The following is a 41837-nucleotide window of genomic DNA, read 5'->3' on the forward strand; positions in this document are numbered from 1 at the left end:
GAAGCAGACGAAGGGTACTTTCTGCTCGATCGCGGTGTGCACGCCTCGCACAAAACGCTCACCTACCACCGAGCCCATGCTGCCGCCCATGAACTCAAACTCAAAACAAGCCGCCACCAGGCCAATGCCCATGACGCTGCCACCCATCACGACCAGGGCATCGGTCTCACCGGTGTTCTCCAGTGCTTCTTTCAGGCGTTCGGGGTATTTGCGGCTGTCCTTGAACTTAAGCGCATCCACCGGCAGCACTTCCTGGCCGATTTCGTAGCGTCCCTCGTTGTCCATGAACACATTGAGCCGAGCCCGCGCACCGATGCGGTGGTGGTGGCTACAGGTCGGGCAGACGTTCTGGTTGTGTTCCAGGTCGGTCTTGTACAGCACACTGTCGCAGGCCGGGCATTTGATCCACAGGCCTTCGGGCACGGCACGCCGGTCTTTGGGGTCGGTGTGCTGAATTTTGGGGGGAAGCAGTTTTTCGAGCCAACTCATCTAATTTTCTCCAGACTTGCGCTGTCACGTCGCGTTTTCAGTGGCGCATTATGAATCCAGCGCGCTACGTATGTCGCGCAAAAAAGATTGAGCCGTGCTGGCGACCTGTGCGCGTGGCTGGGCATCGATCAACTGGATGATTTTGCTGCCAATCACCACCGCGTCAGCGGAGGCACCAATCGCGCGGGCGGTGGCGGCGTCGCGGATGCCGAAACCTACACCGACGGGCACGCTGACATGCGCTCTAATACGCGGCAGCATGGCTTTGACGGCCTCGGTGTCGAGTGAGCCCGAGCCGGTTACGCCCTTGAGCGACACGTAATACACATAGCCGCTGGCTAATTGGCCCACTTGTGCCATGCGCTCGTCGGTAGAGGTGGGGGCCAGTAAAAAGATCAGGTCCATGCCGTAGCGTTTAAGCTCGGCGGCAAATTCCTGGCACTCTTCTGGGGGGTAATCGACGATCAGCACACCGTCCACCCCGGCTGCCGCAGAATCATGCACAAATGGGCTTGTAGCGCTGGTGGGTTGTGCGTAGCCAGCTATTGATGCAGGAGCGCCATGCGTTTGGTTATAGCGCTCTATCGGGTTGGCGTAACCCATCAGCACCACCGGTGTGGTGCTATCTTGCTGGCGAAATTTCCGAACCATGTCGAGTACCTGGGTCAGTCCAATGCCAAAAGCCAGTGCCTTGTCCCCGGCTTTTTGAATCACCGGGCCGTCGGCGCTGGGGTCGGAAAAGGGCACTCCCAACTCGATCACGTCAGCCCCTCCGGCGACAAAAGCGTGCATCAACTCAGGCGTGACATCGGCAAACGGGAATCCGGCGGTGACAAACGGAATCAGCGCCTTGCGGCCTTGCGCTTGTAACTGGGCAAAGGTGGCAACAATGCGGCTCATTTGGAAACTCCTGAAGAAGTAGCTGGTTGCGCAATCTGCATATGGGCCGAAGGCCCAATGGATGGATTTCCTTTGACCGATTGGCCCTGGCAGCTCGGGCGGCAGAAGAAGTCTGCGCCTGACAAATCTGCCACCGTGCCAATGTCCTTGTCGCCGCGTCCTGACAGGTTGACCAGAATTGATTGGTCGGGGCGCATGGTTTTGGCCAGCTTCATGGCGTAGGCCAGCGCGTGGCTGGATTCCAGTGCGGGGATGATGCCCTCGGCGCGGCAGAGGTAGTGGAAGGCATCCAGCGCCTCCACGTCGGTGATGCCGACGTATTCGGCGCGGCCAATGTCGTTCAAAAAGGCGTGCTCGGGGCCGACACCGGGGTAATCCAGCCCGGCGCTGATGCTGTGCGTCTCGGTGACCTGGCCGTTGTCATCTTGCAGCACATAGGTTCGGTTGCCATGCAGCACGCCGGGGCTGCCGCGCTGGATGCTGGCGGAATGCTTGCCGCTATCCATGCCGGCACCAGCGGCTTCCACGCCAATCAAACGCGTGGCTTCATGCTCAATATAGGGGTAAAAAATGCCCATGGCGTTGGAGCCACCGCCGACACACGCCACCACCGCATCGGGTTGGTCACCGGCGCACCCGGCAGCTTTGAGCATTTCGGGCATCTGCATTAGGCATTCCTTGCCGATGACGCTCTGAAAATCGCGCACCATCATCGGGTATGGGTGCGGTCCGGCCACGGTGCCGATGATGTAGAAGGTGTTGTCCACATTGGCCACCCAGTCGCGCATGGCTTCATTCAATGCGTCTTTGAGCGTTTTGCTGCCCGATTCGACCGGCACCACGGTGGCCCCGAGCAGCTTCATGCGATAGACGTTGGGACTTTGGCGCTTGACATCTTCGCTGCCCATATAAACCACGCATTCCAGCCCATAGCGGGCGCAAATGGTGGCGGTGGCCACGCCGTGCTGGCCGGCACCCGTTTCGGCGATCACGCGCGGCTTGCCCATGCGCTTGGCCAGCATCGCCTGGCCAATCGTGTTGTTGATCTTGTGTGCACCAGTGTGGTTGAGGTCTTCGCGTTTGAGGAAGATTTGCGCGCCGCCCATCTCGCGGCTGATGCGCGCGGCGTGATAGACGGGTGACGGGCGACCGACAAAATGTGCCAACTGGGACTCGAATTCTGCAATGAAGGCCGGGTCATATTGGTACTTGGCGTAAGCCGCCTTGAGCTCATTGACCGCGTGCGTCAGCGTCTCGGAGATAAAACTGCCGCCGTAAATGCCAAAGTGGCCACGTGCATCGGGTTGTTGGTAGTCAAGCATGTTGGTATGAAGTTGATAGCTTAAAGCGCTTTTTTAATAAGGGCTGGAAGCCTATTTGTTATATAGAAGTTGGTCTGCCTGGCGAACCGCCGCGACAAACTCACGCATGCGGCCAGCGTCCTTGATGCCTTTTTGCCCCGGCACCTCAATGCCCGAGCTGACATCCACCGCCAGCGTTTTACAGCGCGGGCGCAGCTGCGCGATGCCATCGATCACGTTGGCAGCGTTGAGCCCACCACTCAAGACGAGGTGAGCGTTGACGTTTGGAGGCAGCAGTGACCAATGGAATGTGTGCCCGCCACCGCCGTACCCGTCAACCTGCGCGTCCAGCAAAATGGCCTGAGCCTGTGAAAAATCATGCGCAAATTTTAAGAGATCGAAGTCGCGCCCGGCCTCACCCAAGGGAATACGCGCAGCGCGCAAGTAGGGGCGTTGGTCGGGCGCACAGGCTTCATGGCATGCCTGTGGCGATTCATCACCATGAAATTGGACGATGGCCCCTGGCACCAGCGCGCACGAAGCGCGGACCTGTGCCGTGGATGCGTTCACAAATAGCAGCACCGGGCTGACAAAAGGTGGCAGTCGACTGGCCAGTTCGGCGGCTCGCTCGGCCGATACATGGCGTGGGCTTTTGGCATACAAGACAAAGCCCAAGGCGTCAGCACCGGCCGCCACGGCGGCGTCGACGTCAGCCTCGCGGGTAAAGCCGCACATTTTGATGCGGGTGCGCAGCGGTGTGACAGTAACGACCAGCGGTGCAATTTCGCCGTGGTTGGGCATCTCGGTCATGCTCCGGGCAGGCCGTCCAGCAGACTCGGTCGCTCCGGGAGACCCCAGGCGGCGTCGTAGCGCGGACCAACAAAATACAGGCCGTTCGGTGAAAAGGTCGGTGCGGCGGCGTCACGGTCTCGCGCCGCCAACACCTCCAGCATCCATTCGGGTGGTTTGCGGCCATCACCGACCAGGATCAGGCAGCCCATGATGTTGCGGATCATGTGGTGCAAAAAAGCATTGGCTTCAAACTCAAAGCGCCAATAGGTCCCGCTGCGGCGGATGCCAATATGCCTGAGCGTCTTCACCGGTGACAAGGCTTGGCAGGCGCTGGCGCGAAACGAACTGAAGTCATGTTCACCCAGTAAATGCTGCGCGGCCTGCTCCATGCGCGACTGATCAAGTGGTTTGAAGACCCAGCCGACGCGCCCCGTATCCAGGCTCGGGCGCACGGCGGCATCGAGCACAAGGTATACGTACCGACGCGTCAGCGCGCTGGCACGACAGTGGAACCCGGTTGGAACCACCTTGGCCCACTGTACCGCGATGTCGTGCGGCAACAAGGCATTGGGGCCCCGCACCCAGGCGAACTCGGGGCGATCCAGTGGTGTATCAAAGTGGACAACTTGCATCAGTGCATGCACACCAGCATCGGTGCGACCGGCGCATAGCGTGCTGACGGGTTGGGCACAAAACGCCCCGAGGGCTTTCTCCAGTTTGTCCTGAACGGTCAGGCCGCTGGACTGGCTTTGCCAACCCTGGTAGGCCAAGCCGTTGTAACTGATGCCGAGTGCCAGCCTCACGTTGGGCGATTGCCGCGATCCGGCTGGGTGTTGCACCGACTGTTCAAAGCTTTCCCAGTGCTGTTTCGGCCTTTGACTTCATGTCGCCCGAGGCCTCGGCGATCACCTCTTCGATGAGCGCGCGGGCACCATCGTCATCACCGATCGCCAAAAATTCTTCAGCAAGCGCCAGCTTGGTCTCCAGTGGGTCTTGCCCCTCAGGCAGTGCACCCGCCACTGTGATCGGCTCGTCTCCCATGTCGAGTGCCAGTGAACCCAGATCAAAATCGACCAGATCGGCACCGGCGTCGGTGGGCTCTGTAACGGAGGGTGACGGGGGCTGCAGCGTCGGGTCGGAAGTGGCTGGCTCAACGGGTTCAGGCAAAGAGAAATCCAGCCCCTCAATGCTGAGCTCAGGTTCGCTGACAGCTTGCGGTGCTAGCCCTGGTGCCAATGGGTCGGGCGTGATCGCCGGCAAATCCGCCAGTTCCGGTTCTGGCAGGAACTCTGCTGCGGCTACCGGCGGGCTTGCATCGGCCTGCGGGGCAGGTTCGTCCGAGAAGTCCAGATCAAGGTCAAGGTCGACAAAACTGCTGGTACCAGCCGGTTTTTCTGCCGGTGGTTTGGGTACATAGGGTGCCGTTGTGGGGTCATCGTCGAAGGGCATCGGGCCAGTGACGGGACTGGGTTTGGCAAAAGGCGCGCCACCTGGCAGGTAGAGCGCGTTGTCGGGGTCGATCGTCAACCCCTTTTCACACACCCGCTCCCAATCAGTACCCGTGCCATCGGTCAGATTGAAAGCCAGTGTGGCAATCGACTCAAAGGCCTTGACATCACCACGCTTGGCGTAGATTTCGAGCAATTTGTGATGAATAGCCAAACGATCTGGCGTGTTGCGCAACGCGTCCTTGAGAATTTCTTCGGCTTGTAAATCACGGCCATAGGCCATGTAAACATCAGCCTCGGCCACCGGATCAACCTCATCGGCTGCGTCCAATTGGCTTGGCGAGTAAACCATCGAGGTGCCGCTGGGAACATCGTCGCGGGTGTCCACACTTTGTCCTCCGCTGGCATTGAGCAGGAACTCAGGTGGTGCGTCCAGGTCGCTGTCCGCCTGCACCGCTGCCTTGCGTTGGCGCACCCTATAGACAGCAAAACCAGCCAGAAGTGCCAGCAGTGCAATGGCTCCACCAGGCACCAGCGGGTTGTCCAGCAATGCATCCATCAAGCCTGTTTCGGCGCTGGCCTCTGGTGGCAAGGCAGGTGCGGCTGGCGCCGACGCTTTGGGTGTCGCCGAGGCGGCTGCGTCTGCCGCTGAAGCGACAGCTGCCGGAGCTGCGGGTGGCTCGGCGGTTGCCGAGGCTGCTGGCGCCGCGACAACTGTGGCCGGTGTGGCCACAATAGCGGGCAGATCAGGCCTGGTGGGGGCTGAACTGGCGGCACTGGCGGGCGCGGCCACACTGGATGCAGCGGCCAGTTGGTTGAGATCGCTGAGATTCTTGGCCAGTTCAGCGGCACGATTGGCGGTCTCCCGGGCGTTGCGCTGATTTGCCAATTCCGCCTCGGTCCCTTTGCCTTGAACAGCACCCTTGGACAAGGTCAGGCGATCCGTTGCGGCGGCTGCCGGTTTTTTCTCTTCAACCGTGGTTTGTATTTTGCCGCTAAGTTCGCGCGCTGCGGGTGCCTGCGCCGCCGTCGGTGCGTTGCTGGCAAACTTGCGCCGGAAATCGTTGAAATCCGCACTTTGGGCAATCACGATCTGCCGGGCCTGCGGTGCCGGCGTTACGGCTGCCTCACTCTCTGAGGGAAGATCAAGCACGGCGCCGGCCTTGATGCGGTTGACATTGTTCTGGATAAAAGCGTCCGGATTGGCGCGCAACAAAGCCACCAGCATTTGGTCCAGTGACACGGTGGCAGGTTTGTGGGCGATGGCAATACGTCCAGCGGTATCACCCGCTTTCACAATCAGGGTCTTGTCGGTTGCCGGCGGGGTGGCTGGTCGAGCGGGAACCTGGGTTGGCATCGGCGCGGGCACGGGTGTGGGCGGACGGGTGGTCACCGGGGCAGCTGGTTTGCCTGGCAGCGGCGTGGACGTCGGCTCCGGGCGCGTCGTGGCAGCCAATGGTGGTGCAAGGGGCGCAGTTGAACTGGGCTGCACGGGTCGTGGTGTGGCCGGCGCGGCTCCGATGGCAGCGACAGCAACATTCGCGTCGCGCAAACTGGGCGGATCGAACAGCATGGTGTAGTCGCGCACAATGCGACCGGAACTCCAGCTGGTTTCAAGCAGCATGTCGACAAACGGTTCGGCAATGGCGCGATCGCTGTTGAGCTTGATGAACGAGCGCCCATTCGGGCGGTACTGCAGCGTCGCCCGCACGCTGCCCAGTGCCGGGTTGTACTCCAGACCAGCTAACTTGAAACTCTCCGGCGGCGCAATTTTGCTGGAAAGAGAAGCCGCCTCGTCGGCGTTGATGTCCAGAATCTCGATTTCGGCTAACAGGGGCTCACCAAGTGCCGATTGAACACTGATGCGGCCAAGCGACAACGCCGACGCATGGGAACCCCACAAGCCCAAGAGTACAGCCAGCGCGATAGCGCTGAACTGCCGTTGTTGAGACTTTGCAATCAATTTGTTGACTCCGGTTGGACCGCCATCAGATGGCATCTCGTTCTGGACGCATGACCTGGTCGAATGTTCGATCCGAGAACCATAGCATCAAAGTCATGGCCTGACAAGTTCGCTCAGCCGTGAATCGGGTGCTATACCTTTGACCTTACCCACGTGTGATTCTATGTTGTACCGGGCCAACATATAGCCCTGACAACGCCAACTTCTCGTGTTGTGCGTTGCCAAGGTCTACAAGGCGTTTCAGGCCTGTAACAAGATGCGCAGCATGCGCCGCAGTGGTTCGGCCGCGCCCCACAATAACTGGTCACCAATGGTGAAGGCCCCCAGGTACTGCGGACCCATGGCCATCTTGCGGATACGGCCCACCGGAATGGTCATGGTGCCGGTCACTGCCACCGGTGTCAGATCTTTCAAGGTGGCCTCACGGGTGTTGGGTACCACTTTGACCCACGCGTTGTCGGCGGCGATCATGGCTTCGATATCGCCCACGGGCACGTCTTTCTTGAGTTTGAAAGTCAGGGCCTGACTGTGGCAGCGCATGGCCCCCACCCGCACGCAAAACCCATCGACCGGCACCGGCGGTGTGCCAAAGGCCTCGCCCATACCCATGATCTTGTTGGTCTCGGCCATGCCTTTCCACTCCTCTTTGGACATGCCGTTGCCCAAATCCTTGTCGATCCAGGGAATCAGTGATCCGCCCAGGGGAACGCCAAAGTTGGCGGTATCTGCGCCAGACAGGGCGCGTTGTTTGGCGATGACTTTGCGGTCGATTTCCAGAATGGCACTCTTGGGGTCGTCAAGCAGAGCTTTGACCTCGGCGTTGAGCGTGCCGTATTGCGTCAGCAACTCCCGCATGTGCTGCGCACCACCACCACTGGCTGCCTGGTAGGTCTGCGTGCTCATCCACTCGACCAGGCCAGCCTTGTACAGCGCGCCAACCCCCATCAACATGCAGCTCACCGTGCAGTTGCCGCCGATCCAGTCTTTGCCGCCTTTGGCCAAAGCGCTCTGAATCACCGGCATGTTGACCGGATCGAGAATGATGACGGCGTTTTTCTCCATGCGCAGCGTCGACGCCGCGTCGATCCAGTGACCAGTCCATCCGGCGGCGCGTAACTTGGGGAACACAGCTGTGGTGTAGTCGCCACCCTGGGCACTGATGACGATGTCACAACGCTTGAGCGCGTCGATGTCATAGGCATCTTGCAGGGTGGTTTCGTTTTTGGCCAGTGCTGGCGCAGCACCTCCCGCATTCGAAGTGGAAAAGAACATGGGTTCGATCAGGTCGAAGTCGCCCTCTGCCTGCATTCGGTCGATCAAGACCGAGCCCACCATACCACGCCAGCCTACGAGGCCGACCAGATTGCCGATTTTCATGATATTGCCCTTTCAGATTGTCGAAATACACGGATTTCATCTGCCCGGCTCGTCTGGCCGGTAGGGGCGCGACGAACCAGGCTCTGTCAGTCAGTAATGGTTGTCGTTTGGGTCACAAAAGACCTTGCCATAGCAACATGGCCACGTACCACGCCACCCGTCTTGGCGGACGAATGCGAAGGTGTGCAGTCAATGTGTTGCATGCCCCGTATTGTAAATGGAGGAATTACAGGGCCTTGACAACCGCGTTGCCCATCTCAAGCGTTGACACGCGGGTGCAGCCGTCGCTGTAGATGTCGGCAGTTCGCAAGCCTTGCTGCAGCACCGACTGCACTGCGTCTTCGATGCGCTGTGCGGCTGCTTCCTGATTCAGGCTAAAGCGCAGCATCATGGCGGCACTCAGTATCGTCGCCAGAGGGTTGGCAATTCCTTGGCCGGCAATATCAGGTGCGCTGCCGTGGCTGGGCTCGTACAGTCCCTGGTTGCTGGCGTTGAGGCTGGCCGAGGGCAGCATGCCGATCGAGCCGGTGAGCATCGAAGCTTCGTCTGACAGGATGTCGCCAAACATGTTGCCGGTGACGATCACATCGAATTTCTTGGGTGCCTTGACCAACTGCATAGCTGCGTTGTCAACGTACATATGGTCGAGTGCCACATCCGGGTATTGTTGGCCGACCTCGGTGACCACGTCTTTCCAGAACTGGAAGGTTTCCAGCACGTTGGCTTTGTCCACGCTGGTCACGCGTTTGTTGCGTTTGCGCGCCGCCTGAAATGCCACATGGGCAATGCGTTCAATTTCTGGGCGGCTGTAGCGCATGGTGTCAAAGGCTTCCTCTGCGCCAGGAAAGTGGCCATCGGTTGCTACACGGCGACCACGCGGTTGGCCAAAGTAGATGTCGCCAGTGAGTTCGCGGATGATCAGGATGTCCAGGCCAGCCACCAGTTCGGGCTTGAGGCTGGAGGCGTTCACCAGTTGCTCGTAACAGATCGCGGGTCGGAAGTTGGCGAACAGGCCCAGGTTCTTGCGCAAACCCAAAATCGCTTGTTCGGGCCGCAGATGGCGCTCCAGATGGTCGTATTTCCAGTCGCCAACGGCACCAAACAACACCGCGTCTGCTTCTTTGGCCAGTCTCAGGGTGGATTCTGGCAAGGGATGCCCATGCGCGGCATAGGCAGCGCCGCCCACCAGGGCGGTTTCCATCTCGAAAGTGAGATCAAGCGCCTTGAGCACCTTGACGGCTTCAGCGACGATTTCGGTACCAATGCCGTCACCGGGCAGGACTGCGATTTTCATGAATGGGTTTCCTTTGGAGTACCCGGCAGCATCACAGACCCGGCCAGGCGATGTTGATTGATATTGAATTGATCGCTGTTCACGCCATCATGGTGCGCGCTAACCAGGGTTTCTTGGCCAAACGCTCGGCCTCAAAGGCACGGATCTTGTCGGCATGACGCAGGGTCAGACCGATGTCGTCAAACCCATTGAGCAGGCAGTACTTGCGAAACGCCTGCACCTCGAAGGGCCAGGCTTCACCATCTGGCTTGAGCACAAGTTGTTGCTCCAAATCGACGGTCAACGTGTATCCGGGGAACGCCGTCACCTCGTCAAACAACCTGCTGACTTGCGATTCACTCAACACAATTGGCAACAAGCCGTTCTTGAAACTGTTGTTGAAAAAAATGTCGGCGTAGCTCGGCGCGATGATGGCCCGAAAACCATACTGATCAAGTGCCCAGGGCGCGTGCTCACGCGAGGAACCGCAGCCAAAGTTCTTGCGTGCCAGCAGGATCGACGCACCCTGATAACGTGACTGGTTAAGCACAAAGTCAGGATTGGGTTGGCGACTGGCCGGGTCCTGGCCGGGATAGCCGGTGTCAAGGTAGCGCCACTCGTCAAACAGATTCTGGCCAAAGCCGGTTTTGCGAATCGACTTGAGGAACTGTTTGGGAATGATCGCGTCGGTGTCGACGTTTTCCCGGTCCATCGGGGCCACGAGACCTTTGAGCAGTGTGAATTTTTGCATGGCGTGGAGTTGGAGTTGATTTCAACCGGCGTCAGGCAAACTGCCGGACATCGACAAAATGGCCATGAACCGCAGCCGCGGCGGCCATCGCCGGGCTGACCAGATGGGTGCGGCCACCCGCACCTTGGCGGCCTTCAAAGTTGCGGTTGCTGGTCGAGGCGCAGCGCTCGCCGGGCTCAAGCCGGTCCGCGTTCATGGCCAGACACATGGAGCATCCCGGCTCACGCCACTCGAAGCCTGCGGCTTTGAATATCTCGTGCAGGCCTTCGCGCTCGGCCTGGTCTTTGACCAGGCCAGAGCCCGGCACAATCATCGCCATACGAATGTTGGCTGCCACCCGCCGACCCAGGGACTTGACCATGGCGGCAGCTTCACGCATGTCTTCAATTCGGCTGTTGGTACAGGAGCCGATGAATACCTTGTCAACGTACAAATCGTTCAGTGCTTTGCCCGGTGTCAGCCCCATGTAGGTCAACGCCCGCTCGATCGCTGCCCGCTTGTTCGTGTCCTTTTCTTTGTCGGGGTCGGGTACCCGGGCATCAATGCCCAGCACCATCTCGGGTGAGGTACCCCAGGTGACTTGGGGTACCAGCGTTGACGCGTCAAGTTTGACGATGGCGTCAAAATGGGCACCTGAATCCGACTGCAAGGTCTTCCAATAACGAACGGCTTCCTCCCACTCGACCGCAGCGGCTGATTCGTTGGCCGCACTGTGCCCAGGGGCCAGCGGCCGTCCCTTGAGGTACTGGATGGTTTTTTCGTCAACTGCCACCAGGCCGGCACGGGCACCCGCTTCGATGGCCATGTTGCAAATGGTCATGCGACCCTCCATGCTGAGGGCGCGAATGGCGGTGCCGGCGAACTCGATGGTGTACCCGGTACCGCCAGCAGTGCCGATCTTGCCGATGATGGCCAGCACGATGTCTTTGGCGCCGCAGCCACGTTGCAATACACCGTCGACCTGAATCAGCATGTTTTTGGCTTTTTTTGCCAGCAGGGTTTGTGTGGCCATGACGTGCTCGACCTCACTGGTACCAATCCCGTGGGCCAGCGCGCCAAAGGCACCGTGGGTGGAGGTGTGCGAGTCACCACAGACGACGGTCATGCCCGGCAGCGTGGCGCCATTCTCAGGGCCAATCACATGGACGATACCCTGACGACGCGACAGAAACGGAAAGTAGGCGGCCGCGCCATATTCCCTGATATTGGCGTCCAATGTCATGACCTGCTCTTTGCTGGTGAGGTCAGTGATGCCGTCGTAACCGTGTTCCCAGCCGGTCGTGGGGGTATTGTGGTCGGCGGTGGCCACCACCGAGCTGACACGCCAGACTTTGCGACCGGCCTGACGCAGACCTTCAAACGCCTGTGGGCTGGTGACTTCATGGACCAAATGGCGGTCGATATATAGCAGGGCGGTGCCGTCTTCTTCGGTGTGGACGACGTGTTCGTCCCAGAGTTTGTCGTACAGGGTGCGGACAAGGGCGTTGGGTTCCATGCGGGTCTTTGTAATGCTGACGGTTGAGCGGCGATTTTAGACGGTGGGTGGCAAAAAAAACCCGCCGGTGTTGCCATCCGGCGGGTCCGGTCAGACGGTGAGTTGCTTAACGTTCAGTGACCGGTTTGACATTGCGGGCGGTAGCCCCGGTGAACAATTGACGTGGACGGCCAATTTTGTATTCGGAGTCGCTGATCATTTCGTTGAGCTGCGCGATCCAGCCTACGGTGCGTGCCAGCGTGAACACGCCGGTGAAAAGGTTTACCGGGATGCCAATTGCCCGCTGCACAATGCCGGAATAGAAGTCAACATTGGGATACAGCTTGCGCTGCACGAAGTAGTCGTCTTCGAGGGCAATCTTTTCAAGCTCTTTAGCGAGCTTGAACAATGGATCGTTCTCCAAACCCAACTCGGCCAACACCTCGTTGCAGGTTTCCTGCATGAGTTTGGCACGTGGGTCGTAGTTTTTGTAAACGCGGTGGCCAAATCCCATCAATTTGACGCCAGAGTTCTTGTCTTTCACCTGTTCCATGAATTGACCGACCTTGGCCACACCACCCTGGCGCTGGATGTCTTCCAACATGTTCAGGCAAGCTTCGTTGGCACCACCATGTGCTGGCCCCCACAAACATGCGACACCTGCCGCAATGGCCGCAAAAGGATTGGTTCCGGATGACCCGCACAGACGTACCGTCGAGGTGGAGGCATTTTGCTCGTGGTCAGCATGCAAGATGAAGATGCGATCAAGGGCGCGCTCAAGCACCGGATTGACTTTGTACTCTTCGCAGGGGGTGCCAAACATCATGCGCAGGAAATTGCCCGCGTAGCTCAGGTCATTGCGCGGGTACATATAGGGCTGCCCAATGCCGTACTTGTAGGCCATGGCCACCAGTGTCGGCATCTTGGCAATCAGCCGGATGGCGGCCACATCGCGATGCTCTGGGTTGTTGATATCGGTGCTGTCGTGGTAGAAGGCGGACAAGGCACCGACCAGACCAGTCAGCACGGCCATGGGATGTGCATCACGGCGAAAGCCGCGCATGAAAAACTGCATCTGCTCATTGACCATGGTGTGGTTGATGACCAGTTTGTGGAAGTCTTTGCGCTCTTTCTCTTTGGGCAAGTCGCCTTTGAGCAACAGATAACAGGTGTCGAGGTAGTCACACTTGGTTGCGAGTTGCTCGATTGGGTATCCCCGGTACAGCAATTCCCCCTTGTCACCGTCAATGTAGGTGATGCCAGATTGGCACGACGCCGTGGACAAAAAGCCCGGATCATAAGTGAACATGCCAGTTTGAGCGTAGAGCTTTCGGATGTCGATGACATCAGGCCCGACGCTGCCTTGATAGACCGGCAAATCGACGCTGGGGCTGCCGTTGGAAAACGACAGTGTGGCTTTATTCTCAGCTAGTTTCATATCGACCTTTCAGGGGGTTGCTCTCAACATACTCAAAACTTCAGACGTGTCATCGCGAACCAGATCAGGTTGAACCTGCAGCAGGGTCTTTCGTCCCAGATGCAAATCCAGCAGATCGTTGTCACTGAGTTCCATTAGAGCGTTCAGACCTTGCGCCTGCTTGACGGTCAGCGTGGGTTCAAATCGCTTAAAAAAACGCTCAATGAAAATATCATTCTCTAACAGGCCCCGTCGGCAACGCCAGCGCAACTTGCTCAATGCTCGCTCATCAATCAATTGATCTGGCAAAACTGCCGACATGTTGTGCATACGGCAGATACTAAATGGCTCGGCGCACCATCAACTCTTTGATTTTGCCAATGGCAGCAGTAGGATTCAAACCTTTCGGACAAACATCAACACAGTTCATGATGGTGGTGCAGCGGAACAGGCGGTAGGGGTCTTCAAGATTGTCAAGGCGTTCGCTGGTGGCTTCGTCCCGGCTGTCAGCAATAAAGCGGTACGCTTGCAACAGCCCTGCTGGCCCAACAAACTTGTCCGGATTCCACCAGAATACCGGGCAACTGGTGGAGCAGCTGGCACACAGAATGCACTCATACAAACCATTGAGTTCATCACGTTCTTCTGGGCTTTGCAGGCGTTCTTTTTCTGGTGGGCGCGTTTCGTTGATCAAATAGGGTTTGATCGAGTGGTACTGCTGAAAAAACAGCGTCATGTCGACGATCAGATCACGAATCACCGGCAGGCCAGGCAGCGGCTTGAGCACAATGGTGTCGGGCAGAGTGCGCATATTGATCAGGCAGGCCAGCCCATTTTTTCCGTTGATGTTCATCGCGTCCGATCCACAGATGCCTTCGCGACACGAACGTCGATACGACAGGGTGGGGTCGAGTTTCTTCAGTTTGCCCAGCACATCAAGCAACATGCGCTCGCTGCCATCGAGTTCCAGCTCAACGGTTTGCATGTAGGGTTTGGCATCGGTATCCGGGTTGTAACGGTAAATCTGAAAGGTGCGTTTTGCCATGATGGATTCTCTTGTTCGGTGGGATGCAGAAAACTGCCGTATGAACGCGATCAGAACGTGCGGACCTTGGGTGGCACAGAGGCGACCGTCAGGGGCTTGAGGTTGACCGGTTTGTAGCTCAGGGTGTTGGTCTTGCGGTCCCACAGGGTGTGCTTGAGCCAGTTCACGTCGTCACGGCCAAGTGGGCATGTCGCATCGTCGGCCGGGCGGTCATAGTCAAGCACCGTATGCGCGCCACGGCATTCTTTGCGGGCAGCGGCAGACACCATGGTGGCTTGCGCGGCTTCCATCATGTTGTCGACTTCCAGTGCCTCGACACGCGCGGTATTGAATATCTTGGATTTGTCAGCCAATGTGATGTTGTTGACCGCGTCGCGCATGGCTGCGATTTTGACCACGCCTTCATCCATGCTCGCCTGCGTGCGAAACACACTGGCATGGGTTTGCATCGTGTTGCGAATGTCATCGGCCACTTTTTGTGCATAGTCGCCAGATTTGGAGGTGTCCAGCCGGTTGATTCGCACCAACGAAATGTCCGCACCGTTTTCAGGCACTGGCTTGTGGTTGTTGTTTTCGTCATTGAACTGAACAATGTGTTTGCCAGCGGCACGCCCAAACACCACGATATCCAGCAGTGAGTTGGTACCAAGGCGATTGGCGCCATGGACACTCACACAGGCGCATTCACCGACTGCATACAAACCATTGACCACCTTTTGACCCCCTTGCCCGTCCGGCGTCACCACCTGGCCATGAACGTTCGTCGGGATGCCACCCATCTGATAATGAATGGTTGGAATGACTGGAATCGGCTCTTTGGTGATGTCGACGTTGGCAAAATTATGACCAATCTCAAACACGCTGGGCAGGCGCAGAGCGATGGTGTCCGCACCCAGGTGGGTCATATCCAGGTTGATGTAGCTCTTGTTGGGGCCACAACCACGACCCTCCTTGATTTCCTGATCCATGCAGCGTGAAACAAAGTCGCGCGGCGCCAGGTCCTTGAGTGTCGGTGCATAGCGCTCCATAAAGCGCTCGCCATTGCTGTTGCGCAAAATGGCACCTTCACCTCGACAGCCTTCGGTCAGCAATACACCAGCCCCGGCGACACCCGTGGGGTGGAATTGCCAGAACTCCATGTCTTGCAAAGGGATGTCGGCGCGGGCCGCCATGCCCAAGCCGTCACCCGTGTTGATGAACGCGTTCGTGGAGGCAGCAAAAATGCGTCCCGCCCCCCCGGTGGCCAGCAACACAGTTTTGGCGCGCAGCACGTGAATTTCGCCAGTTTCCATTTCGAGCGCCGTCACGCCGACCACATCGCCATCGGCGTCGCGGATCAGGTCCAGTGCCATCCACTCAACGAAAAAGTTGGTGTGGGCCTTGACATTCTGTTGGTACAGCGTGTGCAGCATGGCGTGGCCAGTGCGGTCAGCTGCGGCACAGGCGCGCTGCACCGGCTTCTCGCCGTAGTTGGCGGTATGGCCGCCAAAGGGGCGCTGGTAAATTGTGCCATCCGGGTTGCGGTCAAAAGGCATGCCAAAGTGCTCTAACTCATAGACGACTTGGTTCGCTTCACGGCACATAAACTCGATGGCATCTTGGTCACCCAGCCAGTCAGAGCCTTTGATGGTGTCGTAAAAATGGTAGTGCCAGTTGTCTTCAGCCATGTTGCCCAGGCTGGCGCCAATTCCGCCCTGCGCGGCCACCGTATGTGAGCGGGTGGGGAATACCTTGGTGAGCACAGCGACATTGAGCCCAGCGTTGGACAGGCGCAGCGATGCGCTCATACCCGAGCCACCGGCGCCGACGATGACGACGTCAAATTTGCGCGTTGTGAGTTTGGAAGTTGCAGTCATAATGGTTTGTTTTCTGGATTATTGGTTTGGCAGCCAGGCGTCAACAGAGGGCTGCGAGCTTGTAGCGAGCAGCTGGATCAAAGACGCCAGAGAACCTGAATGGCCCAGCCGGTGCAGCCGACCAACCAGGCCAGGGCAAACACGTGCATGACAAAGCGGAAGGCATAGGGCTTGACGTAGTCCATAAAGATATTACGCATGCCTACCCAGACGTGATAAAACAACGACAAAAACATCACGAAAGTCAGAACCTTCATCCATTGCGGTGAAAAAATGCCAGCCCAGCGCTCATAGCTGATGGCACCTTTGCTGAAAATAACTTGTACCAGTACCACGATGGTGAATAGCGCCATCAAAACCGCGGTCACACGTTGTGACAACCAATCGCGCATACCGTAGTGAGCACCAACCACCGTGCGGTGGGAACCATAATTGACAGACATACTCAACTCCTGAATCAGTAAAGACCAAACAACTTGGCGCCGAGCACCGCGGTGAGGGTGAGTGTGAGGCCCAACACGACGGCGGCGGTTTGACGGCCAAAATCTTTGCCCACATGATGGTGATGGGTGTCCATCCACAAATGGCGCATGCCGGCGATAAAGTGGTGCAAGCCCGCCCAGATCAACCCAAGTACCACGAGTTTCCACAACACGCCGGGAATACCAAGCATGCCTGCATTGAAAGCGGCAGTGAACTTGGCGTAGGAAATCTCGGACGAGATGGAGGCATCAAACATCCAGATGACAAACGGCAACAGAAAAAACATGATGGCACCGCTGACTCGGTGCATGCCCGAAGCCAGTGACGCGAGGGGCCATCGGTAGCTGACAAGACTGGGGAAATCGATATTGCGAAATTCAGGCCGCTTCTTTGCTGGGCTCGACGCTGTTTCAGACATAAGACGCTTTCTAAGTTTTAAGTGAAGCTGGGCGTAACCGGGGGATGCTGGTCACCACGAAATTCTATTGCAATGCAGCATCATCTGACGGGGAAAACCCTCATTTTCGTCCTCTTACTGCCGCTGTTTTGCCCTGGATCAAGCGGATTCTCCCGAACATTGCACCAATCTGACGAGTTGTCGGTTGCGCGGACGATCAGTTCAGGGCGTTATGGTAGTAGTGGGTATCGGTGCGATAACTGCCGTAGCGTAGCTCCATCGGCTCGTTGCGATAGGTGAACGCCGTACGCTCCACGCTCAACAATGGTGTGCCGCAAGAAACGTTCAGCAGTGACTGGTGTTCGGCGGTGGCTGGAATGGCGCGGATCTTTTCTTCAGCGCGTACCATGCGAACATTGAATTCGGTTTCGAACAGGGCATACATTGGTCCTTGGTAATTGGTCAGCCGTTCTGCGGTCAAGCCCTTGAATGGCGCGGCCGGAAGCCAGATGTCTTCCAGAATGATAGGCGTGCCGCCAAAACTCAGCACGCGACGAACCTGCAAAACCGCATCTCCCGAACGCAAAGCCAACGCGCGCGCGATATCCGCACTGGCGCGAGACCGGCGACATTCGATGATATTGCGCTGTGCCGGCCCCTCACTGCCACGGGTGCCACTTTCGGGGACCAACTTGAGAAATCGGAACTGCACTTGCTGCTCGGCGTGCGTGGCGACAAAGGTTCCCTTGCCTTGTCGTCGCAAAAGCAGGTTTTCAGCCGCTAGTTCATCAATTGCCTTGCGAACAGTACCCTGACTGACCCGATAGCGTCCGGCGAGGTCCATCTCGCTTGGAATTGCCTCGCCGGGGCGCCATTCCGCACCTCGCAAGCTGTTGAGAATCAGCCCTTTGATTTGCTGGTAAAGCGGACTGAATGCAGGGGTGCTGCTGCCATCGATCAATATGGCGTTGGGAGTAGAGTCAGGTTCAGTCCCGGATTCTGGCAAGCCGTGCATAGGAATTGTCTCCAGATTCAATGGTATTTTTCTGTTACCAATCATATCTTATATAAGATATAAGACAAGTTGACGATGACTGTTTTCGGCGCTACACTGTGAGCTGTGCGAAACGCAGATGCCACGTCGTCTGACACGCATCGCACCAAATATTTTTCAACCATTTCTGGAGTTTCATTATGAGCAAAAAACCCGTACGTGTTGCAGTAACAGGTGCAGCCGGCCAAATTGGTTACGCCATCCTGTTTCGGATCGCCTCTGGTGAAATGCTCGGCAAAGATCAGCCCGTGGTGCTGAGTTTGCTGGAAGTTCCGGTTGAAAAGGCACAGCAAGCGTTGCAAGGCGTGATGATGGAATTGCAGGATTGTGCATTTCCGCTGCTGGTGGGCATGGAAGCCCATAGCGATCCGATGACTGCGTTCAAGGATGTTGACTATGCGCTGTTGATTGGATCGCGTCCGCGTGGACCTGGTATGGAGCGTGCCGAACTGTTGGCTGTGAATGGTGAGATATTCATTGCCCAGGGCAAGGCGCTCAATGCAGTGGCGAGCCGTGATGTCAGGGTGCTGGTGGTGGGCAATCCCGCAAACACCAATGCCTATATTGCGATGAAGAGCGCGCCGGATCTGCCACGCAAGAATTTCACAGCGATGCTGCGTTTGGATCACAACCGGGCTTTGAGCCAGTTGGCTGCCAAGACCGGCAAGCCTGTGGCCGATATTCAACAAATGGCGGTTTGGGGCAACCACTCGCCCTCGATGTATGCAGACTACCGGTTTGCGACGATCGACGGCCAAAGCGTCAAGGACATGATCAACGACCATGACTGGAACGCCAATACCTTTTTGCCAACCGTGGGTAAGCGGGGCGCCGCCATCATCGCAGCGCGCGGCGTGTCTTCGGCTGCATCAGCAGCCAACGCCGCGATCGACCATATGCATGACTGGGCGTTGGGTAGCAATGGCAAGTGGGTCACCATGGGTATCCCGTCGGATGGTCAATATGGCATTCCCAAAGACATCATGTTTGGTTTTCCGGTCACCTGTGAAGGGGGCGAATACAAACTGGTTGAAGGCTTGTCGATCGATGGGTTCAGTCAGGAGTGCATCAACAAAACTCTCAAGGAACTGCAGGACGAACAGGCGGGCGTGGCTCATTTGCTCTGAGCAGATCGCGACACAGGCACTCGGTCCAGCAGCCGCAGGCAGATACGGTGACCCATCCGCGTGACGTGTTGCTTGGCGCCCGTGTGGCGCCACTATTGCCAGTTTGCGATCACTATTGCGGTGTTGAAGCGCGGATGATCAAAAGCCTGGCGCTTCAGGCAGAGTTGACCCAAGAATTTGGAGCCTGCGTGTTGGATGTCACCCTTGATTGTGAGGATGGCGCTCCGGTTGGGGGTGAGCGCGACCATGCATTCTTGGTTGCAGATCTGGCACATCAAGCGCTGCACGCGATTGAGAATGTTGCCGATTGGTTGAAACCTCGCGTTGCTGTCCGGGTGCATGCGGTCGATCACCTCGCCTTTGAGAACGACATCGAGACTATTGTGGGGCGAGTAGGCGGTTCAATCTCGCACTTGATGTTGCCCAAGGTGGAGTCGGTCGCCCACATCGAACGTGCTGTGGCGCTGATCGATGCTGCTTGCAGTGCCATGCCGACCTTGGTCGGGTTGCCGGTCCATGCGTTGATTGAGTCTCCATCGGCGTTGCAACAGGCGGTGGCGATTGCGGCGCATCCGCGGGTGCAATCGCTCAGCTTTGGCCTCATGGATTTTGTCTCTGCACATGGTGGTGCCATTCCCGCTTGCGCGATGGGCTACGCGGGCGCACCTGGTCAGGCAAATCTGGACCAGTTTCATCATCCCTTGGTGGTGCGGGCCAAGCTTGATATAGCTGCCGTCTGTCACGCCCATGGCAAAGTGCCTTCACACTGCGTGGTCACCGAGTACAAAGACCCCGTTGCGATGCAAGCCGCTGCGCGCTGGGTTTGCAGGGCCTTGGGTTACACCCGGATGTGGAGTATCCATCCCGATCAGATTCGCCCCATTTTGGCGGCATTTGCCCCTGAGCAGGAAGAGGTTTCCGTTGCAGGTGAGATCATCGCAGCGGCCTATGGGGCGAATTGGGCTCCAGTCGCAAGGCTTGGCAAATTGCATGACCGGGCGAGCTATCGTTATTTTTGGCAGGTGCTTGAGCGCGCTTATCGTACGGGTCGATTGCCTCACAGCGATCCTGCCTACCAGTTCTTTGTTTCTTGAGAGTTGATGTCGCGTGTTCGTATCGGCAATTGGGCACGTGGCTTTTTTCAGTATTTAGAGGTGTCTGATGGTCATTAGGAATGTGCTCTTGCATACGCTTTTGCTTGCTGGTGCCTTCGGCAGCTCATGGGGTCCGGCGGTGGCTTCGGAGACGATCAAGAAAACCGAAAAGAAGTCGGTCAGCAAATCAAGCGCCAGCCGGATTGAACTCAAGAGCAAGGCTGGTCAGGTGGCGGCCGCAGTCGCAGCCGCAGACGTGGCACTGACCCCGGAAGAATTGGAAATAGCCCAGAAAATTGAAGTGGGCGAGGTGGCCTGTGAGCTTGGGGTGTCAGTCAGTGTCAAGGCAGATCCACATAAACCAGGCTATTTTGATATTCAAGGCAAGAAGTTCAAATTTCGCATGGTGCCAGTGGTTACCAGCACGGGTGCGCTGCGTTTGCAGGATGAGCGGGCTGGCGCGGTCTGGTTGCAACTGGCAAACAAATCGATGTTAATGAGTCAAAAAGCCGGAGCTCGGCTGGCAGATGCGTGCATGAGTCCGAACCAATTGGCCGTGACGCGCGCCATGGAGAAGGATCCGCCGCCGAGTTTGCTTGAACCGGCAGTCAAACCGATCGCGGCTGCAAGCAGCAGTCCAATGGCAATCGAGCCGAACCCGCATCCAACGATGCAGGCTGGGGTCACGAAACCCCCCACACCCCCTGTGTCAGCACCGGGACAGTAATCCGGGTTCTGACGCCACGTCCAACTGAGTACTTTATTGTTGATTGAAAAGGAGTTATCGATGTTGCAAGCCTACCGAACCCATGTTGCAGAGCGCGCCGCCCTTGGCATTCCAGCGCTGCCCCTGTCAGCGCAGCAAACCGCTGATCTGATCGAATTGCTCAAGGCACCGCCCACCGGCGAAGAAGCCTTTCTGGTTGATCTGATCACCCACCGCGTGCCAGCGGGGGTCGACGATGCCGCCAAGGTCAAGGCCAGCTACCTGGCAGCTGTGGCGCACGGCACCGAAAAATGTGCGCTGATCAGCCGCGAGAAAGCGACCGAACTGCTCGGTACCATGTTGGGGGGCTACAACCTGACACCGCTGATCGACCTGCTCGACGATGCCGTGGTGGCCAGTGTGGCTGCGCAGGCTCTGAAGAAAACCCTGCTGATGTTCGACCAGTTTCACGACGTCAAAGAGAAAGCCGATCAAGGCAATGCATTCGCCAAAGCCGTGTTGCAAAGCTGGGCCGATGCCGAGTGGTTTACCAGCCGGCCTGAGGTACCTCAAAGCATCACCCTGACGGTGCTCAAGGTCACCGGCGAAACCAATACCGATGACTTGTCACCGGCGCCTGACGCCTGGAGCAGGCCTGACATTCCGCTGCACGCGCTGGCGATGCTGAAGAACAAGCGTGATGGCATTACGCCTGAAGAAGATGGCAAGCGTGGTCCGGTCAAGTTCATCGAGGACTTGCGCGCACGCGGCAATTTGGTGGCTTATGTGGGTGATGTGGTGGGTACTGGCTCCAGCCGCAAGTCGGCCACCAACAGTGTGCTGTGGTTTACCGGTGAAGACATTCCCTTTGTGCCCAACAAGCGCTTTGGTGGGGTTTGCCTGGGTTCCAAAATTGCACCGATCTTCTACAACACCATGGAAGATGCGGGGGCGCTGCCCATTGAGCTTGATGTTAGCCAGATGGCCATGGGTGACACTATTGAGCTGCGTCCTTATGAAGGAAAAGCCCTCAAAGGCGGCACCGTGATTGCGGAGTTCACGCTGAAAAGTGAGGTGCTTCTGGATGAGGTGCGCGCCGGTGGGCGTATTCCACTGATCATCGGCCGTGGCCTGACCGCCAAGGCGCGCGAGGCACTTGGATTGCCAGTTTCCACTTTGTTCCGCCTGCCGCAAAACCCCAAGGCCACTGGCAAGGGTTTTACGCTGGCTCAAAAGATGGTGGGCCGTGCCTGCGGTCTGCCAGAAGGGCAGGGCGTATTGCCCGGCACCTATTGCGAACCCAAAATGACCAGTGTCGGCTCGCAAGACACCACCGGCCCCATGACGCGCGACGAGTTGAAAGACCTCGCCTGCCTGGGCTTTAGCGCCGACCTGGTGATGCAGTCTTTCTGCCACACGGCGGCTTACCCCAAGCCGGTGGACGTGAAGATGCACCACGAGTTGCCCGAATTCATCAGCAACCGGGGTGGTATTCCGCTGCGTCCTGGCGACGGCATCATCCACAGCTGGCTTAACCGCATGCTGTTGCCCGATACCGTGGGAACCGGTGGTGACAGCCATACCCGTTTCCCGATCGGCATCAGTTTTCCAGCCGGTTCCGGTCTGGTGGCGTTCGGTGCTGCCACGGGCGTGATGCCGCTGGATATGCCTGAGAGTGTGCTGGTGCGCTTCAAAGGCCAAATGCAACCTGGTGTCACTCTGCGTGACCTGGTGAACGCCATTCCCCTGTACGCCATCAAGTCGGGTGAACTGACGGTTGCCAAGCAAGGCAAAAAAAATGTGTTCTCCGGCCGCATCCTGGAGATTGAAGGTTTGCCGGACCTCAAGGTCGAACAGGCCTTTGAGCTCAGCGATGCCTCGGCCGAGCGCAGCGCCGCCGGCTGCACCGTGCACCTGAACAAAGAGCCGATCATCGAGTACATCAACAGCAACATCGTGATGCTGCAATGGATGATCGCCAATGGTTACTCGGATGTTCGCACCATCAAACGCCGTATCAAGGCCATGCAAGACTGGCTGGCCAATCCGCAGTTACTCAAGGCGGATGCCGATGCCGAGTACGCCAGCGTGATCGAGATCGATCTGGCTGACATTCACGAGCCCATCGTGGCATGTCCCAACGACCCGGACGACGTCAAGACCCTGTCGGAGGTGGCAGGCGCCAAGATCGACGAGGTATTCATCGGGTCGTGCATGACCAACATCGGGCATTTCCGCGCCGCCTCCAAACTGCTGGAAAACAAGCGCGACATTCCGGTCAAGCTGTGGATGGCACCCCCCACCAAGATGGACGCCAAGCAGCTCAGCGACGAAGGCCATTATGGTGTGCTGGGCTCGGCTGGTGCGCGCATGGAAATGCCAGGTTGCAGCCTGTGCATGGGTAACCAGGCGCAGGTGAAAGCGGGTGCCACGGTGTTTTCCACCTCGACCCGCAACTTCCCCAACCGTTTGGGCAAAAACAGCAATGTTTATCTGGGCAGTGCGGAATTGGCGGCGATTTGCTCCAAACTCGGCCGTATTCCAACCAAGGAAGAGTATTTGGCCGATATGGGTGTGCTGACCGCAGCCAGCAGCAAGATCTACCAGTACCTCAACTTTGACCAGGTCAAGGACTACACCGATGCAGCGGCATCGGTGAACGAGACCGTCAGCGCCTGAATCGTCTGACAGCTTGGTTGCGGCCGGATCTGGCCGCAAATGACAGCGCCCCTGGTTGCATGACCCGGGGCGTTTTTGTTTGGATTTTCACCAGAGCCCCAAGGTTAAACTCGACAGTCATCAAACTGACATTTTTCTGAAGTAATTCGAAGGAGCCCTTGTGATTTTTGGCAAACTCTTACCGCGCAATGATGATTTCTTCGCCATGTTCAATCAGCATGCCGATCACATCGTCGTTGCGGCACATGCCTTCTCCAAGTTGGTTGCCAACTATGCTGATCTGGAATTGCGGCAAAAATACCACCGTGAGGTGGATCACGCCGAGGGCTCAGCCGATCGGGTCACGCACGAAGTCAACAAAGCCATCCACAAGACCTTCATCACGCCGATCGATCGTGAGCAGATTCACAGTCTGATCAACACCATGGACGATGTGGCCGACCTGATCCAGGATTCGGCGGAAACCATGGCCTTGTACGATGTCCATCACATGACTGACGAAATCAGCCGGCTCACGGATCTGGGCGTCAAATGCTGTGAGCGGGTTCGGGATGCGGTTGGGCTGTTGGGCAAAATTGCTGACCACTCGACTGCAGACGCAGCGTTGAAAACCTGTGATGAAATTGACAAACTGGAGAGTGATGCTGATCGTGTCATGCGCACTGCCATGAGCAAGTTGTTCCGTGAAGAACCTGATGTCCGCGAACTGATCAAACTCAAGGCGATTTACGAGTTACTGGAGACCATAACCGACCGATGTGAGGATGTGGCCAATCTGATCGAGGGCATCATCCTCGAAAACTCTTAAGCAGTTGCGGAGTTAACACGATGCAATCTGTTCAAACCGCGCTGTGGATCGTGGTCGTGCTGGTGGTATTGGCACTGGTGTTCGACTTTATGAACGGCTTTCATGATGCCGCTAATTCGATTGCCACGGTGGTGTCTACGGGCGTCCTGCGGCCAGGTCAGGCGGTTGTGTTTGCTGCATTTTTCAATGTGGTTGCGATTTTTGTCTTTCACTTGAGTGTGGCTGCCACCGTCGGCAAGGGCATTGTGGCACCCGGCGTGGTCGATACTTATGTGGTGTTTGGTGCGCTGGTTGGGGCCATCACGTGGAACTTCATCACTTGGTACTACGGTATACCCAGCAGTTCATCCCACGCGCTGATTGGCGGCATTGTGGGTGCGGCCATCGGCAAGGCGGGTGTGAACTCGTTGATGCAATCGGGCATCTTGAAAACCATCATCTTTATTTTTGTGTCACCTTTGCTGGGTTTCTTGCTGGGTTCACTGATGCTGGTTCTGGTGGCCTGGCTATTTCGGGGTTTTAGGCCCCTGCGTGTTGACAAGTGGTTTCGTCGTCTGCAATTGGTATCGGCCGGTGCCTACAGTCTGGGGCATGGAGGCAACGATTCACAAAAGACCATTGGCATTATCTGGATGCTGCTGATCGCCACGGGCTACACGGCTGCAGGGGATGCCCGGCCACCGACCTGGGTCATCGTTTCATGCTACGCCGCAATCGGTTTGGGCACCATGTTCGGTGGATGGCGCATCGTGAAGACTATGGGCCAGAAAATCACCAAACTCAAGCCAGTGGGTGGGTTTTGCGCTGAAACGGGGGGTGCTCTGACACTGTTTCTAGCAACCGCCCTTGGTGTGCCTGTATCAACCACACACACCATCACCGGGGCAATTGTGGGTGTTGGCTCAGTGCGACGTGCCAGTGCTGTGCGCTGGGGTGTCGCCGGCAATATCATCTGGGCCTGGATTCTGACCATTCCGGCCAGCGCGTTTGTGGCAGCGGTCGCTTACTGGTTCAGTTTGCAGATTTTTTGATATCGATCGATCCGTCTGGGGGGGTCGAGTCGGCGGCGCCCAAAGCCCGTTCCATCAGTACCACATCAAGCCAACGCCCGAACTTCCAGCCGCAAGACTTCAAGATACCGACACCGGTAAACCCGGTGCTGCGGTGAACGCTGATGGAGGCTGCATTGGCTGAATCACCAATCACCGCGATCAGCTTGCGCACGCCCGTCTTTTCGGCATGGCACATGAGTTCGGCCAGCAGGGCGCGGCCGAGGCCACTGCCGCAGGCATCGGGTGTCAGGTAAATCGAGTCTTCGGCTGAAAAACGATACGCCGGGCGTGGTTTGAACCAGTTGCAATAGGCAAAGCCCAACACTTGATCGGCCTCGGCGCAGACCAGGTAGGGCAGCCCCTTGCTCAGCACATCGTCGCGCCGGGCTGCCATGTCGGCCAGACTGGGCGGCGTTATCTCGAAGGTGCCTGTACCGTGCAACACATGGTGTTGATAAATGTCGGTAATTTGCTGAAGGTCGGCGTCGATGCTGGGGCGAATGAGTGGCATGGGTTGTGCTGCTGGCTATAATGCTGGGTTGCTTGACGTGTCGCTGGCCGGGTGGCTATGTCGCGTGTCTCAAACGTCGGGCTCGGTACTCAATTTTCGTGGAATTCAATTTCCACTTCCAAAAGGAACAATTATGGTCGTCATTCGACTCGCACGCGGTGGTGCCAAGGCCCGCCCGTTTTTTAACATTGTGGTGGCAGACAAGCGCAATCGCCGGGATGGTCGCTTTATTGAGCGCATCGGCTTTTACAACCCGATTGCAACGGCCAACGAAGAAGGTATTCGCATTGCGCAAGACCGTCTGACCTACTGGAAGGGTGTTGGCGCGCAGGCCTCACCGACGGTTGAACGTTTGATCGCGCAGGCAGCCAAGAAGGTGGCTTGAGTTTTTAATGTTGCCCGGCCTTGAGGCTGCCGAACTTCCGGCAGATGCTGTCGAAGTTGGGCGCATCCTTGATGCCTGGGGTGTCAAGGGGTGGTTTCGTGTACTACCCTATAGCGCCGATCCTCAGGCGCTTTTTTCTTCCAAGCGCTGGTATCTGCAACCGGCCGAAAAAGGCGTTGTAACTTTTTCGGGTGTGGCCAAACTGGCCATCAAAGAAGCCAAATCCCATTCAGATAGCGTGGTGGCGTTTGCGCATGACATCAACGACCGTAACGCCGCAGACTTGTTGCGGGGTGCCCGGATTTTCATCAGTCGGGCTAGTTTCCCGACCGCTGAGCAGGACGAATATTACTGGGTTGATCTGATCGGATTGACAGTTGTCAATCGGGAGGGAAATCTGCTGGGCATTGTGCGTGATCTGCTGGCAACAGGACCACAAACGGTACTGGTCATCGAGTTTGAGGCAGAAGGGCAGATGCATCAGCGCATGATTCCTTTTGTGGCGGCTTATGTCGACAGGGTGGATCTGGATGTGCGTCGCATTGAGGTGGATTGGCACGGTGATTACTGATCAGTCGGTGCACCATGAGTGTCATGCGATTTGATGTCGTGACCCTCTTTCCTGAACTGTTCACACCTTTTTTCAGTTCGGGCATTACCCGGCGGGCTTTTGAGTCGGGGCAAATTGAAGTGCGCATCCACAATCCCCGCGATCACGCCGTGGGGAACTACCGACGGATCGACGATCGCCCATTTGGCGGGGGTCCCGGCATGGTGATGATGGCCGAGCCGCTTGAGCGGTGTCTGTCCAGTATCCAGGCGCAGCGAGATGGGCCAACTCCGGTGGTGCTGTTCTCGCCTTTGGGGCAGCCTTTGGATCATGCCATCGTCAGTCGGTGGGCGTCGGGTGGGGGGGGCGTATTGCTGTGTGGTCGATATGAGGGTGTTGACCAGAGATTGATCGACGCCCACGTGACCGAGCAGATCAGTCTGGGTGACTTTGTGTTGTCGGGCGGAGAGATCGCTGCGTTGGCCTTGTTGGACGCCGTGGCGCGACTGCAGCCGGGCGTGCTGGGTGACGTTGAGAGCCATGCTCAAGACAGTTTCAATCCAGCGCTGGATGGCTTGCTGGACTGTCCTCATTTCACCCGCCCCGAGAACTGGCAGGGACAGTCGGTGCCGGAAGTGTTGTTATCAGGGCATCATGAACGTATCGAGCGTTGGCGGCGTGATCAACGCTTGTTGCTCACCCTGCGCTTGCGTCCAGACCTGATTGCTCGGGCCCGTCTCCTCGGTCGATTGACCGGGCTGGATGAAGCGGTGTTACTCAAGCTATAATCTTTGGCTCATCGATCCTCTGCCTGCCCGTCCGGCAACCATGCGTTTAGCCGGGCAATTCCCAATTCTGGTGATGGTGCTGGCATGATCACAGAAAGAAACTTATGAACCTGATTCAAATCCTTGAGCAAGAAGAAATTGCTCGTCTCAATAAAACTGTGCCAGACTTTGGTCCAGGCGACACCGTCGTGGTCAGTCTCAATGTGGTTGAAGGTAACCGCAAGCGGATTCAGGCCTACGAAGGTGTGGTGATTGCCAAGCGTAACCGTGGCCTCAACAGTGGCTTCACTGTGCGCAAGATCTCCAGTGGCGAAGGTGTGGAGCGTACCTTTCAGACCTACAGCCCGCTGATTGCCGGCATTGAAGTCAAGCGCCGTGGTGATGTGCGTCGAGCCAAGTTGTATTACCTGCGTGATCGCAGCGGCAAGTCAGCCCGTATCAAGGAAAAGTTGCCAGCGCGCAAGGTGGCGACAACTGCTTGATTGAAAGAGCTGGTTAAAAGAGCCGCCTGCTGTTCGCACAGGCGGTTTTTTTTCGTCCGACATGGCCATGCACCCGATCACACGTCCGCAAATTGATCCTCGTTGTGTACCGGTGATGCAGGTGGACACCCATTTGCCCGCCGTACCTGCAGATCGCCTTGAGCCACAGGCGTTGCGGTCCCGTTTTGCTGTTCCGCCAAGTTGGCAGCCTGAACTGCTGGCAGAGAAGCGATTCATGGACCGCCCGTCCACTCAGGCGGCCGTGCTGATGGGCATCGTGATGCACCCGGCACCGGCAGTACTGCTGACCCAGCGCACCGAGCATCTGTCAACCCATTCGGGGCAAATCGCATTCCCCGGTGGCAAAGTAGACGACACCGACCAGGATGCCATTGCTGCCGCGTTGCGTGAAGCTGACGAAGAGGTGGGTTTGTGCAGTCGCCATGTCGAGGTTTTGGGGCATTTGCCGGTTTACACCACGGGGTCTGCCTTCTTGATCACGCCGGTGGTCGCCTTGATCCAGCCCGGCTTTGTTTTGACACCCAATGCGCACGAAGTGCAGGATGTGTTTGAAGTTCCGCTGTCATTTCTAATGGACCCGGCGAACCATCGACACCACCAGGTGTTTTGGCAGGGGGCGCAGCGACACTGGTTGTCCATGCCCTATCAGGATGGCGAAGTCGAGCGCTACGTGTGGGGTGCAACGGCAGGCATGTTGCGCAACTTTTACCGCTTTTTGAGCGCCTGAAGCACGGCCGACCAGGGGCAGCCGCTATGATCATCGCATGAGCTTTATCTCGGTACTGTTCGCATTGTTGCTGGAGCAGGCCAGGCCCCTGACCCCTGGCAACTTCATCCATGCCGCTATGCGTGCGTGGGTGCGCTGGTGTACTCGCAACTTCGATGCAGGGCAGTCCTGGCACGGTTGGCTCGCCTGGAGCTTTTCAGTCTTGCTGCCGTCTTTGGTGGCCCTGACGATTTATTGGGTTCTGGGTGCCTATGTGGGCTGGTGGCTGGCATTGCTCTGGAGTGCGCTGGTGTTGTACGCTGCACTTGGCTTTCGTCAGTTTAGCTCGCATTTCACCCGCATTCGTGATGCCCTGGTGAACGATGATGACGCCCGGGCGACTGAGTTGATGGCCAACTGGCAGCAACTGGACGTTTGCGAGATGCCACGCAGCACCCTCATTGCCAAGGTGATCGAATTTTCTGTCCTCGCAGCGCATCGCCATGTTTTTGGTGTTTTGGCGTGGTTCTCCCTTCTGGCAGCTTTTGGCCTTGGGCCCACTGGCGCTGTTGTGTACCGTCTGAGCGAGTTTGTTGTGCGTTACTGGTTGCACAAAGGCAACTCTCTGGATCAACCGGTTAGTCACGCTTTGCGCAGTAACGCGCAAAGCGCCTGGGCGCTGGTTGACTGGCTGCCCGCGCGGATTACCGCAGTCGGCTTTGCCGTCATGGGCAATTTCGAGGAATCGGTGGATGCCTGGCGACGCTATGGGCAACGGGCGGACGCCAGCAATGATGGCCTGGTGTTGGCAGCGACGGCAGGCGCTGTGAATATTCATTTGACCGGTTCGACGCTGAATGCCGAGCGCGAAACCATGGGCCAGGGTGCCATCCCCCATGACGATATCTCGGATACACGCCCCGCGCCTGAGTTGCCCCATCTGGCCGTAGTGGTCGGACTGGTGTGGCGCACTGTGGTGATGTGGATTGTGCTGCTGGCTTTGCTGACGCTGGCTCGGTTGTTGGGCTAGTTCTTCGATGAAATGAGCTTTTAGCCCATATTCAGCATATATTGATAGCTATATTTTCAGAAGTCGGTCGTATGCCATCGCGTTTTCTCAGTCCTGTGCTTGAGCGACTGGTGCCTTATGTTCCAGGCGAACAGCCCAAGCTGCACAATCTGCTCAAGCTCAACACCAATGAGAACCCCTATCCGCCTTCACCCAAGGTGATTGCGGCCATCACCCAGGCAGCCCAGCGCGGGCTGCAACTCTACCCGGACCCCCAATCGAGCGATTTGCGATCGGCAATTGCGAGCACCCACGGCCTGTCCGCGGAGCAGGTGTTTGTGGGCAACGGCTCTGACGAAGTGCTCGCACACGCCTTTTTTGCCTTCTTCCAGCAGGGTTGCCCGCTGCTCATGCCAGACATCAGCTACAGCTTTTACAAGGTGTATTGCAGCCTTTACAGCATCGATGCGCGCAAGGTGCCCTTGACCGATGCCATGCAAATCGAGGTGGCGGATTACACCGTTGCCGCAGGCACCGACGTCTGCGGCGTGGTGATCGCCAACCCCAACGCGCCCACCGGCATCGGTCTGCCGCTCAATGCGATCGAGCAGTTGCTGCGCCTGCATCCGCAGCGGGTGGTGCTGGTCGACGAGGCCTACGTCGACTTTGGCGGGCAAAGTGCCATTCCGTTTATCAGCCGCTACCCCAATCTGCTGGTGGTGCACACCTTGTCCAAGTCGCGCTCGTTGGCCGGGCTGCGGATTGGATTTGCCTGTGGGCAAGCGCATCTGATCGACGCGCTGCAGCGCGTCAAGGACAGTTTCAATTCGTATCCCTTGGACCGGTTGGCCATTGCCGGTGGTGTTGCCGCGTTCGACGATACGGCCTATTTTGATCAGACCCGCCATGCGGTGATGGACAGTCGCGAAGGCCTGACCCTTGCGCTGGAAGACCTGGGTTTTGTGGTGTTGCCGTCCCAAGCCAATTTTGTCTTTGTCTGCCACCCTGCCCATGATGCGGCAACTCTGGCGGCCGGTTTGCGCGTCCAGGGTGTGCTGGTGCGGCACTTCAAACAACCCCGCATCGAGCAATACCTGCGCATCACGGTCGGCACACCGCAGCAGTGTGAGCGGCTGGTGCAGACGCTGGCTGCGCTGCTTTAGCCGGTTGAGCAGCATTGCTCAATAGCGCCGTTCTTGCGACAGTTCGGCGTACAAATCACTGTATATTTTGTAGCGGTTTGCGCTTATTCCACCTGCGCTGATGCCTGAGTTGACCATTGAAATCACGCCGCAACCGGGCTCGTGCAGATGGCTGCAGTTGTAGAACTTGCACTGCGCCACATGCGGTTTGAGGTCGGGCATGTAGGCCGCGAGTTGCGCCGGGTCGATGTGGTTGAGGCCAAACTCCTGAAAGCCCGGTGAGTCGAGCAGAGCCGTCGTTTTGGCTTCATCCACCCAGTACAGCGTGGTGCTGGTCGTGGTGTGTTTGCCCGCGTTGAGCGCTTGTGACAGAGCGCCGGTCTGCACCAAGGCGCCAGGAATCAAGGTGTTGATCAGGGTGCTTTTGCCAGCACCGGAGGGGCCCAGCACCAGCGTGGTGTGGCCGCTCAGGCGCTGCAGCAGGGCGGCGCGGTCGGTCAAGGTGTGTTGTTTGAGCGCCAGCGGCAGCACGTCATAACCCATGTCACGGTAGGGTGTCAGCCACGCCCAGGCGCGCGTAAAGGGTTCGGCCAGGTCGCTCTTGTTGAGCGCAATAATGGGTGTGATGTGCTGCTCTTCAGCGGCAATCAGGGCGCGAGAGAGCTGGCTGCTTGAAAATTCGGGCTCGGCGGCAATCAAAATCAGCACCCGGTCGAGGTTGGCGGCAAACGACTTGGTGCGTATCTCGTCCTGGCGGTAAAACAGGTTGCGCCGGGGTTCGATTCGCTCGATCGTGCCCTCGTCTTGCGAGGCCTGCCACAGTACCCTGTCGCCCACGACCCCCTGGCTTTTCTTGCCACGCGAGTGGCAGATGCGTCGCTCGCCAGACGCGGCTTCGACCAGAAAATGCCGGCCGTAGTTGGCCACAATCAGGCCGGTTTGTAGCGGGTTCTGGCTTTCGTCAGAGGCCTTGGAGCGTGCCTTCATGGCGGGTGGTGGGCACAACGACCAGAGAGCAGGCCAGCGGTCATGTCAGGCGATCTGCAACGCATCGGTTTGTGCGGCGCAGTCAAAGTCGGCCCGGCTGAGGCCGGCGACATCGTGGGTTTGCCAGCGCACCGTGCATTGGCGATAGCGCACGGTCAGTTCAGGGTGGTGATTGCGTCGGTGCGCCACAAACGCCAGCGCGTTCACAAACGCCAGGGTCTGGTAGTAGTCGGCAAAGTCAAAGGTTTTCTCAATGGCCACGTCCGCCCCGTCGCCAGACAGTCGCCAGCCTTCCAGTTTGGCCAGACTTGTGATGATTTCAGTAGCTGTCAGCGCACGTTGCTTATGGGCTAGAGGCATATTCTCAATGAATGTCAGGAGGTCACACGGGTTGCGGCGGGTGGCTCCAGCATGCGTGCCAGCCGCTCCGAGGCACCCGGGTGCGAGTAATAGAACGCCACATACAACGGGTCGGGCGTCAAGGTCGAGGCGTTGTCCTCAAACAGCTTGAGCAGGGCCGAGGCCAGGTCTTGTCCGCTGGTTTGCGCCACCGCGTAGGCGTCCGCCTCAAACTCATGCTGGCGAGAGAACTGGGCAAAAACCGGCGCAATGAAAAAGCTGAACACCGGCATGGCGAGCAAAAACAGCAGCAGCGCCAGGGCGTCGTTGGCACCCTCCAAATTGGGCTGCACGCCCAGGCCGGTGTAAAACCAGGGCTGCTGCGCCAGCCAGCCCAGCAGGGCAAAGCCCGCCAGGCTCATGGCAAACATGGCCACAATGCGTTTGAAGATATGCCGGTGCTTGAAATGACCCAACTCATGCGCCAGCACCGCATCCACCTCGGCAGCGCTCAGCCGCGCCAGCAGGGTGTCGAAAAAAACCACCCGCTTGGCCGCACCAAAACCAGTGAAGTAAGCATTGGCGTGGGCGCTGCGTTTGCTGCCGTCCATCACAAACAGTCCCTTGGCTGAGAATCCGCACCGTTGCATCAAGGCGGTGACGCGCTCTTTCAGCGTGGCGTCTTCCAGTGGCGTGAATTTGTTGAACAGCGGCGCAATCAAGGTCGGATAAATCACCAGAAGCAGCAGATTGAAGCCCATCCACACGCCCCAGGCCCAGAACCACCACAGGCCGCCACTGGCCGCCATCATCCATAGGATCAGAGCGGCAATCGGCAGGCCAATCAGCGCGCCCACGACGCTGGATTTGAGCAAATCAGCCAGCCACAGCCTGAATGTCATTTTGTTAAAGCCAAAGCGCTCTTCAAGCACAAAAGTCTGGTACAGCGTCATGGGCAAATCAAGCAGGCTGCTGATCAGCACAAAGCCCACCAGCACGGCAAGCTGTTGCGCCATGCCTGCACCGAGCCAGCTCAGCAGCGCCTGGTTGAGCCACGCAAGACCGCCCAGCAGCGTCCAGCCCAGCAGCAGCGCGGTACCCCATGCCATCTCGACCAGACCCAGGCGCGCCTTGGCCAAAGTGTAGTCAGCTGCCTTGTGATGCGCGGCCAGGGTAATGGTCTGCGCGAATGCCACTGGCACGGCGCTGCGATGCCGCGCCACATGACGGATCTGCCGCGATGCCAGCCAGAATTTGACGAGCAACCCCAGCAACAGGGCAGCCGCAAAAGTCAACGACAGCAGGGATGAGGGGTTGGAAAGCAGATCGACTTGCAGCATGGCGGCGAAGTTTAGGCGATCAGCGACAATTTGCACCCATGAGCACACCCAACACCCCCACCGAGGCCGCCACTTTGGCCAAATCTGACCAGAATCTGGTCTGGCTTGACTGCGAAATGACCGGTCTGGAGCCCGAGGTTGAGCGCATCATTGAAATTGCGGTGATCGTCACCGGCCCGGATCTCACACCGCGCATCGAAGGCCCGGTGCTGGTGCTCCATCAAAGTGACGCCTTGCTCGATGCCATGGACGCCTGGAACAAGGGCACCCATGGCAAAAGTGGGCTGATTGAAAAGGTCCGCGCGTCGACCCTGTCAGAAGAGGATGCACAAACGCAGTTGCTCGCCTTTGTCAGCCAGTACATCCCCAAGGGCGGCTCACCCCTGTGTGGCAACAGCATCGGGCAGGACCGGCGTTTCCTGGCCAAGTACATGCCCAAGCTGGAGGCCTATTTTCACTACCGCAACCTCGATGTCAGCACACTCAAGGAATTGTCCAAACGCTGGGCGCCAGACATTTACAAGGCGTTCAAGAAACAGCAACGCCACACCGCGCTGGCGGATGTGCATGAGTCGATTGACGAACTGACGCACTATCGCGAGCACTTCCTCAGAATGCCGGGTTGAACTGTCGCTAGGTGGAAACCCGAATCCATGCCATAATCGCAGGCTGCGCTGCAAGTTGCGGCGCTTTTGTACATCTCCCAACATTCACCGGGCTCAAGGTCATCCTTCACCATCACAGGTTAAAGGCGCGACAAAAGGGCCCCCAGCGCTGAGAACGCTCACCGACGGTGAGTCAGAGCCGGTTCCGTTTGATGGTTGATGTTTTTTAACCATAAACGGAGCGACCGCACGATGTGCGGCGCTCGCGCATGAAAGAAATCCATGACTGACGCTACCCTAGCGACAGGCGACTTTTCGTCTGTCGAAATTATCTCCAATGACCTGATCGACGATGGATCTGCAGCCGTCGCTGCGGCTCCGGTCGAAGAAGCCCTCAATGGCTTTGTTGCGCTGGACCTGGCCCCGGAACTGATCCGTGCGGTCAAAGACCTGGGCTTTACCCAGCCCACCATCGTCCAGCAAAAAACCATCCCGCTGGCCTTGCAGGGCCACAATGACGGCGCCAAGGAGGCGCGCTTTATTGACCTGATGGTTTCCAGCCAGACCGGCAGCGGTAAGACCGCCGCATTCCTGTTGCCGGTGCTGCACACCCTGCTCACGCAGCAAGCGCAAGCCGAAGCCAAAGAGCGCGACGACTACCAGCGCGCCGTGGCCGAGGCCACCGCCAAAGGCGAGGCCCCCCCGAAACGCGCCAAGCGCAAAGACCCGACCAACCCGCGCCATTTCACCGCCCCTGCACCCGGCGCGTTGGTGGTTTGCCCGACGCGCGAACTCGCGCAGCAGGTGGCGCACGACGCCATCGACCTAGTGCAGCACTGCCGCGGCCTGCGCATTGCCAATATTGTGGGCGGCATGCCGTATCAGTTGCAGATTGCCAAGCTGCAAAACGCCAATCTGGTGGTGGCCACCCCGGGGCGTCTGCTGGACTTGCAGCGCTCGATGCAGATCAAGCTCGACCAGGTGCAGTTCCTGGTGGTCGATGAGGCTGACCGCATGCTCGATCTGGGCTTTGCCGACGATCTGGCCGAAATCAACCAGCTCACCATCGCGCGCAAGCAGACCATGATGTTCAGCGCAACCTTTGCGCCACGCATCCAGCAGCTGGCCGCCCGAGTCATGCGCGAGCCGCAACGCATCACCATCGACAACCCGCAGGAAAAACACGCCAACATCAAGCAGGTGATGTTCTGGGCCGACAACGCGCAGCACAAACGCAAGCTGCTGGATCACTGGCTGCGCGACACCGGCATTAACCAGGCGATTGTGTTTGCCAGTACGCAAATTGAATGTGATGGCCTCGCCAATGACTTGCAGCAAGACGGCTTTGACGCCGTGGCCCTGCATGGCGCCCTGAGCCAGGGTCTGCGTAACCGCCGTCTGATGGCGCTGCGCCAGGGCCAAGTGCAGATTCTGGTGGCCACCGACGTGGCCGCACGCGGTCTGGATGTGCCCACCATCACACACGTGTTCAACTTTGGTCTGCCGATGAAGGCCGAGGACTACACCCACCGCATTGGCCGCACCGGCCGTGCCGGGCGGGACGGTCTGGCCGTCACCTTTGCCGAATTTCGCGACCGTCGCAAGATTTTTGACATCGAAGCCTACACGCGCCAACCCATCAAAGCCGAAGTGGTGCCGGGGCTGGAGCCGCAGCAGCGCATGCCTGAGGCACCGCGCGGCGGCTTTGGTGGCCGGGGCGGTTTTGGTGACCGTGACCGCAAGTTTGGTGGCGGCGGCCGCCCGAGCGGTGGTTTTGGTGGTGGCAATCGCGGTGGCTTCGGCGACCGGGGTGGCTTCAACGACAACCGTGGTGGTTTTGCAGACCGAAATGCCTCTGGCCCACGTCTAGTGGGCGCTGATAGCTATCAAGATAATAAACCGGGTGGGTTTCACCCGCGTGACGAGCGCCCCGCAGCTCCGGCGCGTGATGCCTTCAGCTACGAGCGCAAAGGTGGTTTCAACGACCGCTTTGCCGGCGACCGCAACGACCGTGGCCCGGGCGCTGGTGCTGGTGCACCGCGGGGTGATTTCGCGGCGCGCAAGCCAGCCTTTGGCAAACCAGCATTTTCCAAACCTGCCGGTGGTGGCAAAGTGTTTGTGCCGCGCGATGCGCAAAAGCGCTTTTCCAAGAATGATCGTTGATCCTGTTCAGTGATCCAGGAGTTTTGAGCCTCCAGCCCATGATCAAGTTGGGTTGGGGGTTCTTTTACTTGTAGCTACTTGGCGGTGTTCGATGTCTTGTTGTTGACCAGGGCTGCATCCGTTGGGGTGATTTGCGCGGGTTGCGTCTGGCGCAAGCGGCTGGGTTCCAGCGCACCGGCGGTCTCCAGGATCGGGTAGGCAATCGACGCAATGTGCGAGTTGATGCGTTTGAGCTCGCTGATCATGTCCAGGTGCAAGGAACTGGTCTCGATGCTCTGCAGCGTGTTGTCAGACAGGCGGGTAATGTGGTTGGCGGCGTAGGCCAGCTCCATGTCACGAAAACGGGTTTTCTGCTCCAGCAAGGTTCTGGCGTCCTGCAGATTGCCGTTCAGGAACACACTCATGCCCAATCGCAGATTGCCCACCAGATGCTGATGCAGCTCAGTGATCTCGGCCATGCCGGCGTCAGAGAATGCCCGACCGGCCTTGATTTTCTTTTTCTCGACATCGCCCAGCACGCGTTCGATGATGTCGCCGATCTGCTCCATATTGATAGTGAAGCTGATGATTTCGGCCCAGCGTGCGCCTTCTTTCTCGCTGAGCGACTCACGTGAAATCTTGGTCAGGTAGTACTTGATGTCTGAATACAGCCGGTCCACCGTGTCGTCGAGCTTTTGCAACGACTGGGCCAGCGCCATGTCGTCGTTGCGGGTGACATCGAGCAGGCCGCGCAGCATGGTCTCCACCACATCGGCCTGGTGCATCGCCTCGCGCACGGCGCAAGACAAGGCCACCGAAGGCGTCGCCAGCGCCGAGGGGTCCAGATGCCGGTGTCGCCCGTTGAGGTGGTTGTTGACCGGTTTGGGCAGCCAGTAACTCACCCAGCCGGCCACCACCCCGGTCAGGCCAATGAACACCAGCGAGACCATCACATTGAAGGCCAGGTGAAACAGCACCACCAGCGTGGCTTCGTCGGGCAGCACGGGCTGAAGCGTCTGCAGCCACAGCGGTGTCAACGGAGCAGCAATGGCTATACCCAGCACTTTGAACACCAGATTGCCCATCGGCACCTGCCTTGCCTCGATCGGTGAGCGCAGGGTGGTCAGCACCGCCAGCAAGCCACTGCCCAGGTTGGCCCCCAACACCAGACCCAGCGCCACATCCGCCGTGACTACATGGGTACTGACCAGGGTGGCGGTGAGCAGCACGATGGCCAGACTGGAGTAACTCACCACCGCCAGCACGGCGCCCACAGTGATTTCCAGCAGGCGCTCGCTGCCCAGTGACCCCAGCAGTGCCCGGACCGCAGGTGCGCGCGTCAGTTCGTTGGCGGATACCGTGACCAGATGCAAGGCCAATAGCATCAAGCCCAACCCGATCAGAATACGCCCGGTGTAACCCACGTTGGTGGATTGACGGGCAATGAACAGCACCACGCCGACAAAAATGAACAGCGGCGACAGCCACGACAGATCGCGCGAAAAAACCACTGCCATCACGCTGGTGCCCATGTCGGCACCCAGCATCACCGCCAACGCGGACGGCAAGGCCATCAGACCCTGGCCAACAAATGCCGAGACGATCAGCGCGGTGGCGGTGCCCGACTGCAGCAGTGCGGTGACACCGATGCCTGAAACCACGGCATTGAAGCGGTTGCTGACACTTTGTGCCAGCACTTTGCGCAAATTGGCGCCCAGCACCCGCAACGTGTCTTTTCGCACCAGGTGGGTGCCCCAGACCAGCAAGGCAATGGCAGCCAGCAGGTTCAGCAGGTGGGTCACTGGGGGCCTTCTCGGTTTTCTGAATCAGCGTCCGCGCCGGACCCGCAGCAACTCATCCAGAATGAGGCAGGTCGCACCCAGGGTAATGGCGCTGTCGGCCACGTTGAACGCCGGGAAATGCCAGCTGCCCCAGTAAAAGTCCAGAAAATCAATCACATACCCGTGCAGCACCCGATCCACCACATTGCCAATGGCACCGCCAAGGATGCTGGCCAGCGCAAAGGCAAACAGCTTCTGTCCGGCGTAGGAGCGCAGCAACCAGACGATCACGATCGCCGCCACTACCCCGATGACGGTGAAGAACCAGCGTTGCCAGCCCGCAGCACCGGCCAGAAACGAAAACGCCGCACCGCTGTTGTGCACCCGCACCACGTTGAAGAAGCTGGTGACCGGTGTCTGGTCGCCCAACTGGTAGTAGCCCAGGATCAGAACCTTGGTGAACTGGTCGGCGATCAGCACCACGGCAGCCCACGCCAGCCAGATCCACAAGCTGCTGCCCGACGCCATGGGCCGCGCAGCGCCGCCGGCACCAGCCTTGCGTGTCGCCATCAGGCAAACACCCGCGTTTCACCCGCACCAAACAGATTACTGGTGCAGCGACCACAAATTGTTGGGTGGGCGGGGTCCGTGCCAACGTCATCACGGTAATGCCAGCAGCGCTCACATTTCACGTCATTTGAGGCTCTAGCGCTTATGGATAGGTCGCTACCAGCTATCAACTCAATAGTCGATGTAATGAACACAAACTTCAGATCCTCACCCAGACCTGACAGCAAGGCGTGATCATCCGGCCCCATCGTCAGGCGGATGTTGGCCTGAAGTGACGAGCCCAACTGGCCCGCGGCACGCAGCACCTCGATGTCCTTGTTGACGGCATCGCGAATCTCGCGGATGCGCACCCATTTGGCCAGCAGGGCAACGTCGGGGCTGGCCAGCGTGCTGTAGTAATCCATAAATATGGACGGACGACTGCCGGCAGGGGTTTTGCCTTGCGCACCCAGCACAGCCCAGGCTTCTTCAGCGGTAAAGCTCAAAAACGGTGCCATCCAGCGCAGCATCGCCTGGGTGATCTGCCACAGCGCGGTTTGGGCGCTGCGCCGCGCCAGCGAGTTGGCGGCGGTGGTGTAGAGCCGGTCTTTGAGGATGTCGAGGTAGAACGATCCCAGGTCCTCACTGCAGTAAATCTGTAGTTTGGCCACCACCGGGTGAAATTCATACACCTCAAAATGCGCCAGCACCTCGGCTTGCAGTTGGGCGGCGCGGCTGAGCGCGTAGCGGTCAATCTCCAGAAGTTGGTCCGCTGCCACGGCATCCACCGCCGGATCAAAGTCGTGGGTGTTGGCCAGAAGGAACTTGAGCGTGTTGCGGATGCGGCGGTAAATGTCGACCACCCGCGCCAGAATCTTGTCGTCGCCGGCAATGTCGCCTGAGTAGTCGCTTGCCGCCACCCACAGGCGGATGATCTCGGCACCGAGTTTCTTGCTGGTTTCCTGTGGGTCAACGCCGTTGCCGGCGCTTTTGCTCATCTTGTGGCCTTTGCTGTCCACGGTAAAGCCGTGTGTCAGGATGCCGAGGTACGGCGCTCGGTCGTACATGGCACAGGCGGTCAGCAGGCTGGAGTGGAACCAGCCGCGGTGCTGGTCGTGCCCTTCCAGGTACAGGTCGGTCTCGGGTCCGTCGGCATGGCCTGCGCCGGGGTGCGAACCTTTGAGCACCGTGGTGTGGGTGGTGCCGGAGTCAAACCACACCTCCAGAATGTCGCTGCTCTTGGTGTAGTGCGGGGCGTCAAGCTGGCAGTCGATGGTGGCCAGAATGGCCTCGGGGGTGGCCTTGCTCCAGGCTTCAATGCCGCCGTGCTCCACCATGTCGGCTGCAATGTCCAGAATCTCCATGGTGCGCGGATGCAACTCGCCGCTGTCCTTGTGGACAAAAAACGGCAGCGGCACACCCCAACTGCGCTGACGGCTGATGCACCAGTCGGGCCGCCCGGCGATCATGTCGCGCAGGCGCACCTTGCCGTTTTCGGGGTAAAACGCTGTATTTTCAATAGCTGCCAGCGCAGTCTGTCTGAGCGTCAGTGGCGCTTTTTCTTTGGTAAATACCCCAGCGCCATCGTCCATGCGGATAAACCATTGAGCTGCGGCGCGGTAGATCACCGGCGTCTTGTGGCGCCAGCAGTGCGGGTAGCTGTGCACGATGTTCTCGGTGGCAAACAGGCGGCCAGCCTCGCGCAGCGCGTCGATGATGACCGGGCAGGCTTTCCAGATGTTTTGCCCGCCAAACAGCGGCAACTCGGGCGCATAGACACCGTTACCCTGCACCGGGTTGAGGATGTCGTCATAGGCCATCCCATGCGACACACAGCTGTGAAAGTCGTCCACGCCATAGGCCGGTGCGCTGTGCACAATGCCGGTGCCGTCTTCGGCAGTGGCATAGTCGGCCAGATAGACGGGGCTGAGGCGGTCATAGCCGGCATCCACATGGGCCAACGGGTGTTTGAAATGGATGCCACCCAGGTTCTTGCCCAGCGTGGTGGCCACCACGGTGCCGGTCAGGCCAAAGCGTGCCATGCACTTTTCGACCAAGGTCTCGGCCAGCACCAGCAGTCCCCGCTCGGTATCGACCAGCGCGTAAGACAACTCTGGGTTCAGGTTCAGCGCCTGGTTGGCCGGAATGGTCCAGGCGGTGGTGGTCCAGATCACCACAAAAGCATCCATCGCCAGTTCACTCAAGCCAAAGGCAGTGGCAAGTTTGTCTTGTTCGGCACACAAAAAGCCCACGTCCAGCGTTTGTGATTTTTTGTCGGCGTATTCGATCTCGAACTCTGCCAAGGACGAGCCGCAGTCAAAACACCAATACACCGGTTTCAAGCCACGGTAGACAAAGCCGCGTTCAATCACCCGCTTGAAGGCGCGAATCTCGTCGGCTTCGTTCTTGAAATCCATGGTGCGGTAGGGGTGGTCCCAATCGCCCAGCACACCCAGCCGTTTGAAGTCGGCCATTTGCAGCGCGATCTGCTCGGTGGCGTAGGCCCGGCTTTTGGCCTGCATGTCGTCACGCGCCAGTTTGCGGCCAAACTTCTTCTCAATGGCGTTTTCGATCGGCAAGCCATGGCAGTCCCAGCCGGGGATGTAGGCAGCGTCCAGACCTTTGAGTTGGCGCGCCTTGACGATCATGTCCTTGAGAATTTTGTTGACCGCATGGCCCATGTGGATCTGGCCATTGGCGTAGGGCGGGCCATCGTGCAGAATGAACTTGGGCTGACCTTTGCGGGCGGCGCGCAGCTTTTGGTACAGGCCCTGGTCTTCCCAGTCCTTGACCCATTGCGGCTCGCGCTTGGGCAGGTCGCCACGCATCGGAAACGGAGTGTCGGGCAGGTTCAGCGTACTGCGGTAATCGGTTTTGCCGGATGGCTGCGTTTGGGGGTCTTGTGTGGTCATGTTGGCAAAAGAGCAAAGTAGGCGCGGGCGTCCTGGTCGTTTTTGGCGGATGCCAGCGGTCAATGCATCCAGGGATTCGTCGTCGTCATCGTCGTGCAGTCG

Annotated in this window: 39 protein-coding genes (1 of these 39 cut by a window edge); 15 read left to right on the forward strand and 24 right to left on the reverse strand. The window is 58.3% G+C overall.

Going from position 1 to position 41837, the window contains the following annotated elements:
- From accD to KBF66_RS02080, 17 genes are all read right to left on the reverse strand, one after another.
- Positions 1-489: the 5' portion of an acetyl-CoA carboxylase, carboxyltransferase subunit beta gene (gene accD, locus KBF66_RS02000; protein ID WP_296651352.1), read on the reverse strand. Its footprint begins 384 nt before the window's first position; only the first 489 of its 873 coding nucleotides appear in the window; it begins with the start codon at positions 487-489; its stop codon lies beyond the left edge, outside the window.
- A gap of 48 nt (positions 490-537) precedes the next feature.
- Entirely contained in the window at positions 538-1389 is an 852-nt protein-coding gene (gene trpA, locus KBF66_RS02005) for a tryptophan synthase subunit alpha (RefSeq protein WP_296651355.1), read from the reverse strand.
- Positions 1386-2711, reverse strand: a complete 1326-nt coding sequence (gene trpB / locus KBF66_RS02010; RefSeq protein ID WP_296651358.1) for a tryptophan synthase subunit beta — start codon at positions 2709-2711, stop codon at positions 1386-1388. Before trpB ends, trpA begins: the two co-directional genes overlap by 4 nt.
- A gap of 51 nt (positions 2712-2762) precedes the next feature.
- The gene (locus KBF66_RS02015) at positions 2763-3500 is read right to left on the reverse strand and encodes a phosphoribosylanthranilate isomerase (RefSeq protein ID WP_296651362.1); all 738 of its coding nucleotides are present in this window, start codon (positions 3498-3500) and stop codon (positions 2763-2765) included.
- Positions 3497-4285 (reverse strand): tRNA pseudouridine(38-40) synthase TruA, encoded by a 789-nt coding sequence (gene truA, locus KBF66_RS02020; protein ID WP_296651365.1) that lies wholly within the window; start codon positions 4283-4285, stop codon positions 3497-3499. The genes KBF66_RS02015 and truA overlap by 4 nt, the downstream gene beginning before the upstream one ends.
- Before the next feature lie 43 nt (positions 4286-4328).
- Positions 4329-6893 (reverse strand): FimV/HubP family polar landmark protein, encoded by a 2565-nt coding sequence (locus KBF66_RS02025; protein ID WP_296651370.1) that lies wholly within the window; start codon positions 6891-6893, stop codon positions 4329-4331.
- Between the two features lie 240 nt (positions 6894-7133).
- Complete coding sequence (gene asd, locus KBF66_RS02030; protein ID WP_296651481.1) at positions 7134-8264, reverse strand: aspartate-semialdehyde dehydrogenase; 1131 nt, start codon at positions 8262-8264, stop codon at positions 7134-7136.
- 232 nt (positions 8265-8496) lie between these two features.
- On the reverse strand, positions 8497-9564 hold the full coding sequence (leuB, locus tag KBF66_RS02035) for a 3-isopropylmalate dehydrogenase (protein ID WP_296651374.1): 1068 nt from the start codon (positions 9562-9564) through the stop codon (positions 8497-8499).
- 79 nt (positions 9565-9643) lie between these two features.
- The gene (leuD, locus tag KBF66_RS02040) at positions 9644-10294 is read right to left on the reverse strand and encodes a 3-isopropylmalate dehydratase small subunit (RefSeq protein WP_296651379.1); all 651 of its coding nucleotides are present in this window, start codon (positions 10292-10294) and stop codon (positions 9644-9646) included.
- 31 nt (positions 10295-10325) lie between these two features.
- Entirely contained in the window at positions 10326-11789 is a 1464-nt protein-coding gene (gene leuC / locus KBF66_RS02045) for a 3-isopropylmalate dehydratase large subunit (RefSeq protein ID WP_296651384.1), read from the reverse strand.
- A gap of 106 nt (positions 11790-11895) precedes the next feature.
- Positions 11896-13206, reverse strand: coding sequence for a citrate synthase (locus tag KBF66_RS02050; RefSeq protein WP_296651389.1), 1311 nt, complete (start codon positions 13204-13206; stop codon positions 11896-11898).
- Positions 13207-13215: 9 nt separating this feature from the next.
- Positions 13216-13515: a succinate dehydrogenase assembly factor 2 gene (locus tag KBF66_RS02055; RefSeq protein WP_296651391.1), complete on the reverse strand. Its 300-nt coding sequence runs from the start codon at positions 13513-13515 to the stop codon at positions 13216-13218.
- Between the two features lie 10 nt (positions 13516-13525).
- Entirely contained in the window at positions 13526-14230 is a 705-nt protein-coding gene (locus KBF66_RS02060) for a succinate dehydrogenase iron-sulfur subunit (RefSeq protein WP_296651395.1), read from the reverse strand.
- Between the two features lie 50 nt (positions 14231-14280).
- The gene (gene sdhA, locus KBF66_RS02065; protein WP_296651400.1) at positions 14281-16086 is read right to left on the reverse strand and encodes a succinate dehydrogenase flavoprotein subunit; all 1806 of its coding nucleotides are present in this window, start codon (positions 16084-16086) and stop codon (positions 14281-14283) included.
- 77 nt (positions 16087-16163) lie between these two features.
- Positions 16164-16529, reverse strand: coding sequence for a succinate dehydrogenase, hydrophobic membrane anchor protein (sdhD, locus tag KBF66_RS02070; protein WP_296651403.1), 366 nt, complete (start codon positions 16527-16529; stop codon positions 16164-16166).
- A gap of 14 nt (positions 16530-16543) precedes the next feature.
- The gene (gene sdhC / locus KBF66_RS02075) at positions 16544-16987 is read right to left on the reverse strand and encodes a succinate dehydrogenase, cytochrome b556 subunit (protein ID WP_296651406.1); all 444 of its coding nucleotides are present in this window, start codon (positions 16985-16987) and stop codon (positions 16544-16546) included.
- Between the two features lie 196 nt (positions 16988-17183).
- The gene (locus KBF66_RS02080) at positions 17184-17981 is read right to left on the reverse strand and encodes a GntR family transcriptional regulator (protein ID WP_296651485.1); all 798 of its coding nucleotides are present in this window, start codon (positions 17979-17981) and stop codon (positions 17184-17186) included.
- 179 nt (positions 17982-18160) lie between these two features.
- Here KBF66_RS02080 and KBF66_RS02085 point away from each other — a divergent pair, with 179 nt between their 5' ends.
- The 6 genes from KBF66_RS02085 to KBF66_RS02110 all read left to right on the forward strand — a co-directional run bounded on the left by KBF66_RS02085 (position 18161) and on the right by KBF66_RS02110 (position 25465).
- Positions 18161-19147: a malate dehydrogenase gene (locus KBF66_RS02085; RefSeq protein ID WP_296651410.1), complete on the forward strand. Its 987-nt coding sequence runs from the start codon at positions 18161-18163 to the stop codon at positions 19145-19147.
- A 47-nt stretch (positions 19148-19194) separates the two neighbouring features.
- The gene (locus KBF66_RS02090) at positions 19195-20241 is read left to right on the forward strand and encodes an aldolase/citrate lyase family protein (RefSeq protein ID WP_296651414.1); all 1047 of its coding nucleotides are present in this window, start codon (positions 19195-19197) and stop codon (positions 20239-20241) included.
- Positions 20242-20329: 88 nt separating this feature from the next.
- Positions 20330-20968, forward strand: a complete 639-nt coding sequence (locus KBF66_RS02095; RefSeq protein WP_296651417.1) for a hypothetical protein — start codon at positions 20330-20332, stop codon at positions 20966-20968.
- 60 nt (positions 20969-21028) lie between these two features.
- On the forward strand, positions 21029-23626 hold the full coding sequence (gene acnB, locus KBF66_RS02100) for a bifunctional aconitate hydratase 2/2-methylisocitrate dehydratase (RefSeq protein ID WP_296651419.1): 2598 nt from the start codon (positions 21029-21031) through the stop codon (positions 23624-23626).
- Between the two features lie 160 nt (positions 23627-23786).
- On the forward strand, positions 23787-24434 hold the full coding sequence (locus KBF66_RS02105; RefSeq protein ID WP_296651424.1) for a DUF47 domain-containing protein: 648 nt from the start codon (positions 23787-23789) through the stop codon (positions 24432-24434).
- 20 nt (positions 24435-24454) lie between these two features.
- Complete coding sequence (locus tag KBF66_RS02110) at positions 24455-25465, forward strand: inorganic phosphate transporter (protein WP_296651430.1); 1011 nt, start codon at positions 24455-24457, stop codon at positions 25463-25465.
- On the opposite strand, the gene KBF66_RS02115 is transcribed toward KBF66_RS02110, so the two are convergent.
- The gene (locus KBF66_RS02115) at positions 25446-25997 is read right to left on the reverse strand and encodes a GNAT family N-acetyltransferase (protein WP_296651434.1); all 552 of its coding nucleotides are present in this window, start codon (positions 25995-25997) and stop codon (positions 25446-25448) included. The genes KBF66_RS02110 and KBF66_RS02115 overlap by 20 nt on opposite strands.
- Before the next feature lie 133 nt (positions 25998-26130).
- Here KBF66_RS02115 and rpsP point away from each other — a divergent pair, with 133 nt between their 5' ends.
- The 7 genes from rpsP to hisC all read left to right on the forward strand — a co-directional run bounded on the left by rpsP (position 26131) and on the right by hisC (position 31101).
- The gene (gene rpsP / locus KBF66_RS02120; protein WP_296651438.1) at positions 26131-26382 is read left to right on the forward strand and encodes a 30S ribosomal protein S16; all 252 of its coding nucleotides are present in this window, start codon (positions 26131-26133) and stop codon (positions 26380-26382) included.
- 7 nt (positions 26383-26389) lie between these two features.
- Positions 26390-26953, forward strand: a complete 564-nt coding sequence (gene rimM / locus KBF66_RS02125) for a ribosome maturation factor RimM (protein WP_296651441.1) — start codon at positions 26390-26392, stop codon at positions 26951-26953.
- Between the two features lie 23 nt (positions 26954-26976).
- Positions 26977-27720 (forward strand): tRNA (guanosine(37)-N1)-methyltransferase TrmD, encoded by a 744-nt coding sequence (gene trmD / locus KBF66_RS02130; protein WP_296651488.1) that lies wholly within the window; start codon positions 26977-26979, stop codon positions 27718-27720.
- A gap of 104 nt (positions 27721-27824) precedes the next feature.
- Entirely contained in the window at positions 27825-28202 is a 378-nt protein-coding gene (gene rplS, locus KBF66_RS02135) for a 50S ribosomal protein L19 (RefSeq protein WP_296651446.1), read from the forward strand.
- 67 nt (positions 28203-28269) lie between these two features.
- Positions 28270-28950, forward strand: coding sequence for a CoA pyrophosphatase (locus KBF66_RS02140; protein WP_296651449.1), 681 nt, complete (start codon positions 28270-28272; stop codon positions 28948-28950).
- A 37-nt stretch (positions 28951-28987) separates the two neighbouring features.
- Positions 28988-29959: a cobalamin biosynthesis protein gene (locus tag KBF66_RS02145; protein WP_296651453.1), complete on the forward strand. Its 972-nt coding sequence runs from the start codon at positions 28988-28990 to the stop codon at positions 29957-29959.
- A 71-nt stretch (positions 29960-30030) separates the two neighbouring features.
- Entirely contained in the window at positions 30031-31101 is a 1071-nt protein-coding gene (gene hisC, locus KBF66_RS02150) for a histidinol-phosphate transaminase (protein WP_296651456.1), read from the forward strand.
- Between the two features lie 18 nt (positions 31102-31119).
- On the opposite strand, the gene rsgA is transcribed toward hisC, so the two are convergent.
- Genes rsgA through KBF66_RS02165 form a run of 3 tightly spaced genes read right to left on the reverse strand, consistent with a single transcriptional unit; the run spans position 31120 to position 33746 of the window.
- A complete protein-coding gene (gene rsgA / locus KBF66_RS02155) occupies positions 31120-32067 on the reverse strand; it encodes a ribosome small subunit-dependent GTPase A (protein WP_296651459.1) in 948 nt (315 codons plus the stop codon).
- A gap of 45 nt (positions 32068-32112) precedes the next feature.
- Positions 32113-32427, reverse strand: a complete 315-nt coding sequence (locus KBF66_RS02160) for a 4a-hydroxytetrahydrobiopterin dehydratase (RefSeq protein WP_296651462.1) — start codon at positions 32425-32427, stop codon at positions 32113-32115.
- A gap of 14 nt (positions 32428-32441) precedes the next feature.
- Positions 32442-33746, reverse strand: coding sequence for a M48 family metallopeptidase (locus KBF66_RS02165; RefSeq protein WP_296651465.1), 1305 nt, complete (start codon positions 33744-33746; stop codon positions 32442-32444).
- Positions 33747-33784: 38 nt separating this feature from the next.
- On the opposite strand from KBF66_RS02165, the gene orn reads away from it, so the two are divergent.
- On the forward strand, positions 33785-34372 hold the full coding sequence (gene orn, locus KBF66_RS02170) for an oligoribonuclease (RefSeq protein ID WP_296651468.1): 588 nt from the start codon (positions 33785-33787) through the stop codon (positions 34370-34372).
- Between the two features lie 261 nt (positions 34373-34633).
- On the forward strand, positions 34634-36514 hold the full coding sequence (locus KBF66_RS02175) for a DEAD/DEAH box helicase (RefSeq protein ID WP_296651471.1): 1881 nt from the start codon (positions 34634-34636) through the stop codon (positions 36512-36514).
- 74 nt (positions 36515-36588) lie between these two features.
- On the opposite strand, the gene KBF66_RS02180 is transcribed toward KBF66_RS02175, so the two are convergent.
- From KBF66_RS02180 to ileS, 3 genes are read right to left on the reverse strand one after another with little or no spacing between them, the layout of a single operon-like run.
- Positions 36589-38295, reverse strand: coding sequence for a Na/Pi cotransporter family protein (locus KBF66_RS02180; RefSeq protein ID WP_296651473.1), 1707 nt, complete (start codon positions 38293-38295; stop codon positions 36589-36591).
- A 24-nt stretch (positions 38296-38319) separates the two neighbouring features.
- Complete coding sequence (gene lspA / locus KBF66_RS02185; protein WP_296651491.1) at positions 38320-38802, reverse strand: signal peptidase II; 483 nt, start codon at positions 38800-38802, stop codon at positions 38320-38322.
- A gap of 41 nt (positions 38803-38843) precedes the next feature.
- The gene (gene ileS / locus KBF66_RS02190; protein ID WP_296651476.1) at positions 38844-41735 is read right to left on the reverse strand and encodes an isoleucine--tRNA ligase; all 2892 of its coding nucleotides are present in this window, start codon (positions 41733-41735) and stop codon (positions 38844-38846) included.
- Positions 41736-41837 lie beyond the last annotated feature (102 nt).

It is taken from the genome of Rhodoferax sp., assembly GCF_018063565.1.
Lineage (GTDB): Bacteria > Pseudomonadota > Gammaproteobacteria > Burkholderiales > Burkholderiaceae_C > Rhodoferax.

Coding starts and splice junctions, on each gene's coding strand:
- trpA (WP_296651355.1), bottom strand. CDS start 1,389: ATGAGCCGCATTGTTGCCACCTTTGCCCAGTTACAAGCGCAAGGCCGC.
- trpB (WP_296651358.1), bottom strand. CDS start 2,711: ATGCTTGACTACCAACAACCCGATGCACGTGGCCACTTTGGCATTTAC.
- KBF66_RS02015 (WP_296651362.1), bottom strand. CDS start 3,500: ATGACCGAGATGCCCAACCACGGCGAAATTGCACCGCTGGTCGTTACT.
- leuB (WP_296651374.1), bottom strand. CDS start 9,564: ATGAAAATCGCAGTCCTGCCCGGTGACGGCATTGGTACCGAAATCGTC.
- leuD (WP_296651379.1), bottom strand. CDS start 10,294: ATGCAAAAATTCACACTGCTCAAAGGTCTCGTGGCCCCGATGGACCGG.
- leuC (WP_296651384.1), bottom strand. CDS start 11,789: ATGGAACCCAACGCCCTTGTCCGCACCCTGTACGACAAACTCTGGGAC.
- KBF66_RS02050 (WP_296651389.1), bottom strand. CDS start 13,206: ATGAAACTAGCTGAGAATAAAGCCACACTGTCGTTTTCCAACGGCAGC.
- KBF66_RS02055 (WP_296651391.1), bottom strand. CDS start 13,515: ATGCACAACATGTCGGCAGTTTTGCCAGATCAATTGATTGATGAGCGA.
- KBF66_RS02060 (WP_296651395.1), bottom strand. CDS start 14,230: ATGGCAAAACGCACCTTTCAGATTTACCGTTACAACCCGGATACCGAT.
- sdhA (WP_296651400.1), bottom strand. CDS start 16,086: ATGACTGCAACTTCCAAACTCACAACGCGCAAATTTGACGTCGTCATC.
- sdhD (WP_296651403.1), bottom strand. CDS start 16,529: ATGTCTGTCAATTATGGTTCCCACCGCACGGTGGTTGGTGCTCACTAC.
- sdhC (WP_296651406.1), bottom strand. CDS start 16,987: ATGTCTGAAACAGCGTCGAGCCCAGCAAAGAAGCGGCCTGAATTTCGC.
- KBF66_RS02080 (WP_296651485.1), bottom strand. CDS start 17,981: ATGCACGGCTTGCCAGAATCCGGGACTGAACCTGACTCTACTCCCAAC.
- KBF66_RS02085 (WP_296651410.1), top strand. CDS start 18,161: ATGAGCAAAAAACCCGTACGTGTTGCAGTAACAGGTGCAGCCGGCCAA.
- acnB (WP_296651419.1), top strand. CDS start 21,029: ATGTTGCAAGCCTACCGAACCCATGTTGCAGAGCGCGCCGCCCTTGGC.
- KBF66_RS02110 (WP_296651430.1), top strand. CDS start 24,455: ATGCAATCTGTTCAAACCGCGCTGTGGATCGTGGTCGTGCTGGTGGTA.
- KBF66_RS02115 (WP_296651434.1), bottom strand. CDS start 25,997: ATGCCACTCATTCGCCCCAGCATCGACGCCGACCTTCAGCAAATTACC.
- rpsP (WP_296651438.1), top strand. CDS start 26,131: ATGGTCGTCATTCGACTCGCACGCGGTGGTGCCAAGGCCCGCCCGTTT.
- rimM (WP_296651441.1), top strand. CDS start 26,390: ATGTTGCCCGGCCTTGAGGCTGCCGAACTTCCGGCAGATGCTGTCGAA.
- trmD (WP_296651488.1), top strand. CDS start 26,977: ATGCGATTTGATGTCGTGACCCTCTTTCCTGAACTGTTCACACCTTTT.
- rplS (WP_296651446.1), top strand. CDS start 27,825: ATGAACCTGATTCAAATCCTTGAGCAAGAAGAAATTGCTCGTCTCAAT.
- KBF66_RS02140 (WP_296651449.1), top strand. CDS start 28,270: ATGCACCCGATCACACGTCCGCAAATTGATCCTCGTTGTGTACCGGTG.
- KBF66_RS02145 (WP_296651453.1), top strand. CDS start 28,988: ATGAGCTTTATCTCGGTACTGTTCGCATTGTTGCTGGAGCAGGCCAGG.
- hisC (WP_296651456.1), top strand. CDS start 30,031: ATGCCATCGCGTTTTCTCAGTCCTGTGCTTGAGCGACTGGTGCCTTAT.
- rsgA (WP_296651459.1), bottom strand. CDS start 32,067: ATGAAGGCACGCTCCAAGGCCTCTGACGAAAGCCAGAACCCGCTACAA.
- KBF66_RS02160 (WP_296651462.1), bottom strand. CDS start 32,427: ATGCCTCTAGCCCATAAGCAACGTGCGCTGACAGCTACTGAAATCATC.
- KBF66_RS02165 (WP_296651465.1), bottom strand. CDS start 33,746: ATGCTGCAAGTCGATCTGCTTTCCAACCCCTCATCCCTGCTGTCGTTG.
- orn (WP_296651468.1), top strand. CDS start 33,785: ATGAGCACACCCAACACCCCCACCGAGGCCGCCACTTTGGCCAAATCT.
- KBF66_RS02175 (WP_296651471.1), top strand. CDS start 34,634: ATGACTGACGCTACCCTAGCGACAGGCGACTTTTCGTCTGTCGAAATT.
- lspA (WP_296651491.1), bottom strand. CDS start 38,802: ATGGCGTCGGGCAGCAGCTTGTGGATCTGGCTGGCGTGGGCTGCCGTG.
- ileS (WP_296651476.1), bottom strand. CDS start 41,735: ATGACCACACAAGACCCCCAAACGCAGCCATCCGGCAAAACCGATTAC.